Source organism: Caballeronia sp. A2-2 (genome assembly GCF_057612605.2).
This window is the reverse complement of sequence record NZ_CM172587.1, coordinates 2,047,687-2,105,357: the sequence shown is the minus strand read 5'-3', so window position 1 is coordinate 2,105,357 and position 57,671 is coordinate 2,047,687. Positions and strand designations below refer to the sequence as shown.

Annotated in this window: 50 protein-coding genes (2 of these 50 only partly in view); 16 read left to right on the top strand and 34 right to left on the bottom strand. The window is 62.7% G+C overall.

The features are described 5' to 3' along the window. From ACZCWR_RS09980 to guaB, 4 genes are all read right to left on the bottom strand, one after another. Positions 1 to 632, bottom strand: partial view of a DUF5655 domain-containing protein gene (locus ACZCWR_RS09980; RefSeq protein WP_487300611.1) — the 5' portion only. 358 nt of this gene lie to the left of the window's left edge; 632 of the gene's 990 nt are visible here — the first part of the coding sequence; it begins with the start codon at positions 630 to 632; its stop codon lies beyond the left edge, outside the window. Positions 633 to 755: 123 nt separating this feature from the next. Next, a complete protein-coding gene (guaA, locus tag ACZCWR_RS09975) occupies positions 756 to 2,339 on the bottom strand; it encodes a glutamine-hydrolyzing GMP synthase (RefSeq protein WP_487300610.1) in 1,584 nt (527 codons plus the stop codon). Positions 2,340 to 2,489: 150 nt separating this feature from the next. After that, positions 2,490 to 3,251 carry a hypothetical protein gene (locus ACZCWR_RS09970; protein ID WP_487300609.1) on the bottom strand — a complete coding sequence of 254 codons (762 nt, stop codon included), beginning with the start codon at positions 3,249 to 3,251 and terminating at the stop codon, positions 2,490 to 2,492. A gap of 41 nt (positions 3,252 to 3,292) precedes the next feature. Next, positions 3,293 to 4,753, bottom strand: a complete 1,461-nt coding sequence (gene guaB, locus ACZCWR_RS09965; protein ID WP_487300608.1) for an IMP dehydrogenase — start codon at positions 4,751 to 4,753, stop codon at positions 3,293 to 3,295. Positions 4,754 to 4,935: 182 nt separating this feature from the next. Here guaB and ACZCWR_RS09960 point away from each other — a divergent pair, with 182 nt between their 5' ends. Then, positions 4,936 to 5,898, top strand: coding sequence for a DMT family transporter (locus ACZCWR_RS09960; RefSeq protein WP_487300607.1), 963 nt, complete (start codon positions 4,936 to 4,938; stop codon positions 5,896 to 5,898). A gap of 7 nt (positions 5,899 to 5,905) precedes the next feature. Here ACZCWR_RS09960 and ACZCWR_RS09955 read toward each other — a convergent pair whose 3' ends face one another. Together ACZCWR_RS09955 and ACZCWR_RS09950 are read right to left on the bottom strand one after the other, a co-directional pair. Then, positions 5,906 to 6,235, bottom strand: coding sequence for an RnfH family protein (locus tag ACZCWR_RS09955; RefSeq protein WP_487300606.1), 330 nt, complete (start codon positions 6,233 to 6,235; stop codon positions 5,906 to 5,908). Then, positions 6,232 to 6,669: a type II toxin-antitoxin system RatA family toxin gene (locus ACZCWR_RS09950; RefSeq protein ID WP_487300605.1), complete on the bottom strand. Its 438-nt coding sequence runs from the start codon at positions 6,667 to 6,669 to the stop codon at positions 6,232 to 6,234. The genes ACZCWR_RS09955 and ACZCWR_RS09950 overlap by 4 nt, the downstream gene beginning before the upstream one ends. A gap of 141 nt (positions 6,670 to 6,810) precedes the next feature. On the opposite strand from ACZCWR_RS09950, the gene smpB reads away from it, so the two are divergent. Both smpB and ACZCWR_RS09940 read left to right on the top strand, forming a co-directional pair. Continuing rightward, a complete protein-coding gene (smpB, locus tag ACZCWR_RS09945) occupies positions 6,811 to 7,260 on the top strand; it encodes an SsrA-binding protein SmpB (RefSeq protein WP_487300604.1) in 450 nt (149 codons plus the stop codon). 150 nt (positions 7,261 to 7,410) lie between these two features. Next, positions 7,411 to 8,298: a hypothetical protein gene (locus ACZCWR_RS09940; RefSeq protein ID WP_487300603.1), complete on the top strand. Its 888-nt coding sequence runs from the start codon at positions 7,411 to 7,413 to the stop codon at positions 8,296 to 8,298. Positions 8,299 to 8,359: 61 nt separating this feature from the next. On the opposite strand, the gene ACZCWR_RS09935 is transcribed toward ACZCWR_RS09940, so the two are convergent. From ACZCWR_RS09935 to ppsA, 3 genes are all read right to left on the bottom strand, one after another. After that, entirely contained in the window at positions 8,360 to 9,286 is a 927-nt protein-coding gene (locus tag ACZCWR_RS09935) for an SPFH domain-containing protein (protein ID WP_487300602.1), read from the bottom strand. Between the two features lie 36 nt (positions 9,287 to 9,322). Continuing rightward, complete coding sequence (locus tag ACZCWR_RS09930; RefSeq protein WP_487300601.1) at positions 9,323 to 9,751, bottom strand: NfeD family protein; 429 nt, start codon at positions 9,749 to 9,751, stop codon at positions 9,323 to 9,325. A 105-nt stretch (positions 9,752 to 9,856) separates the two neighbouring features. Beyond that, positions 9,857 to 12,274 (bottom strand): phosphoenolpyruvate synthase, encoded by a 2,418-nt coding sequence (gene ppsA / locus ACZCWR_RS09925; RefSeq protein ID WP_487300600.1) that lies wholly within the window; start codon positions 12,272 to 12,274, stop codon positions 9,857 to 9,859. A 473-nt stretch (positions 12,275 to 12,747) separates the two neighbouring features. On the opposite strand from ppsA, the gene ppsR reads away from it, so the two are divergent. After that, positions 12,748 to 13,566 (top strand): posphoenolpyruvate synthetase regulatory kinase/phosphorylase PpsR, encoded by an 819-nt coding sequence (gene ppsR / locus ACZCWR_RS09920; protein ID WP_487300599.1) that lies wholly within the window; start codon positions 12,748 to 12,750, stop codon positions 13,564 to 13,566. Here the strand turns inward: ppsR and ACZCWR_RS09915 are convergent. The 16 genes from ACZCWR_RS09915 to rpsB all read right to left on the bottom strand — a co-directional run bounded on the left by ACZCWR_RS09915 (position 13,538) and on the right by rpsB (position 29,404). After that, a complete protein-coding gene (locus ACZCWR_RS09915) occupies positions 13,538 to 14,344 on the bottom strand; it encodes a TrmH family RNA methyltransferase (RefSeq protein ID WP_487300598.1) in 807 nt (268 codons plus the stop codon). The genes ppsR and ACZCWR_RS09915 overlap by 29 nt on opposite strands. A 27-nt stretch (positions 14,345 to 14,371) precedes the next feature. Continuing rightward, entirely contained in the window at positions 14,372 to 15,088 is a 717-nt protein-coding gene (gene rnhB / locus ACZCWR_RS09910) for a ribonuclease HII (RefSeq protein WP_487300597.1), read from the bottom strand. Continuing rightward, on the bottom strand, positions 15,088 to 16,254 hold the full coding sequence (lpxB, locus tag ACZCWR_RS09905) for a lipid-A-disaccharide synthase (protein WP_487300596.1): 1,167 nt from the start codon (positions 16,252 to 16,254) through the stop codon (positions 15,088 to 15,090). The genes rnhB and lpxB overlap by 1 nt, the downstream gene beginning before the upstream one ends. A gap of 12 nt (positions 16,255 to 16,266) precedes the next feature. After that, entirely contained in the window at positions 16,267 to 17,055 is a 789-nt protein-coding gene (lpxA, locus tag ACZCWR_RS09900) for an acyl-ACP--UDP-N-acetylglucosamine O-acyltransferase (protein ID WP_487300595.1), read from the bottom strand. Between the two features lie 39 nt (positions 17,056 to 17,094). After that, positions 17,095 to 17,553, bottom strand: a complete 459-nt coding sequence (gene fabZ, locus ACZCWR_RS09895) for a 3-hydroxyacyl-ACP dehydratase FabZ (protein ID WP_487300594.1) — start codon at positions 17,551 to 17,553, stop codon at positions 17,095 to 17,097. Positions 17,554 to 17,683: 130 nt separating this feature from the next. Next, on the bottom strand, positions 17,684 to 18,760 hold the full coding sequence (gene lpxD / locus ACZCWR_RS09890) for a UDP-3-O-(3-hydroxymyristoyl)glucosamine N-acyltransferase (protein WP_487303295.1): 1,077 nt from the start codon (positions 18,758 to 18,760) through the stop codon (positions 17,684 to 17,686). Positions 18,761 to 18,790: 30 nt separating this feature from the next. Beyond that, positions 18,791 to 19,303, bottom strand: a complete 513-nt coding sequence (locus ACZCWR_RS09885; protein ID WP_487303294.1) for an OmpH/Skp family outer membrane protein — start codon at positions 19,301 to 19,303, stop codon at positions 18,791 to 18,793. 101 nt (positions 19,304 to 19,404) lie between these two features. Next, positions 19,405 to 21,717 (bottom strand): outer membrane protein assembly factor BamA, encoded by a 2,313-nt coding sequence (bamA, locus tag ACZCWR_RS09880; protein ID WP_487300593.1) that lies wholly within the window; start codon positions 21,715 to 21,717, stop codon positions 19,405 to 19,407. 77 nt (positions 21,718 to 21,794) lie between these two features. Continuing rightward, a complete protein-coding gene (gene rseP, locus ACZCWR_RS09875) occupies positions 21,795 to 23,177 on the bottom strand; it encodes an RIP metalloprotease RseP (protein WP_487300592.1) in 1,383 nt (460 codons plus the stop codon). Between the two features lie 7 nt (positions 23,178 to 23,184). Next, positions 23,185 to 24,402, bottom strand: coding sequence for a 1-deoxy-D-xylulose-5-phosphate reductoisomerase (locus ACZCWR_RS09870; protein WP_487300591.1), 1,218 nt, complete (start codon positions 24,400 to 24,402; stop codon positions 23,185 to 23,187). 19 nt (positions 24,403 to 24,421) lie between these two features. Further along, complete coding sequence (locus ACZCWR_RS09865) at positions 24,422 to 25,234, bottom strand: phosphatidate cytidylyltransferase (protein WP_487300590.1); 813 nt, start codon at positions 25,232 to 25,234, stop codon at positions 24,422 to 24,424. Further along, positions 25,228 to 26,010 (bottom strand): polyprenyl diphosphate synthase, encoded by a 783-nt coding sequence (uppS, locus tag ACZCWR_RS09860; RefSeq protein ID WP_487300589.1) that lies wholly within the window; start codon positions 26,008 to 26,010, stop codon positions 25,228 to 25,230. Before uppS ends, ACZCWR_RS09865 begins: the two co-directional genes overlap by 7 nt. An 82-nt stretch (positions 26,011 to 26,092) precedes the next feature. Continuing rightward, positions 26,093 to 26,653, bottom strand: a complete 561-nt coding sequence (gene frr / locus ACZCWR_RS09855) for a ribosome recycling factor (RefSeq protein WP_487300588.1) — start codon at positions 26,651 to 26,653, stop codon at positions 26,093 to 26,095. Positions 26,654 to 26,744: 91 nt separating this feature from the next. Next, complete coding sequence (gene pyrH, locus ACZCWR_RS09850) at positions 26,745 to 27,458, bottom strand: UMP kinase (RefSeq protein WP_487300587.1); 714 nt, start codon at positions 27,456 to 27,458, stop codon at positions 26,745 to 26,747. Positions 27,459 to 27,630: 172 nt separating this feature from the next. Continuing rightward, entirely contained in the window at positions 27,631 to 28,512 is an 882-nt protein-coding gene (gene tsf / locus ACZCWR_RS09845; protein ID WP_487300586.1) for a translation elongation factor Ts, read from the bottom strand. A gap of 139 nt (positions 28,513 to 28,651) precedes the next feature. Next, the gene (gene rpsB, locus ACZCWR_RS09840) at positions 28,652 to 29,404 is read right to left on the bottom strand and encodes a 30S ribosomal protein S2 (RefSeq protein WP_487300585.1); all 753 of its coding nucleotides are present in this window, start codon (positions 29,402 to 29,404) and stop codon (positions 28,652 to 28,654) included. Between the two features lie 384 nt (positions 29,405 to 29,788). Between rpsB and map the strand changes: the two genes are divergently transcribed. The 4 genes from map to ACZCWR_RS09820 all read left to right on the top strand — a co-directional run bounded on the left by map (position 29,789) and on the right by ACZCWR_RS09820 (position 36,172). Continuing rightward, complete coding sequence (gene map / locus ACZCWR_RS09835) at positions 29,789 to 30,601, top strand: type I methionyl aminopeptidase (RefSeq protein WP_487300584.1); 813 nt, start codon at positions 29,789 to 29,791, stop codon at positions 30,599 to 30,601. A gap of 76 nt (positions 30,602 to 30,677) precedes the next feature. Continuing rightward, entirely contained in the window at positions 30,678 to 33,260 is a 2,583-nt protein-coding gene (locus tag ACZCWR_RS09830) for a [protein-PII] uridylyltransferase (protein WP_487300583.1), read from the top strand. A gap of 6 nt (positions 33,261 to 33,266) precedes the next feature. Continuing rightward, entirely contained in the window at positions 33,267 to 35,702 is a 2,436-nt protein-coding gene (locus tag ACZCWR_RS09825; protein ID WP_487300582.1) for a pseudouridine synthase, read from the top strand. Between the two features lie 233 nt (positions 35,703 to 35,935). Then, on the top strand, positions 35,936 to 36,172 hold the full coding sequence (locus tag ACZCWR_RS09820) for a hypothetical protein (RefSeq protein WP_487300581.1): 237 nt from the start codon (positions 35,936 to 35,938) through the stop codon (positions 36,170 to 36,172). A gap of 57 nt (positions 36,173 to 36,229) precedes the next feature. Here ACZCWR_RS09820 and def read toward each other — a convergent pair whose 3' ends face one another. From def to ACZCWR_RS09795, 5 genes are all read right to left on the bottom strand, one after another. Then, a complete protein-coding gene (gene def, locus ACZCWR_RS09815) occupies positions 36,230 to 36,763 on the bottom strand; it encodes a peptide deformylase (RefSeq protein WP_487300580.1) in 534 nt (177 codons plus the stop codon). Next, a complete protein-coding gene (gene ligA / locus ACZCWR_RS09810) occupies positions 36,760 to 38,838 on the bottom strand; it encodes an NAD-dependent DNA ligase LigA (RefSeq protein ID WP_487300579.1) in 2,079 nt (692 codons plus the stop codon). Before ligA ends, def begins: the two co-directional genes overlap by 4 nt. A gap of 218 nt (positions 38,839 to 39,056) precedes the next feature. Next, the gene (locus tag ACZCWR_RS09805) at positions 39,057 to 40,307 is read right to left on the bottom strand and encodes a cell division protein ZipA C-terminal FtsZ-binding domain-containing protein (protein ID WP_487300578.1); all 1,251 of its coding nucleotides are present in this window, start codon (positions 40,305 to 40,307) and stop codon (positions 39,057 to 39,059) included. A gap of 149 nt (positions 40,308 to 40,456) precedes the next feature. Then, positions 40,457 to 43,972, bottom strand: coding sequence for a chromosome segregation protein SMC (smc, locus tag ACZCWR_RS09800; RefSeq protein WP_487300577.1), 3,516 nt, complete (start codon positions 43,970 to 43,972; stop codon positions 40,457 to 40,459). A 138-nt stretch (positions 43,973 to 44,110) separates the two neighbouring features. After that, positions 44,111 to 45,079 carry a DMT family transporter gene (locus tag ACZCWR_RS09795; protein ID WP_487300576.1) on the bottom strand — a complete coding sequence of 323 codons (969 nt, stop codon included), beginning with the start codon at positions 45,077 to 45,079 and terminating at the stop codon, positions 44,111 to 44,113. 214 nt (positions 45,080 to 45,293) lie between these two features. Here ACZCWR_RS09795 and dapC point away from each other — a divergent pair, with 214 nt between their 5' ends. The 6 genes from dapC (at position 45,294) to cls (ending at position 51,511) form a co-directional block, all read left to right on the top strand. Next, the gene (gene dapC, locus ACZCWR_RS09790; protein WP_487300575.1) at positions 45,294 to 46,511 is read left to right on the top strand and encodes a succinyldiaminopimelate transaminase; all 1,218 of its coding nucleotides are present in this window, start codon (positions 45,294 to 45,296) and stop codon (positions 46,509 to 46,511) included. 51 nt (positions 46,512 to 46,562) lie between these two features. Continuing rightward, a complete protein-coding gene (gene dapD / locus ACZCWR_RS09785; protein WP_487300574.1) occupies positions 46,563 to 47,390 on the top strand; it encodes a 2,3,4,5-tetrahydropyridine-2,6-dicarboxylate N-succinyltransferase in 828 nt (275 codons plus the stop codon). 2 nt (positions 47,391 to 47,392) lie between these two features. Beyond that, positions 47,393 to 47,755, top strand: coding sequence for an ArsC family reductase (locus ACZCWR_RS09780; RefSeq protein WP_487300573.1), 363 nt, complete (start codon positions 47,393 to 47,395; stop codon positions 47,753 to 47,755). A gap of 111 nt (positions 47,756 to 47,866) precedes the next feature. Then, positions 47,867 to 49,006, top strand: a complete 1,140-nt coding sequence (gene dapE, locus ACZCWR_RS09775; protein ID WP_487300572.1) for a succinyl-diaminopimelate desuccinylase — start codon at positions 47,867 to 47,869, stop codon at positions 49,004 to 49,006. Positions 49,007 to 49,042: 36 nt separating this feature from the next. Then, positions 49,043 to 49,927, top strand: a complete 885-nt coding sequence (gene prmB, locus ACZCWR_RS09770; RefSeq protein WP_487300571.1) for a 50S ribosomal protein L3 N(5)-glutamine methyltransferase — start codon at positions 49,043 to 49,045, stop codon at positions 49,925 to 49,927. 90 nt (positions 49,928 to 50,017) lie between these two features. Next, on the top strand, positions 50,018 to 51,511 hold the full coding sequence (gene cls / locus ACZCWR_RS09765) for a cardiolipin synthase (protein ID WP_487300570.1): 1,494 nt from the start codon (positions 50,018 to 50,020) through the stop codon (positions 51,509 to 51,511). Positions 51,512 to 51,514: 3 nt separating this feature from the next. Here the strand turns inward: cls and ACZCWR_RS09760 are convergent, their stop codons facing one another. Then, the gene (locus tag ACZCWR_RS09760) at positions 51,515 to 52,003 is read right to left on the bottom strand and encodes a glutathione peroxidase (RefSeq protein WP_487300569.1); all 489 of its coding nucleotides are present in this window, start codon (positions 52,001 to 52,003) and stop codon (positions 51,515 to 51,517) included. Positions 52,004 to 52,153: 150 nt separating this feature from the next. On the opposite strand from ACZCWR_RS09760, the gene ACZCWR_RS09755 reads away from it, so the two are divergent. Together ACZCWR_RS09755 and ACZCWR_RS09750 are read left to right on the top strand one after the other, a co-directional pair. After that, positions 52,154 to 54,085 (top strand): ATP-binding cassette domain-containing protein, encoded by a 1,932-nt coding sequence (locus ACZCWR_RS09755; RefSeq protein ID WP_487300568.1) that lies wholly within the window; start codon positions 52,154 to 52,156, stop codon positions 54,083 to 54,085. Positions 54,086 to 54,103: 18 nt separating this feature from the next. Then, entirely contained in the window at positions 54,104 to 55,120 is a 1,017-nt protein-coding gene (locus tag ACZCWR_RS09750; protein ID WP_487300567.1) for a CaiB/BaiF CoA transferase family protein, read from the top strand. Here the strand turns inward: ACZCWR_RS09750 and ACZCWR_RS09745 are convergent. From ACZCWR_RS09745 to alr, 3 genes are all read right to left on the bottom strand, one after another. Continuing rightward, complete coding sequence (locus ACZCWR_RS09745) at positions 55,117 to 55,386, bottom strand: DUF2866 domain-containing protein (protein WP_487300566.1); 270 nt, start codon at positions 55,384 to 55,386, stop codon at positions 55,117 to 55,119. The two genes, ACZCWR_RS09750 and ACZCWR_RS09745, sit on opposite strands and share 4 nt — an antisense overlap. A 167-nt stretch (positions 55,387 to 55,553) precedes the next feature. Next, a complete protein-coding gene (radA, locus tag ACZCWR_RS09740) occupies positions 55,554 to 56,942 on the bottom strand; it encodes a DNA repair protein RadA (RefSeq protein WP_487300565.1) in 1,389 nt (462 codons plus the stop codon). A gap of 52 nt (positions 56,943 to 56,994) precedes the next feature. Beyond that, positions 56,995 to 57,671, bottom strand: partial view of an alanine racemase gene (gene alr / locus ACZCWR_RS09735; protein WP_487300564.1) — the 3' portion only. 394 nt of this gene lie beyond the right edge of the window; 677 of the gene's 1,071 nt are visible here — the last part of the coding sequence; its start codon lies off the right edge, out of view — the gene reads right to left on this strand; its stop codon occupies positions 56,995 to 56,997.

Below are 57,671 nucleotides of genomic sequence, written 5' to 3'. Positions count from 1 at the left end.
TTGTCGCCAGTATTGGTTGACTTGACTGAACTCGGCTGGACGATTTCTGCCGGCCTAGGAGCAACGATCAAGGGGTTGGCCAGCTTGGTCACGCTCGGTAGCTTAAGACTGGATTTCGGCTTTGAAGCGCTGGTTGCGTTGACCAACTCCAACAAAAGCAAGTCGGCACCGAAACGACGATAGCGGATCAGCTCGACGTTTCGATTGATCTGCTGAACCGCGTGAACGTCATAACGCGTGAAGTCGGCTGCAATGCAGAGGAGTCGCGGCGCACTCCAGTCAATCAGGGAAGCAGAACCGTGTCCGATTTTCTCCATCGCAAGCAGCTTGAATTCCGCTTGATGGTCCATTAGCCAATCGAGGTAAAACAAACCTTGATTGATTACGTTCTCGCCGACAGACCGCTTGTACTCCAGAATGACCGGACAGTTGTTTTCGTCGATTCCTAAAGAATCGATGCGCCCCGAATGTGTCTTGCCCGTCGCGTGCTCGGTTGCCAGAAAGCGAATTCCGAGCAGCGTCTCAAGATTGTTTTCTATGAGCGTCTGCAATGGCTTTTCGAGATCTGAAGCTTGGCCGTCCAACTCTGTAGCTGTTCCGTCGAGCAGCTTGAATAGCTTGATGTCACTCATTCTCTTTACTTATCAACCGCAATAATCAAACCATCAGCCGCGCAAGCACAAGATTCGCGCCTTTAAGCGTCAGCTCCGAAATGTCACGCAAAACTTGTTCGACGTCCGGAGCTTCTCCAACACTCACTCCCACTCAATCGTAGCCGGCGGCTTCCCCGAAATGTCATAAACCACCCGATTCACTCCCCGCACCTCATTGATGATCCGATTCGACACATGCCCGAGCAGATCATGCGGCAGATGCGCCCAATGCGCCGTCATGAAGTCCAGCGTCTGCACCGCCCGGAGAGCGACGACATACTCATAAGTACGCCCATCGCCCATCACACCGACGCTTTTCACCGGCAGGAAAACCGCGAACGCCTGACTCGTGAGGTCATACCAAGACTTCCCCGTCTCCGGATCGATGGTATTGCGCAACGTCTCGATGAAAATCGCATCCGCGCCACGCAGCAGGTCCGCGTACTCACGCTTCACTTCACCGAGAATCCGCACACCCAAGCCCGGCCCCGGGAACGGATGCCGATAAACCATCGCAGGCGGCAGCCCAAGCTTCACGCCCAACTCCCGCACTTCATCCTTGAACAATTCCCGCAACGGCTCAAGCAACTTCAGATTCAACGTCTCCGGCAACCCGCCGACATTGTGATGACTCTTGATCGTCGCCGCGCCCTTCTTCCCCTTCCCCGCCGACTCGATCACATCCGGATAAATCGTGCCCTGTGCCAGCCACTTTGCATCGGTAATCTTCTGCGACTCGGCATCGAACACTTCCACAAACTCCGCGCCGATGATCTTGCGCTTCGCCTCCGGGTCCGTCACACCGGCGAGCTTTTGCAGGAACGCTTCGCTTGCATCGACGTGAATCACCTTGACGCCGAGGTGATCGGCGAACGTCGACATAACCTGCTTCGCTTCGTCCTGACGCAAGAGACCATGATCGACGAACACGCACGTCAGTTGATCGCCAATCGCGCGATGCAGCAGCGCCGCCGCCACCGACGAATCCACGCCACCCGAAAGACCCAGAATGACGTGCTCATCGCCGACTTGTGCGCGGATCTTTTCCACCGCTTCGTCGATGTAATGCCCCATCTCCCAGTCCGCCTTCGCGCCGCACAAACCGAGCACGAAGCGTTCGAGCATCGCGCGGCCCTGCACGGTGTGGGTGACTTCCGGATGCCATTGCAGGCCGTAGAAGCGGCGGTCGTCATCGGCCATCGCGGCAATCGGGCAGGACGGGGTGGAAGCCATCAGCTTGAAGCCGGCGGGCATGTCCACGACCTTGTCGCCGTGGCTCATCCAGACTTTGAGCATGGACTCACCGGAAGCGCGCTTGAAATCGTCGATGCCTTCCAGAAAGCCCGTATGGTTCAACGCCTGCACTTCCGCATAACCGAACTCGCGCACGTGGCCGAGTTCCACTTTGCCGCCGAGCTGATCGGCCATCGTCTGCATGCCGTAACAGATGCCGAGCACCGGCACGCCCAGGTCATAGACGATCTGCGGCGCGCGCGGCGACTTCGCCTCGGTGACCGAATTCGGCCCGCCCGACAGGATGATGCCCTTCGGCGCGAATTCGCGGATGAAGGTCTCATCGACGTCATACGGATGGATTTCCGAATAGACGTGCGCCTCGCGGATGCGCCGCGCAATCAGTTGGGTGACTTGTGAGCCGAAATCGAGAATCAGGATTTTGTCGTGCATGGCTGCGGCCAAAGGCTAATTAAACGTTCGAATGATGGATGCTTCCGGCCGCTTGCGCGCGGCCCTGAAACCAATAAATCAACGGCCGGCACGAGGGCCGACCGTTGTAGTTGCCGCTTGCGCGCCCGTGTCGCTTTTGTCGCAGGCGCTTCAGCGTGGCGCTCCGTTCGCCGGATCGACGCGTCGCCCGGTGATCGGATCGATCTCGCCGCTGATGACAGGCTCAATGCGCTTGCCGGTCAACGGATCGATCTCGCGCCCGGTGACGGGATCGAGCGTTCGGCCCGTCACGGGATCGAGCGTCGCGCCGGTGATCGGATCGACCGCGCCGCCATCCATTGCGCGCGTGAGTGTGCGCCCGCTGACCGGATCGACGGCCGTGGCTGCCGGTGCGCGCGCTGATGGACGGATCGCGTTGTCGTCCGGCGTCACGATGACGTCATCGCGCTTCACCGCCGCGCTCCTTTCAGCACGCTCCGCCGATTCCGCGCCCGCCCGCGCCGCCCGTTCCCGACGCCGCACGGCCGATGACAACCGCACGCTGCCGACCCCGAGCACGACCAGCACGAACCCGACGCCCGCCGCAATCGTCTGCCCGAACGCCTCGACATGCGGCGTATGCAGCGCGAGCAGCCACACCAGCACGACCACGCCCGACAACCACTCGACATGACCCGCGACACGCGCCGCCCGCGCGGTCAGCGCGCCGTCGATCGCCGCATGAAACGCAAGCCACGCGAGCCCGATCAGCGCGATGCCGAACAGCAACCCGATGAAAGCCGGGTCCACATGAATCGGCGTGAGTTGCAGCCCCTCGTATAGCCCGGCCCAGGGCGTGAGCACGAACAGCAGGCCGAACGCCAGAAAAATCAGGGCATTCAGTATGAGCACGACCCGCAGCAAGGGCTTCATGTTCGGTCCGCGTGGTTAGCGTTTAGCGACGTTAGCCGCGATCAATCGACGTGGTAATTCGGCGCTTCCTTGGTGATCTGCACATCATGCACGTGCGACTCGCGCATGCCCGCCGCCGTGATCTGCACGAACTCGGCCTTGTCGTGCAACTCGGCGATGGTGCGGCAACCGCAATATCCCATGCTCGCGCGCACGCCGCCCACGACCTGAAACAGAATGGCGTTGACCGAACCCTTGTACGCGACGCGCCCTTCGATGCCTTCCGGCACCAGCTTGTCGATGTTCGCGGAGTTGTCCTGGAAGTAGCGGTCCGCCGCGCCGTCCTTCATCGCGCCGACCGAGCCCATGCCGCGATACGCCTTGTACTGACGCCCTTGATACAGGAACACGTCGCCCGGCGATTCTTCCGTGCCGGCGAGCATGCTGCCCATCATGACGACATTCGCGCCCGCTGCGAGCGCCTTGGCGACATCGCCGGAGAAACGCGCGCCGCCATCCGCGATACACGGAATGCCGCTGCCGCGCAGCGCTTCCGACACGTTGGCGATGGCCGTGATCTGCGGCACGCCCACGCCCGCGACGATCCGCGTCGTGCAGATGGAGCCGGGACCGATGCCGACCTTCACCGCATCCGCGCCGTATTCGACGAGCGCCTTCGCGGCCGCTGCGGTAGCGATGTTGCCGCCGATGACCTGCACCTTCGGATAGTTTTGCTTGACCCAGCGCACGCGTTCCAACACGCCCTGGCTGTGACCGTGCGCGGTATCGACGACGATCACGTCCACGCCCGCCGCCGCCAGCAGCTCGACGCGCTCTTCGTTGTCCGGACCCACGCCCACCGCCGCGCCCACGCGCAGCTTGCCGTCTTCATCCTTGCAGGCGTCCGGGTTTTCGGTCTGCTTGGTGATGTCCTTCACCGTCATCAGGCCGCGCAGTTCGAACGCGTCGTTGACCACGAGCACACGTTCCAGCCGATGCCCGTGCATCAGCGCCTTCGCTTCCGCCAGTGACGTGCCTTCGCGCACCGTCACGAGACGATCGCGCGGCGTCATGATGTTGCGCACCGGCTCGTCCAGACGCTCCTCGAAGCGCAGATCGCGATTGGTGACGATACCGATGAGCTGCGCACCTTCCACCACCGGAAAGCCGGAAATGCCGTGCTGTTGCGTGAGGGCGATGACATCGCGCACGCGCATGGTCGGCGGCACGGTGATCGGATCGCGCACCACGCCGGATTCGAAGCGCTTGACCTTCGCGACTTCGCGCGCTTGCTCTTTGGCAGTGAGATTCTTGTGAACGATGCCGATGCCGCCCATTTGCGCCATCGCGATGGCCAGACGACCTTCGGTGACCGTATCCATGGCGGCGGACACGAGCGGCATGTTCAGGGAGATGTTGCGGGTGAGTTGAGACTTCAGGCTGGTGTCGCGCGGGAGAACGCTGGAGAACGCGGGCACGAGGAGCACGTCATCGAATGTGAGTGCTTTCTGGATCAGACGCATGGCGAATCCTATGGGCGCAAAAGCAGATTATACCGATAGTTCTTCGGGTTTTCACTGTCCGAACAGCAGCTTAGGCCGCAAGCTCGCAAGAACCGCGCCGGTTGCAGCTTTCGACAAGACGCGCCTTCATGCGCGCTGTTACGCTGCGCGCGGTCATGGGATTTTCGATTCGGAGTCGGGCAATGCGGCGTGGAGTGATGTACGGAATGTCGGCGGGCGCGATCTGGGGTTTCATCTTTCTCGCGCCGCGCCTGTTGCCGGATTTCTCGCCGCTGATGCTAAGCATCGGGCGCTATCTCATGTATGGCGCGGTGTCGCTGGTGGTCGCGCTGCCGTTCGCGCGCGGGCTGCTGGCACGGCTTACGCGCGCCGATCTTATAGCGCTGGTGAAGCTGGCGCTCGTCGGCAATCTGCTTTACTACATGCTTTTGGCTCAGGCTGTGCAACTCGTGGGCGTGGCGCCATCGTCGCTGATCGTGGGAATTTTGCCGGTGACCGTGACGCTCGCGGGCCGGCGCGATCACGGCGCGGTCGAATTGCGCCGCCTCGCCGTGCCGCTGATGCTGGTGCTCGCAGGCATCGCGTGTATCAACCTGGATGTGTTCACGGCCGATGGCGCCACGCAAGCCGCAAGCGTGCTCAAACGTCTCGCGGGCCTGGCCTGCGCCGTTGGCGCGCTCGCGACGTGGACGTGGTACGCCGTCGTCAACGCGCGCTATCTTCAGGCGAACGATCATTTCGACGGCAACGAGTGGTCCGTGCTGTGGGGCGTGGTGACGGGCGCGCTCGGCGCACTGCTCGGCTCGATCGTCTGGATGCTGCCCGCAGGCACCGTGCAGGCCGCCGTGCCCGCCGCGCGCTGGCAGCATTTCTGGATGGTCTGCGCCGCGCTCGCCGTGGTGGGATCGTGGTGCGGCAACATGCTGTGGAACGCGGCGCAGCGTCGTTTGCCGCTGACGCTGTCCGGTCAGATGATCGCCTTCGAAACGCTGTTCGCGCTGCTTTACGCGTTCGTGTATGACCAACGCTGGCCGCGCGTGCCGGAAGTTTTGGCGATCGTGTTGTTGCTGGCGGGCGTGCTGTGGTCCGTGCGGCTGCACGCGGCGGAACCGTCGCTGGATGCGCGCGAAGCGCCCGCGCATTGAAAGCGCCTCAGCGCGTTTCCTTCGACTGCCACTTGCGCCCTTCGATCGATCCGGCCTTGCGCGTCTTGTCCACGCGCCGTTGCCGCGCGGTTTTCGGGTCCACCTTCAGCGGCCGATAAATCTCCACGCGGTCGAAATCCGCAAGCGCCGCATCGAGCGGTTGAATCTTGCCGAACACGCCGACCTTCCCGCTCGCCACATCGATTTCCGGATGACGCGCGAGCACGCCGCTGGCCTCGATGGCATCGCGCACGGTCGCGCCGTCCGACAGTTCGACGCGAGCCGAGAAGCTCGCGCCATCGGCCAGACCATAACAAACGTCGATGCGAAGGCTCATTTCTTGCCGAAGCGCTGGTCGGCGCGCTTGACGAACGAATCGACGAACGTGTTCGCGATATGGCCGAACACCGGGCCGATGAGCTTTTCCAGCAGCACGTTGGAGAACTCGTAATGCAGCGCGAATTCGATCTTGCAGGCGTCCGCGCGCAGCGGCGTGAAGTGCCAGAAACCGGTGAACTTCTTGAAAGGGCCGCTCAGGAACTCCATATCGATGTTGGTCGGCCGCTTCTGCACGTTGCGCGTGGCGAAGTGCTGCTTGATGCCCTTGAAGCTGATGTCGATCTTCGCTTCCATGCTGGTCTCGTCCTGACGGCCGATCTCCACGCCGCTGCACCACGGCAGGAAATTGGGGTAGTCGGCGACATCGGTGACGAGGTCGAACATTTCTTCCGCTGAATGGCGGATCAATACGGTTTTCTGGACGTCGGCCATAAGGGCGCAGCGGATGACTTCGGGTTGGTCTGTTCTGGCGGCGGCGTTCGACTTTCGCTGGAACACCGCCGGGCGCGCGTTCGTGCATCGTGGTGCGCGCTGCTAGAATCGGATTTTAAACGAGTTGAGCACTTTCCATTCATGAGCATCATCGACAACAGAAAAGCCTTCTTCGATTACTTCATCGAGGAACGCTACGAAGCCGGTCTCGTGCTCGAAGGCTGGGAAGTCAAGGCATTGCGCGCGGGACGTGGGCAGATCAAGGAAGGATATGTCGTCATCAAGCAGGGCGAGCTGTTTTTGATCGGCACGCATATCAGCCCGCTGCCGGAAGCATCCAAATTCGCCAATCTCGATCCGGTGCGCACGCGCAAGCTGCTGCTGCATCGCGAGCAGATCGATAAGCTCATCGGCAAGGTCGAGCAGCGCGGGCACACGCTCGTGCCGCTGAATTTCCACTACAAGGAAGGCCGCGTGAAATGCGAGATCGGTCTGGCGAAGGGCAAGAAATTGCACGACAAGCGCGAGACGGAGAAGAAACGCGATTGGGAGCGGGAGCGTGCGCGGTTGATGCGGACGGCGGCGAGGTAACGAAAAAGGGGCGCGGTTTGCGCCCTTTTTGTTATTGCGGTCCATTGCCCCAATGTGCCGATGACGTAGCGCGACATTTTGTCGATTGCAACATTCAGCCAAGACACAAGCGCGATAATTCTGGATGTTCACGAAGTTAGAAGCCAATTGATGAGCGAGATCGCAGACCTGAAGTACGTAAAGCTAGACCCTATTTCCCTGAAAGCTCACGCGCAGTTTGGCGAGCGCTGGATTCAAGAACGAATCGCAGAGGATCCATCCATTCTCGGACTGGGCGATTTGGTTTTCAAAGACAAGGAACGCATCCATCCAGGCGCAGGCCGATTGGACATTCTCTGTCAGGATACCGAGTCCAGCCGTCGTTACGAGATCGAAATCCAGCTTGGGAAGACCGACGAATCCCACATCATTCGTACGATCGAGTATTGGGACATCGAACGGAAGCGGTACCCACAATACGAACATGTCGCGGTGATTGTCGCAGAGGACATTACGAGCCGGTTCTTGAATGTCGTGAACCTTTTTAATGGATTCATCCCGCTGGTTGCCATTCAGGTCAAGGCATTTCGCACCGGCAACCACGTTTCGCTGGTCTTTACTAAAGTACTCGACGAACGAACCTTAGGCTTAGTCGAGGAAGACGAGGAAATCTCTGAAACCACAGATCGCACATTCTGGGAAAAACGAGGAAGCAAAACTACCGCAAGCCTTGCGGACGACGTGTTGAAGCTAATCAACGAATTTGCACCCGACCTTTCATTAAAGTACAACAAGTTCTACATTGGGCTGGCTGACCGGCAAGGACGCCCGAACAATTTTGTCACTCTAAGACCGCGAAAAAGCTGGTTGGGAATCGCCATTCGTTTGCCGCAGGACAAAGCAATCGAGACGAGATTGGACGAGGCAGGCCTGGATGTTCTGGAATATACCGCCCATGGAGGACGATACAAAATCCGACTCACCAAGAAAGAGCTGGAGGAGCATCACTCATTTCTTTCTGAGCTTTTCCGACTCGCCCACGGTGACGTAAACGTATAAAGCGTTGCGCGTTTGCGCGGGACATCCGGAACACAAGCACTACTCCGGATGACCCATCGTCTTAGACTTTCTTGACGCCCGTCCCACCCTCACCCTTCACAATCGCCAGCGCCGACGCGATCATCGAACTCATATCCGACATATTCCCCGGCACGATCAGCGTATTCCCCGTCTTGGCCAGATTGCCGAACGCGCCGACATATTGTTCGGCCACCTTGAGATTCACCGCTTCCATCCCGCCCGCCGTCTGAATCGCAGCTCCAATTTTCTCGATGGCGTGCGCATTCGCTTCCGCCACCGCGAGAATGGCCGACGCCTCGCCCTGCGCCTGATTGATCGCTGCCTGACGCTCGCCTTCCGACTTCTGAATGGCCGCCTCGCGCGCGCCCGACGCCAGATTGATCTGCTCCTGCCTGCGCCCTTCCGATGCCGCGATCAGCGCGCGCTTCTCCCGCTCGGCGGTGATCTGCTGCTGCATCGCGTGGAGAATTTCCTTGGGCGGCGTGAGATCCTTGATCTCGTAACGCAGCACTTTCACACCCCAGTTCGACGCGGCTTCATCCAGCGCATTCACAATGCTCTGGTTGATGAAATCCCGCTCCTCGAAGGTCTTGTCCAGTTCCAGTTTGCCGATGACCGAACGCAGCGTGGTTTGCGACAACTGCGTGATCGCAAAGACAAAGTTGCTCGATCCATACGACGCTTTCATCGCGTCCGTCACCTGAAAATACAGCACGCCATCCACCTGCAACTGCGTGTTGTCGCGCGTGATGCAAACCTGACTCGGCACTTCGAGCGGAATCTCCTTGAGCACGTGCTTGTAGGCAATTCGGTCGATGAACGGTAGCACGATATTCAGCCCCGGCGTCAACGTGCCGTGATAGCGGCCGAGCCGTTCGAGAATCCATGCGTGCTGCTGCGGAACGATCTTGACCGTATTCACCACGATCACAATCGCAATAACGAGCAGGATGGGCGCGATATACATTGTGTAACTCCTTTTTTATTGAACGTGAGAGGCGGCTTACGTCTTTGCAGCGACGATGAGCCGGCACCCGTCGAGCGCGGTAATGCGATAGAACCGCGCGTGTTCGGTTTCGCCCGGCGCGAGTTCGACATCCCATTGCGCGCCGCGATACATCGCGCGGGCGTGGCCGTCGCGCCATTGCGCCACTTCCAGCGTCTCGCCGATATCGAGATTCACGGCGGAATCGCGCGAGGCGTCGCGCCGCTTCCAGCTACCGAAGCGCGAGCGCCGCAACACGCCTACCGCGATCAACGCGACGAGCGCGGCCAACATCATCTGCACATGCGGCGCCGCGCCCAGCCAATGCGCGATGCCGCCCGCCACGAGCCCTACCGCGACCATCAGCAGATAAAACGTCCCGGTGAACAACTCCGCGACGATCAGCACGCCGGCCGCGACCCACCACATCAGTCCGCCTGTGACCATGACACGCCTCCAAACAAAAACACCCCGGAAAAGTCCGGGGTGTTTTTTATAGCACGCCTGCGCTTTTCCGTAAGCCACCGGAAAGCCATTAAGCCTACTGACGACTTATTTTGACAACGTCGTCGCCAGCTTCTGCCACGTCTCGATGATCGTGTCCGGATTCAACGACATCGATTCGATGCCCTGCTTCGCCAGCCACTCGGCCAGGTCCGGATGATCCGACGGCCCCTGACCGCAAATGCCCACGTACTTCTTCAGGCGCAGACACGTTTCGATGGCGCGGCTCAGCATGAACTTCACCGCGTCGTCACGCTCGTCGAAGTCGGCGGCCAGCAGTTCCATGCCGGAGTCGCGGTCGAGGCCGAGCGTAAGCTGCGTCAGATCGTTCGAGCCGATCGAGAAGCCGTCGAAGCGTTCGAGGAACTGCTCCGCGAGAATCGCGTTGGACGGCACTTCGCACATCATCACGAGCTTGAGATCGTTGACGCCGCGCTTCAGACCGAACTTGCCGAGCAGTTCGACCACGCGGTCCGCCTGCTTCACCGTGCGCACGAACGGCACCATGATCTGCACGTTGTCCAGGCCCATTTCCTCGCGCACCTTCTTAAGCGCGATGCATTCCATGTGGAACGCCTCGGCGAAGTCGTCCGCGATATAGCGCGACGCGCCACGGAACCCGAGCATGGGATTCTCTTCGTCCGGCTCGTAACGCGAACCGCCGATCAGCTTCTTGTACTCGTTCGACTTGAAGTCCGACAGACGCACGATGACGGGCTTCGGATAGAACGCCGCCGCGATCGTGGCGATGCCTTCGGTCAGCTTGTCGACATAGAACGCACGCGGCGATGCATGACCGCGCGCGACGCTCTCGACGGCTTTCTTGAGATCCGCATCGATGTTCGGATATTCGAGAATCGCCTTCGGATGCACGCCGATATTGTTGTTGATGATGAATTCGAGCCGCGCCAGACCCACGCCCGCGTTCGGCAACTGCGCGAAGTCGAAGGCGAGTTGCGGATTGCCGACGTTCATCATGATCTTGACCGGAATGGCGGGCAGTTCGCCGCGCTGCACTTCGGTCACTTCGGTTTCGAGCAGGCCATCGTAGATCTTGCCTTCGTCGCCTTCCGCGCACGACACGGTGACGAGCGCGCCGTCCTTCAGAATGTCGGTGGCGTCGCCACAACCGACCACCGCCGGCACGCCCAGTTCGCGCGCGATGATCGCCGCGTGGCACGTGCGCCCGCCGCGATTGGTCACGATGGCCGATGCGCGCTTCATCACCGGTTCCCAGTTCGGGTCGGTCATGTCGGCGACGAGTACGTCGCCCGGTTGCACGCGCTCCATTTCCGACGGATCGTGAATGACGCGCACCGGACCCGCGCCGATCTTCTGGCCGATCGCGCGGCCCGTGGTCAGCACGTTCGACTGGCCCTTCAGCTTGAAGCGCATCTCGGCCTTGCCCGCGGCCTGGCTCTTAACCGTCTCAGGACGCGCCTGCAGAATGAAGATCTTGCCGTCGCGGCCGTCCTTGCCCCACTCGATGTCCATCGGACGCTCGTAGTGCTTCTCGATGATGACCGCGTACTTCGCGAGCTGAATGACGTCTTCGTCCGTGATGGAGAAGCGGTTGCGCTGCTCGTGCGGTACATCGACGGTCTTCACGCGGCCCGCTTCGCCCGCCTTCGTGAACTCCATCTTGATGAGCTTGGAGCCGATGGAACGGCGGATGATCGGATACTTGTTCTGTTCGAGCGTGGTCTTGAAGACGTGGAATTCGTCCGGATTCACCGCGCCCTGCACGACCGTTTCGCCCAGACCATAGCTCGACGTGATGAACACGGTTTCCTTGAAGCCGGATTCGGTATCGATGGTGAACATGACGCCCGCCGCGCCGACATCCGAACGCACCATGCGCTGCACGCCCGCCGACAGCGCGACTTCCGCATGCGTGAAGCCCTTGTGGACGCGATACGAGATGGCGCGGTCGTTATAGAGCGACGCGAACACGTGCTTCATGCGATCGAGCACGTCTTCGATGCCGACCACGTTGAGATAGCTTTCCTGCTGGCCCGCGAAGGACGCGTCCGGCAAATCCTCGGCGGTCGCGGACGAGCGCACGGCGAACGATAGCTCGTCGGGCGAGCCGTTCTGAAGGATATCGAACTGACGGCGGATTTCGTCTTCGAGGCGCGGCTGCATGGGCGCGTCGATGATCCACTGACGGATTTCCTTGCCGCATTCGGCAAGCGCCTTGACGTCATCGACATCGAGCGTTTCGAGGCGCTTGGCGATGCGTTCGGTCAGGCTGTTGTGCTGGAGGAAGTCGCGAAAGGCGAGCGCGGTCGTGGCGAAGCCGGTCGGCACCTGAACGCCCGCTTCGGAAAGCTGGCTGATCATTTCGCCGAGCGACGCGTTCTTGCCCCCGACGATTTCCACGTCGGTCATTCGCAACTGCTCGAATGGAACTACATACGCCTGATCCTTTGCGACATCGTTCGCAACATTGACTGCGTTAGTCATACAAGCCCCTAAGGTGGATGGAATTCTCGATCGCACGAGTGGGCTTATATGCGCGCGCGCTCATTGGAAGCGCATGCGCATCTCGCACAACCTGTTTGATAAACCTTCGGGGAACTCGCGCCGCTGAACCGAGGCGCGATCAAAAAGAAACGGGGAGTCGAAAAATCTGCTCGAAAACGTGGAGCGATGCGACAACCAGCCACGAACCGACCGCGATTTGACGAAAATCCGATTCAATTTGTCCGCAATTGCTTATCGAACAGGTTTGCCGCTATTCTACCTTGACGCTTTTCAAAATTGTCCCGGCCGGGACAGTCATTACAAGGCAAAATCGAGGCCTTTGACGCCCGTTGGTGGGTGAGCATACAGAGAAGCTCATCGCAGTGCAAAACCGGCGGTCAGTAACCTTAACACAGGTTTTTCAGGCGGCCGTGTTCGAATGCCACCGCCTTAACTCGTTCTCAAACTCGCCGATGCCGCCTTCCGTATTCATCGTCTCCGACGGTACCGGGATCACCGCTGAAACCTTCGCGCACTCGATCCTGGCTCAGTTCGACCAAAAATTCCGCCTCGTGCGCGTGCCCTTCGTCGATTCCATCGACAAGGCGTATGCCACCGTGGAGAAGATCAACGAAGCCATCGCGCTCGACGGGCGCCGGCCGATCGTCTTCACCACGCTCGTGGACAGCGCATCGAACGAAGTCGTCAAGGGCTGCAATGCGCTCGTGCTCGACATGTTCCAGACGTTCATCGAACCGCTGGAACACGAACTGGAAATCAAGTCCACGCATGCCATGGGCCGCGTGCACCAGAACGCGGATACCGAGGAGTACAAGAACCGCATCGAGGCGATCAACTTTTCGCTCGCGCACGACGACGGTCAGTCGAACCGCAATCTGGCGGACGCGGATGTGATTCTCGTGGGCGTATCGCGCAGCGGCAAGACGCCGACGAGCCTTTACCTCGCCATGCAGTACGGCGTGAAGGCGGCGAACTATCCGCTCATTCCCGAAGACTTCGAGCGCGGCAAGTTGCCGACTCCGCTGCTGGAACATCGCGGGAAGATGTTCGGCTTGTCGATCGACCCGCAACGGCTTTCGGAGATTCGCAACGAGCGGCGGCCGGGCAGCAAGTACGCGGCCATCGAAAACTGCCGTTACGAGATCAACGAAGCCGAGATGATGATGAAGCGCGAAGGCGTCAAGTGGCTGTCCTCGACGCACAAGTCCATCGAGGAAATCGCCACGACGATTCTGCAAGAGGTCAAGCCGGAGCGGCCTTCTTACTATTGAACGCGGTCTGCTGGCGGCATTGCTCGAACAGGCAAATGGCAGCCGCCGCAGCAACGTTGAGCGATTCCATGCCGCCCGGTTGAGGAATGGTCACGCGATGCGTCACGGCATCGCGCCAGACCTGCGACACGCCCGCGCCTTCGTTGCCGAACACCCAGGCCTGCGGACCTGACAAGTCGCAATCGTAGATGGCTTGCGCGCCGTGTGAATCGGTGATGGTGACCGGCACATCCAGACGTGCGATGAGGTCATTCGCTTCGACATCCTCTACGATATCGAGGAGGAAATGCGCGCCCATGCCCGAGCGCAACACCTTCGACGACCACGCGTAAGCCGTGCCCGGCGCGCAGAACACGCGCGATACGCCCGCTGCCGCCGCGCTGCGCAGGATCGAGCCGACATTGCCCGCGTCCTGAATGCCGTCGAGGATCACGCAAGTTTGCGTCACGCGATCAGGCAACGCGGTGTCGATCTTTTCCACCAGCAGCAACATGCCGACGCCGTGCACGACGCTCGAAAGCTGCCCGAACAAAGCATCCGGCAACACCACCACCCGCTTTTCTTCGATGCGTGCGACGATCGCCCGCGCTTCTTCATGCGCGAGCGCGCCTTCGGTAACGACGCAGGTTTCGGGCTGGCCCGCTGCATCCAGATAAGCCGACGCAAGATGCAGCCCTTCGAGCAGCGCATGACCGCTGCGGCGCTGTTGCGCGGTCGAACCGGCGAGCGCCTTCAGGCGTTTATAGAGCGGGTTGTCCCGCGAGGTAATCGGTTTCACTTTGTTTTTTCGGACGAGCGCGCACGCTCAGAAAGCCAAACCGTCCGGTTCGTTTTCGACGGTTGAAGCCGCCTGAAGCACTTCCGGCGCGATCTCCGGCAGCACCGAGCCGAAGCGGATATGCGCCTCGCGCACCGGCGCAAACGACCGGCGATGATGCACGCACGGCCCATGCTCACGCAACGCGCGAAGATGCTGCGGCGTGCCATACCCCGCATGCACATTGAACCCGTACATGGGATGCACCTCGTGCAGTTCCACCAGCATGCGATCGCGCGTGACCTTGGCGAGAATCGACGCGGCGGAAATCTGTTTGATGAGCGCATCGCCGCCGATCACGGCTTCCGAGCGGATGGCGAGCGTCGGGCAGCGGTTGCCATCGACCTTGACGAGCGTGGGCGCGACGGCGAGACCTTCGACCGCGCGCTTCATCGCCAGCATGGCCGCGTGCAGGATGTTGATCGTGTCGATCTCCTCCACGCTCGCCGACGCGACGCAATACGCCAGCGCCCGGTCGACGATCTTCTCGTACAGTTCCTCGCGCCGTTTTGCGCTCAACGCCTTGGAATCGTCGAGTCCGTTGATGCGCGGTTTGGTCGAATCGAAGATGACGGCGGCGGCGACCACCGGCCCCGCGAGCGGACCGCGTCCGGCTTCATCCACGCCGCAGATGATGTCGAACGGCGAACTGAAATCGAGCCCGCCCTGCGTGGACCCGGGCGTCTGTCTGGGCTGTCGCGCCATTACCGCGGCCTCCGCGTGTCGAGCACCCGCGCGACGGCTTCCGCCGCTTTCTGCGACGTGTCCTGACGCAGCGCGAGATGCATGTCGGTGAAGATGTCCGTCAGGGTACGGCGGTTGGCTTCGTCGTTCAACTGTTTCAGCGTGGCGTCCGCTAGCGCTTCGGGCGTGGCGAAGTGCTGAAGGATTTCCGGCACCACGAAGCGGCCCGCCAGAATGTTCGGCAAGCCCACGTAAGGCAGATAACCCTGACGCTTCATGATTTGGCCCGTGAGCCAGGGCACCTTGTACGAGATGACCATCGGCTTCTTGAGCAGCGCGGCTTCCAGCGTGACGGTGCCGCTTTTCACGAGGATGGCGTCGGCGGCGGTCATCGCGGTTTGCGCGCGGCCATCGGTGATCGTGAGCGATAGCGTGGGATGGGCGTCCACCAGCGGTTGCAGCAGCGCGCGCAAGGCGGGATTGGCGGCAGGCATCAGAAAGCGCACGTTCGGTTCGCGGCGCTGCATGATTTCCATTGCATCGAAAAAGGTCGGGCCGATCAGTTCGATCTCCGAACGGCGGCTGCCCGGCAGCACGGCGATCACCGGACCGCCTTCGGGCACGCCGAGTTCGCGGCGCGCGGCGGCTACATCCGGTTCGAGCGGGATTTCATCGGCGAGCGGATGACCGACGTAGCTCGACGCGACGCCCGCCTTGTCCATCAGCGCGATTTCGAAAGGAAACACGCAGAGCATGTGATCGACGGCCTTCACGATCTTCTTGATGCGCCCGCCGCGCCACGCCCAGATCGACGGACACACGAAATGCACGGTCGGAATACCGGCTTCGCGCAGCGGTTGTTCAAGCCCGAAATTGAAATCCGGCGCATCCACGCCGATGAACACGGACGGCGGCTCCGTCAGCAATTGCCGTTTGATCTCGCCGCGAATGCCGAGAATCTCGGGAATGTGTTTGAGCGCTTCGACATAGCCGCGCACGGAGAGCTTGTCCATCGGCCAGTGCGCTTCGAAACCGGCGGCAATCATGCGCGGACCGCCGATGCCGCTATAGCGCGTGCCGTCCGGCAACACGCCCTTGAGCCCATGCAGCAGCGACGCCGCCAGCAGATCGCCGGACGGCTCGCCCGCGACCATCGCCACGCGCGGCGGAGGAGTGATCAGCGTCATCGTGCGGCGCGATCAGCGGATGATGCCGCGCTGCGACGTCGAGATGAAATCGAGGAAGTCTTTCACGGGCGCGTCGCCGTCGCCGCCAGCGGTCGCTAGATCCTTCAATTGCAGCTTGGCTTCTTCCAGCGACAGACCGCTCTTATAGACGATGCGATAAGCCTGACGCAGCGCCGAAATGGCATCCGGCGAGAAGCCGCGACGGCGCAGCCCTTCCACGTTCATGCCGTGCGGCTCGGCCTTGTTGCCCGCCGCGATCACGAACGGCGGCACATCCTGCACCAGCGCGGACGCACCGCCCAGCATGGAATGCGCGCCGATGCGCACGAACTGATGCACGCCCGACATGCCGCCCACGATCGCGTGATCGCCGACGATCACGTGCCCCGCCAGTTGCGCGTTGCTCGACATGATGACGTTGTCGCCCAGCCGGCAATCGTGGCCCACATGCACGTACGCCATGATCCAGCAATCGTTGCCGATGGACGTCACCCCCTGATCCTGCACCGTGCCGGTATGCAGCGTGGTGAATTCGCGGATGGTGTTGCGGTCGCCGATTTCGAGCCGCGTGGGCTCGTCGCGATACTTCATGTCCTGCGGCCGCCCGCCAATCGACGCGTAATGGCCGATGCGGTTCTCGCGTCCGATGGTCGTGTGACCTTCGATCACGCTATGCGAGCCGACCGTCGTGCCCGCGCCGATGACGACATGCGCACCGACGATGGCATACGGCCCGATCTCGACGGTTTCATCGAGCTGGGCGCCCGGCTCGACTATCGCGGTAGGGTGAATCTTGCTCATGCGGTCTCGCCTCTGCAGTTCTTTACGATGACACGGCGCTCAGGCGTCCGTGTTCTTGACGGTGCACATGAGCTCGGCTTCGGCGGCGACCGCGCCGTCCACTTCGGCGCGCGCCTTGAACTTCCAGATGCCGCGCATGTACCGTTCGAACGTGACGTTGAGGATAAGCTGATCGCCCGGTTCCACCACGCGCTTGAAACGCGCCCCGTCGATACCGACGAAGTAGTACAGCGTGTTGGTCGGATCGTGCGGCTCTTCCGCGAAAGTCAGCAGCGCCGCGGTCTGCGCGAGCGCTTCGAGAATCAGCACGCCGGGCATGACCGGGCGCGTCGGGAAGTGGCCCTGAAAATACGGCTCGTTGATCGTCACGTTCTTGAGCGCTTTGATGCTCTTGTGCGGCTCGAGTTCGAGCACGCGATCCACGAGCAGGATCGGATACCGATGCGGCAGCAGCGTGAGGATCTTGTGGATATCGAGATTGATTTTTTCTGTGCTCATGGTCGTTCTGCTCACGCGCCTGTCGTTGCGCGGAAATTTGACTGCGGGCGATGGCGATCAACGCTTGCGCCCGCCTCGGAAAATTGTCGTTATTGCTTGTGCGGTTGTGCGGTTTTGCTAAAGAGCGCGTTCAGGCGCCATCGCTTTCGCGTTCGCCCAAAGCTGCTTCCAGCGCCTTGATGCGGTCGCGCAGTTTGTCGAGATTGCGCACGAGCGCCGCGCTCTTGTTCCAGTCCGCGTGTGGCACGGCCGGGAACGCGCTGGTGTACATGCCCGGCTTCGTCAGCGACTTCGACACGCCCGACTGCGCCGTGACGATCACATAGTCCGCCAGCGTCACGTGGCCCGCGATGCCCACCGCGCCGCCAATCATGCAGTGCTTGCCGATGTTCGTGCTGCCCGCGATCCCCGCGCATCCGGCAATCACCGTGTACGCGCCGATGCGGCAGTTATGCCCGATCTGCACGAGATTATCGATCTTCACGCTCTGCTCGATGACGGTATCCGCCATTGCGCCGCGATCGATCGTGGTGTTCGCGCCGATCTCGACATCCTCGCCGATATCCACGGCGCCGACCTGCGGAATCTTGACCCACGTGCCGGTGCGTGCGTCGCCTTCGCCCACGAAATCCGGCGCGAAGCCGAAACCGTCCGCGCCGATCACCGCACCCGCGTGCACGATCACGCGCGCGCCGAGCTTGCAGCCGTGATAAACGGTGACGTGGGGATAGAGATGCACATCGTCGCCGAGCGTGACGCCCGCGCCCACGGACACGCCCGCATCCAGCTTTACGCGCTCGCCGATGACCGCGCCCGCTTCGACCGTCGCATGCGGCCCGATCACCGCGCTCGCCGCGACCTTCGCCTGCGGATGCACATAAGCACTCGGATGCACGCCCGCCACGGCCTTCGGCGCGGCCAGATCGATAAACGCCTGAGCCACGCGCGCGAAATAAGCGTAGGGATTGGGCGTGACGATGAAATTACTGTCATCGCGCCGGGAGAGCTTTTCAAGATCCGCCGGTGCGATGAGCACCGCGCCCGCGCGCGTGCTCTCCACCTGCGGGAGATACTTCTGATTGGCCAGAAACGCCAGTTGCGTGGGGCCCGCCTTGTCGAGCGGCGCCAGACCGTCGACGCGTTGCGCGCCCTGCCCGACGACTTCGCCGCCGAAACGTTTCACCAGATCGTCGAGGGTGATCGCCATGCCTGAAGCCATGCGTCTTCCAACTCCTCGTCAGTTCGAGTTCGGACTCGTGCCGCTCGCCGCATTCGGCGAAGCCGCCGCGAGCGCCTTCAACACCTGATCCGTGATATCGATGCGCGGACTCACGTACACCGCTTCCTGCACGATCAGATCGTAATGCTGCTGCTCGGCAATCTGCTTGATGACCTTGTTCGCCCGGTCCAGCACCGCCGCGAGTTCTTCATTGCGGCGCTGGTTCAGGTCTTCGCGGAATTCGCGCTGCTTGCGCTGGAAGTCCTGATCCAGTTGCGCCAGATCGCGCTGACGTGCTGCGCGGTCGGTCGGCGACATCGAAGCGCCGTTCTTGTCGATGTTGTCGGACATTGCCTTCAAACGCTGCGCCGTGTCCTGCAACGCCTTGTCGCGCTTCGAAAACTCCTGTTCGAGCTTGGACTGCGCCGCTTTCGCCGCCGACGACTCGCGCAGAATGCGATCCGAATTGACCGCCGCGATGCGCGCTTCCTGCGCGCTCGCATGCGTGGCCATGCCAAGACCGAGCACCATCGACAACGCAAGCGCCGACGCTGCGTGTTTCGAAAGCTTACCGGTTCGCAAAGTGTTCCTCACGTTACGTCGAAACGATGGATATGCGTGCGCGTCGGTCATTAGAACGCCGTACCGATCTGGAACTGGAACTTCTGGTACTGATCGCCTTCGTGCTTCTGCACCGGGAAGCCCAGGCTCAGCTTGAGCGGGCCGATCGGCGAAATCCACGCGAGACCCACACCGTAACCGTAACGCAATCCGTTCGCGCCCGTGCTGGTGCCGCCCTGGCCCGGGTCGCCCCAGACGTTACCGGCATCGAGGAAGGTGAACACGCGCAGCGTGCGGTCGTAACCCGTGCCCGGCAGCGGGAAGGTCAGTTCGATATTGCCCACCGCCATGCGCGAGCCGCCGATCGGGTCGTTCGTGGTTCCGTCGCGCGGACCCAGCGAGCTCGGCGAGTAGCCGCGCACCGAGCCGATACCACCCGCGTAGTAGTTCTTGAAGATCGGGTACGTCTGGCCGTCGAGGCCCTTGCCGTAACCGCCCTGCAGGTTGAAGCCGAGCACGAAGCCGCGCGCGAACGAGTAGTAATACTGGAACTGCGCGTCGAACTTCGCGTAAGTCGTGTTGCCCAGCGGCGTGCCGTATTCCGCGTTCGACTGAATGTAGTAGCCGCGGCTCGGCACCAGCGCGCTGTCGCGATTGTCACGCGACCAGCCGGCGGTCAGCGGATAGTTGTTCACCACCCGGCCGAATTCCTTCACGTAGTTCTGGTAGGACTGCGGCGTGGCGGAATCCACGTCCATGGTGTTTTGCTCGGCGCCGACGCCGAAGAACACCGTGTCCTGCTCCGAGAACGGAATACCAAACTTGGTATCCGCGCCCATCGTGATGATCTTGAAGCTCGAATCCGTCGAGTAGTACAACGGCTCGTAGGTGCGGTAGTACGCGTCCGTGATCCGCTTGATGCCGTCGATCGTGAAGTATGGATCGACCTGCGTGACGGTCAACGTGCGGTACGTCTTCGCGGTATTCACGTTCACCGACAAGCTCGTGCCCGAACCGAACACGTTGTCCTGCGAAACACCCGCCGAGAGCACCACCTTGTCGGTAGAGGAGAAACCCGCGCCGAGCGTGATCGCGCCGGTCGGCTTTTCGTCGACCTTTACATCCACGTCCACCTGGTCGTTGGTGCCTTCCACCGGAGTCGTGGTGACATCGACATTGGTGAAATAACCGAGACGGTTGATGCGGTCCTTCGACAGCGCGAGACGGCTCGAATCGAACCACGAGCTTTCGAGCTGACGCATTTCACGGCGCACCACTTCGTCCCGCGTGCGCGTATTGCCGACGATATTCACGCGCCGCACATACACGCGGCGGCTCGGATCGACCTGCAGCGTGAGCGTGACCGTGTGATGCACCTGATCGATTTCCGGCTGCGCGTTGACCTGCGCGAACGCGTAACCGTACTCGCCGAGCTTGTCGACGATGGCCTTGGTGGTGGCCTGAAGTCTTTCGGCGGAGAACAACTGACCCGGCTTCACCGTGATCAGCTTGCTCAACTCCGGCTCGCGGTCGAGCAGATTGCCCGCGAGTTTCACGCTGCTGACCTTGTACGGCTCGCCTTCATGAATGGCGATGGTCAGGTACATGTCCTTCTTGTCCGGCGAGATCGACACCTGCGTGGAGTCGATGCTGAACTCGAGGTAACCGTGATTCAGGTAGTACGACCGCACATTCTCGAGGTCGCCCGTGAGCTTTTCCTTCGCGTACAGGTCGCTCTTCGTGTACCACGAGAACCAGTTCGGCGTGGACAACTGCATTTCGCCCAGCAGCGTGCTCGAACTGAATGTCTTGTTGCCGACGAAGTTGATCTGGCGGATCTTCGCGCTCGGACCTTCGGCCACGGTAAAGAGAATGGCCACGCGGTTGCGGTCCACCGGCGTCACCGTGGTGGTGACTTCGGCCGCGTAATAGCCGCGCGTGAGGTACTGGCGCTTCAGTTCCTGTTCGGCGCGATCAAGCAGCGCCTTGTCGTACGAGCGGCCTTGCGACAGACCGACCGAGCGCATGGCCTTGGTGATGGTGTCCTTGTCGAACTCGTGCAGGCCCGCGAAATCGATGTTCGAGATCGCCGGGCGCTCCTGCACCTGAACGATCACCACGTTGCCTTCGGTCGCGATCTGGACGTCGTTGAAGAAGCCCGTTGCATAGAGTGCGCGAATCGCTTCGGAGGCCTTGTCGTCGTTGAATGTGTCGCCCTGCTTGATGGGCAGATACGCAAACACGGAACCCGGTTCGATGCGTTGGAGACCTTCGATCCGAATATCCTGCACAACGAACGGCGTGGTGGCGTGTGCCGCCATGCCCGTTGCGGCGAGCGCCGCGGCCACAGCCGTCTTAGGAACAAAGCGATGAGGTTTGAACAACGTGCTTCCCCAAATATTAAAGCTGCATTCGTTCCGGCGTTCGCCCGAAGAACGACGCCAGAATTTTTAAAAATGGATCAAAAACGGATCAGGCGTGCGAGGTCGTTGAATAGCGCGATCATCGACAAAGCGACGATACAGACCAGACCCGCCCGTTGCAGAACCAGCTGCCAGCGATCGGACACCGCTTTGCCGGTAACAGCCTCAACCAAATAATATAACAGATGCCCACCGTCCAATACCGGAATCGGTAACAAGTTCAACACGCCGAGGCTGATGCTGACCAGCGCGAGAAACGAAACGAAGGCAGCCACGCCCAGCCGCGCGCTCTTGCCCGCATAGTCGGCGATGGTGACCGGTCCCGACAGGTTCTTGAGCGATGCCTCGCCGACGATCATCCGCCCGAACATGCGCAGGGAATACATGCTGATATCCCATGTGCGGTTCACGCCCAGACGCAGGCTTTCGACCGGACCGTAACGCACGTTGACGCTTGGCAATTGATTGGCGAGCGCAGCACCGATCCGACCCATTTCCTTGCCCGTCGATGCATCGTGCTTCACGTCCGGCGTGACCGTGAGCGTCTGGCTTTTCGCCTGCGCGCCCGTGCCGCGTTCGATCGTGAGCGTCACGGGCTTGCCGCCGTGCGCCTTCACATAGTCGATGAAGGTCGTCGCGTTATCGACCGGACGGCCATCGATGGCGCGCAGTTGGTCCCCCGCCACGAGTCCGCTCTTTTGCGCCGCGCTTCCCGCCTCGATACCCGCGACCGTCAAGGTGCCACCGCCCGGCGTGAAACCGAGCTTGTCCATGAAATCCTGCTCGGCCTGTTCGTCGGTGATGCCGGACACGCTCACCGGAAAGTCGAAGTTGCCCTCATGCGTCTTGGCCGTCAGCACGACCCGCCGATGATCGAACGAGGCATCGAGCAGCTTCCAGCGCAGATCGGACCACGAACGAATCGCGTGCGTCTCGCCGCCGGATGCATCGCGCATCGAAAGAATGGTTTCGCCGCCTTCGAAGCCGGCGCGCGCAGCGGCGGTATTGGGCGTGGGCGTGGAAACGATGGCCGCAGGCTCGGTGACGCCGCCCGCGAACACCGCCGCGAACAGCACGATAGCCAGCAGAAAGTTGGCGACCGGTCCCGCCGCGACAATGGCGATGCGCTTGATGACCGGCTGACGGTTGAACGCGCGCGGCAGGTCTTCGGAAGGAATGCTGTCCTCGGATTCGCGCTCGTCGAGCATCTTCACGTAGCCGCCGAGCGGCAGCGCCGCGATGGTCCATTCCACGCCGGTCTTCTTGCTGACCCAGCGCACCAGCGGCGTGCCGAAACCCACGGAGAAACGCAGCACTTTCACGCCGCACATTCGCGCGACGCTGTAATGACCGAATTCGTGGACGACGACAAGCACGCCAATCGCAACGACGAAGGCGACGATTTCGGTCAGAAAGTTCATAACGGCCTCAATGGGCGATGGGCTCGGCGCCCGGCGCGCTCGCGGTGAGCCCGGCGACAAAACGGGACGCGAGACGGCGCGCGTTCGCATCGGCGGCGAGCACGTCGTCGAGCGCACCGGCGCTCGTGTTGGGCAAGGCGTTCAGCACGCGTTCCACGACTTCGCCGATCGCCATGAAGCCGATGCGGCGCGCGAGGAACGCTTCCACGGCAATCTCATTCGCCGCGTTGAGCGCCGCGCTGGCGATGCCGCCTGCATCGAGCGCCTGAATGGCGAGCGCGAGACACGGAAAGCGCGTGAAATCCGGCTTTTCGAACGTGAGTTGCGCGATCTGCGCGAGATCGAGCGGCGCGACGCCCGAATCGACACGATCCGGAAACGCCAGCGCGTGCGCGATCGGCGTGCGCATGTCGGGATTGCCGAGTTGCGCGAGCACCGAGCCGTCGGCGTAGGACACCATCGAATGGATCACGCTTTGCGGATGAATCAGCACTTCGATGCGCGAGCCGGGCAGATCGAACAGCCAGTGCGCCTCGATGACTTCGAGGCCCTTGTTCATCATGGTCGCGGAATCGACGGATATCTTGCGGCCCATCGCCCAGTTCGGATGCTTGCAGGCTTCATCGGGCGTCACGTTGACGAGCGACGCTGGTTCGCGCGTGCGGAACGGTCCGCCTGACGCCGTGAGAATGATCTTGGAGACGCCGCCGTGCAGCTTCGCTTCCTTGTCCGCGCACGGCGGCAGGCATTGGAAGACCGCGTTGTGCTCGCTGTCGACCGGCAGAAGGATCGCGCCGTGATCGCGCACGGCATCCATGAAGATCTGGCCGGACATGACCAGCGCTTCCTTGTTCGCCAGCAGGATGCGCTTGCCGGCGCGCGCGGCGGCAAGCGTGGGCGCGAGGCCCGCCGCGCCGACGATGGCCGCCACCACGGTATCGCATTCCGCTGCGCGCGAGACGTCCACTAGCGCATCCGGGCCGTGCATCACCTCGGTCTTGCAACCTTCCGCGCGCAAGGCGGCGGCAACGTGCGCGGCGGTGTCGGCGTCGCCGACCACGGCGACTGCCGGCGCAAAGCGCAGGCATTGCGCGATGAGCTTGTCGCCGTTGCGATGCGCCGTGAGCGCATGGACCGCGAAACGGTCCGGGTGCCGCGCCACCACGTCGAGCGTGCTATCGCCGATCGAGCCCGTGGAGCCGAGCAATGTGAGACGTTTTTGCATAAATTCTTCTCTAGCCGAACTAGCCGAGCATCAGCAGTGCGATCGGCAATACAGGCAACAGGGCGTCGATGCGGTCGAGCACGCCGCCGTGTCCCGGCAGCAAGCCGCTCGAATCCTTGACGCCCGCCTGGCGCTTCAGGAGCGACTCGAACAAATCGCCGACCACGCTGAACGCGACGAGCACCGTCAGCGCGAGGAGCGCCTTCACCCAGCCGAGATGATCGACCAGACCCGTGAACACGGTGGGCGCATAAAAACCGGTGGCGGCAGCCAGCGCGCCGATCACCATCACGGCCACCCAGCCGCCGATGGCGCCCTCCCAGGTTTTGCCGGGACTGATCGACGGAGCGAGTTTATTCCGGCCGAGGGCTTTTCCGGCGAAGTATGCGCCTATATCAGCCAGCCAGACTACTAGCAGAAGCGATAGCACGAACGCCACGCCGACAGCGCGGGCTTCCACCACGGCATGCCAGCAGGCCACGAACACGACGATTCCCGCGAACAAGAGGAACGCGCGCCACGCGCCGCTTGCCAGCGCGGGCTTGCGCATCAACGCGTAGGGACCGGCGAGCACCCAGAAGATCGCCGCCATTTCGTAAAGCGGTTTCGCGGTGACGCCAAAGAATGTGCTGAGAATCAGCGCGATGCCCGCAACCAGCGCATAAGCCACCGGTCCTGCCGCGTTGAGCTTGAGCAATCGCCCCCATTCCCACGCAGCGAAAACCACGACAAAGCCGATCAACGCCCCGAACACGCCAATCGGCGCGAACAGTGTGACAGGCACGAGTATCGCGAGCAGGATGATCGCCGTGATGACACGGGTTCTTAGCATGAAAGGGTGTCGGCCTTCTGCGATTGAGACGCGAGTTGCGCGCTGGTGCGGCCAAAGCGACGTTCGCGGTCGCCATACGACTCGATGGCGCGATCGAGCGCGGCTGCATCGAAGTCGGGCCAGTAGGTATCGGTGAAATAAAACTCGGTGTAGGCGAGCTGCCACAGCAGGAAGTTGCTGATGCGCTGCTCCCCGCCCGTGCGGATGAACAGGTCCGGTTCCGGCGCGTAGGCCATTGCGAGATGCTCGGCGAAGGACTCGTCGTCCACGCGCGCGGGCACGCCCTGCTCCAGCGACTGCGCGATGAGCTTTTTCGTCGCCTGCATGATGTCCCAGCGCCCGCCGTAGTTGGCCGCGATGGTCAGCGTGAGACGCGTATTGCGCGCCGTCTTGGTTTCGGCACGTTGAATGAGCGCGCGAATCTTGTCGTCGAACATGGCGGTGTCGCCGACCACGCGCAGGCGGATGCCGTTCGCGTGCAGCTTGCCGATCTCGCGTTCGAGCGCGGTGACGAACAGGCGCATGAGGAACGATACTTCGTCGGTCGGACGACGCCAGTTCTCGGAACTGAAGGCGAAGAGCGTGACGAATTCGACGCCGCGCCGCGCGCAGCTTTCGACGGTCGCGCGCACCGCATCGACGCCACGCGTATGACCGGCCACGCGCGGCAGGCGCCGCTCCGTCGCCCAACGGCCGTTGCCGTCCATGATGATCGCGACGTGACGCGGGACGGCTGCGACATCGGGCACGGTAACGGTAGAGCTGGTATAGGTCATGGCCGCTGAATCTTGTAATCGGGAGGATGTGATGCCAGCCTCAATGTAGGGCACCGAGGCTGGCGGGACCGTATCTACGGTCTCACACCGTCATGATTTCGGCTTCTTTGGTCTGGACGAGCTTGTCGATTTCAGCGACGAACTTGTCCGTGAACTTTTGAACGTCGTCGGAGGCGCGGCGCTCGTCGTCTTCCGAGATTTCCTTTTCCTTGACGAGCTTCTTCAGTTGCTCGTTGGCGTCGCGGCGCAGATTGCGCACGCTGACCTTCGCCGTTTCGCCTTCGCTCTTCACGACCTTGGTCAGTTCGCGGCGGCGTTCTTCGGTGAGCGCGGGCATCGGCACGCGGATCAGGTCGCCTTGCGTGGCGGGATTCAGCCCGAGGTCCGATTCGCGGATCGCCTTCTCGACGACCTGAACCATCTTCTTTTCCCACGGCTGCACGCCGATCGTGCGGGCATCGACCAACGTCATGTTGGCGACTTGCGAGATGGGCACGTTCGAGCCGTAGTAATCGACCTGAATGTGATCGAGCAGCCCCGTGTGGGCGCGGCCCGTGCGAATCTTGGCGAGATCGGCCTTGAAAGCTTCAATCGACTTCTGCATCTTCTGATCGACGCTTTTTCTAATGTCAGCCACAGACATATGAACCTCCGAAAACTTGGTTTTGCCGGCGTTCGACGGCGCCCTCGCGCATGGCCATGACCTGCTGCGCGGCGCCGTTTCACGCGAGAGTTTACACGTGGACGAGCGTCCCTTCGTCGTCGCCCTGCACGATCCGCTTGAGCGCGCCCGGCTTGTTGATCGAAAACACGCGGATCGGCAGCTTCTGGTCGCGGCACAGCGCGAAGGCCGTGGCGTCCATCACCTGCAGATTGCGGCCGATGGCTTCATCGAAGCTGATCGTGCTGTAACGCGTTGCAGTCGGATCTTTCTTCGGGTCGGCGGAGTATACGCCATCGACCTTCGTTGCTTTCAGAACCACTTCAGCGCCGACTTCCGAACCGCGCAGTGCCGCGGCCGTATCCGTGGTGAAGAACGGGTTGCCCGTGCCCGCCGCGAAAATGACCACCCGGCCTTCTTCGAGCTGGCGGATGGCGCGCGGACGAATGTACGGTTCGACCACCTGATCCATGCGCAACGCCGACTGCACACGCGCTTCGATACCGGCGTGACGCATGGCGTCCTGCAACGCGAGCGCGTTCATCATGGTGGCGAGCATGCCCATGTAGTCGGCAGTCGCGCGATCCATGCCGGCCGCGCCGCCCGCGACACCGCGGAAGATGTTCCCGCCGCCGATCACGACGGCCATCTGCGTGCCCAGTCGCACTACTTCAGCGATATCCGCCACCATCCTTTCGATCGTTGCGCGATTGATGCCGAAGGCATCGTCGCCCATGAGGGCCTCGCCGGAGAGTTTGAGGAGTACGCGTTTGTAGGCTGTGGGCATATGAGTTTCCGATCGCGCCGAGGAGGGTTGCAACAACGTAGAACTGTAGGGGTGAAACAATATTTACCGCAAGCGGCCCGGATCGGGCGGCGGGCGCGGCCGCTCAGGGTTTTCCCTGAACTACCGCGCCCGCTTCGCCGTGCCATGACAGCATCGGCGTCTTAAAAGCGACTTAGGACTGCTTGGCCGCCGCGACTTGCGCCGCCACTTCGGCCGCGAAGTCGTCCTGACGCTTCTCGATGCCCTCGCCGACCACGAACAGCGCGAACTTCTGCACCGACGCGTTGGCTGCCTTGAGCATCTGCTCGATGGTCTGCTTGTCGTTCTTCACGAACGGCTGGTTCAGCAGCGAGACTTCCTTCAGGTACTTCTGCACCGAACCGTCCACCATCTTGGCGACGATTTCAGCCGGCTTGCCCGATTCCGCGGCCTTCTGCTCGGCGATGCTGCGTTCCTTCGCGATCAGTTCGGCCGGCACGTCGTTGCTCGACAGCGAAACCGGCTTCATCGCGGCAACGTGCATGGCGACATCCTTGCCGACTTGCTCGTCCGCGCCCGTGAACTCGACCAGCACGCCGATACGCGTGCCGTGCAGATACGAGGCGATCTTGTTGGCGGATTCGAAGCGCACGAAGCGGCGGATCGACACGTTTTCACCGATCTTGCCGACCAGCGCCAGACGCACGGCGTCAACGGTCGAGCTTTCCAGCGGCAGCGCCGACAGCGCAGCCACATCAGCCGGGTTCTTCTTCGCAGCCAGTTCAGCCACGGCATTGCCGAATGCCAGGAAGTCGTCGTTCTTGGCAACGAAGTCGGTTTCGCAATTCAGTTCGACGAGCACGCCCACGCCGCCTTCAACGTGCGCGGTGATGATCCCTTCCGCCGTCACGCGCGATGCCGCCTTGCTCGCCTTGTTGCCGAGCTTCACACGCAGCAGTTCTTCCGCGCGCGCCAGGTCGCCGTCGGCTTCGGTCAGCGCCTTCTTGCATTCCATCATCGGCGCGTCGGTCTTTGCGCGCAGTTCTGCCACCATGCTTGCGGTAATTGCCGCCATCATTCGCTCCTTGAGTCTGTTTGATACGTGCCGCCGGCTTTACAGCGCGCCCACGGCAGGAAAATTGGCATTTCTATCGCTTCGGCTAAAAAAAAGGGGCCTTTCGCAAAGCCCCCTTTTTTGTCGGCAGCAAGCTCGATTACGCCTCTGCGTTGACCTCGACGAACTCGTCGCCTTCGCCGCTGCGAACGGCCTGAACGACGTCGTTCACCGCATTGGCGCGGCCTTCGAGGATCGCATCTGCAACGCCTTGCGCGTACAGCGCGACAGCCTTCGATGCATCGTCGTTACCCGGAATGACGTAATCGATGCCTTCCGGCGAGTGGTTCGTATCGACCACGGCGATGACCGGAATGCCCAGCTTCTTGGCTTCGGTCACGGCAATCTTGTGATAACCGACGTCGATCACGAAGATCGCGTCCGGAATGCCGCCCATGTCCTTCACGCCGCCGATCGACTTTTGCAGCTTGACCATCTCGCGATCGAACAGAAGCGCTTCCTTCTTGCTCATGCGTTCCGTTTCACCGGATTCGACAGCCGCTTCCATGTCCTTCAGGCGCTTGATCGATACCTTCAGCGTCTTGAAGTTGGTCAGCATGCCGCCGAGCCAGCGGGCGTTGACGAAAGGCATGCCGGCGCGCGCTGCTTCCAGAGCGACGGTGTCACGCGACTGGCGCTTCGTGCCGACGAACAGGATCGTGCCGCGATTCGCTGCCAACTGGCGCACGTACTTCAGCGCGTCGTTGTAGAGCGGCAGCGTCTTTTCGAGGTTGATGATGTGAATCTTGTTGCGATGACCGAAGATGTACGGGGCCATCTTGGGGTTCCAGAAGCGCGTTTGGTGACCGAAGTGGACACCGGCTTCCAGCATTTGACGCATGGTGACTGCCATGAAAATTCTCCGCGAGGGTTAGGTCTTAAGCCGGCTGCCGCATCCTGCGCGCTTGGGTTTCTGGCGCGCGAGACACCCTGGGTGCGCCGGCTTGAGTTTCGGTGCGGGTTGGGAATGGACTCCCTTCTCCGCCTTGCTTTTCTAAATCTCGAAACCATCTCGAGTGTCATGAAAAGCTGTGACACCCATGTGGATTAAGACTTAGCCCATAAGTATAGCATGTGAGGATTCTTCTGCTCAAGCCGCTCGAACGAGCGAAATTGACCGTCCGGACAGGTGCCAGGCCCGGAGAATCCGCTGCGGGTCATTTCCTAAGGTGCGATAATGGCGGATTCGCGGCTCACGGCCGCCACCACGTCAACTCGCGCATTTTCGAGTCTAGTCATGTCCATTACGCTGAAAAACGACCACGATATCGCGCAGATGCGCGTCGCCTGCCGGCTCGCCAGCGAAGTGCTCGATTTCATCACGCCGCATATCGCAGCCGGCGTGACCACCGAAGAACTCGATCGCCTCTGCCACGAATACATGGTGAAGGAACAAGGCACGGTTCCCGCACCGCTGAACTATCAGCCGCCGGGCTATCCGCCGTATCCGAAGGCGACCTGCATCTCCGTCAACGATGTGATCTGCCACGGCATCCCCGGCGAAAAGGTGCTCAAGAACGGGGATGCCCTGAATATCGACGTCACGGTCATCAAGAACGGGTATTTCGGCGATACGAGCCGCATGTTCATCGTGGGCGAAGGGTCGATTCTGGCGAAGCGTCTGGTCCAGACCACGTTCGACTGCATGTGGCTGGGCATCGATCAGGTTCGTCCGGGCGCGCATCTCGGCGATATCGGCGCGGCCATTCAGAAGCATGCCGAGGCGCAAGGCTACAGCGTGGTGCGCGAATATTGCGGTCACGGCATCGGAACGGTGTTTCATGAAGAGCCGCAAGTGCTGCATTACGGGCGCGCGGGCACGGGCATCGTGCTGGAAGCGGGCATGATCTTCACCGTCGAGCCGATGATCAACGCCGGCCGACGCGAAATCCGCACCATGCCCGATCAGTGGACCGTGAAAACGCGCGACCGCAGCCTGTCGGCACAATGGGAGCACACCGTGCTCGTCACGCCCACCGGTTACGAAGTGCTCACGCTGTCGGCGGGCACGCAGGCGCCTTCTCAACTGATCGCGGCCACCGCCTCCTGATCCCGCGTCATTCGGCGCCTGTCGCGCGTGCGGCGGGCGCATCCGTTCGCCGCTGTTCACATCTCCGATCCGATCCATGAGCGTTCCCGCCGTCGCCACGCCCTGCGAAACACTGCGCGCCGCCCTGAAGACGACGAAGGCGGCGCTGATCGAGCGCTTTCAGACGGCATCCCACGTCGAACCGCTGATGCAGGCGCTCGCCCGCGCAACCGACGACGCGCTGAAAGGCGCATGGACCGCGTGCGAGATGCCCGCCAACGCGGCGCTGGTCGCGGTCGGCGGCTACGGACGCGGCGAACTCGCGCCCTACTCGGACGTCGATATTCTCGTGCTGCTGCCGGATGCCGCTGTGCAAACCGAGAACGCGGACTTGAACCGTCGCGTGGAGCGGTTCATCGGCATGGGATGGGATTTGGGGCTCGATATCGGCAGCAGCGTGCGCTCGGTCGGGCAGTGTCTGGCGGAAGCGGGGAATGACATCACGATACAGACATCGCTCCTGGAAGCGCGCTGCATCTGCGGCGATTTGCCCTTGTTCAAGACGTTTTCCAAGGGCTATCGCGAAACGCTCGATCCGCGCGCCTTCTTTCAGGCGAAGGTGCTGGAAATGCGCCAGCGCCACGCGAAGTATCAGGACACGCCCTACAGCCTGGAACCGAACATCAAGGAAAGCCCGGGCGGGCTGCGCGATCTGCAACTCATTCTGTGGATCACGCGCGCGGCCGATTTCGGCAGTAGCTGGCGCGAACTCGATTTGCGCGGGCTGATCACCGAACGCGAAGCGCGCGAACTGCGCCGCAACGAGAGCTTTCTCAAGACACTGCGCGCGCGCCTGCATGTGATCGCGAAACGCAGGCAGGACATTCTCGTTTTCGATCTGCAAACGCCGCTCGCGGAAAGTTTCGGCTACAAAGCGACCGCCGTGAAGCGCGCGAGCGAGCAGTTGATGCGCCGCTATTACTGGGCCGCGAAAGCCGTCACGCAACTCGCGACCATTCTTATTCAGAACGTCGAAGCGCAGCTTTTTCCGTCGACGAGCGGCGTCACGCGCGTGCTGAACGATCGTTTCGTCGAGAAGCAAGGCATGCTGGAAATCGCCGACGACGATGTGTTCGAGCGCGAGCCGCTCGCCATTCTCGAAGCGTTCCTGCTTTACGAGCAGACGCGCGGCATCAAGGGATTGTCGGCCCGCACGCTGCGCGCGATCTACAACGCCCGCGATCTGATGGACCGCAACTGGCGCCGCGATCCGCAGAACCGGCACCTGTTCATGGAGATTCTGAAGCAGCCCGAAGGAATCACGCACGCGCTGCGGCTGATGAACCAGACGAGCGTGCTCGGGCGCTATCTGCTGAACTTCCGGCGTATCGTCGGGCAGATGCAGCACGACCTGTATCACGTCTACACGGTCGATCAGCACATCCTCATGGTGCTGCGCAATCTGCGGCGTTTCGCCATTGCGGAGCACGCGCACGAGTATCCGTTTTGCGCTCAGTTGATGGGCAATTTCGAGCGTCCGTGGGTGCTGTATGTGGCCGCGCTGTTTCATGACATCGCGAAGGGACGCGGCGGCGATCACTCCACGCTCGGCATGGCGGACGCGCGGCGCTTCTGCCGCGAACACGAGATGTCCGGCGAGGATACGGATCTCGTCGTGTGGCTCGTGCAGCAACATTTGACGATGAGCCAGGTCGCGCAGAAGCAGGACACGAGCGACCCGGAAGTCATCAAGGAATTCGCCGCGGTCGTGAAGACGGAGCGGCGTCTGACGGCGCTGTATCTGCTGACGGTCGCGGACATTCGCGGAACGAGCCCCAAGGTCTGGAACAACTGGAAGGGCAAGTTGCTGGAAGACCTCTATCGCGGCACGCTTGCGGTTCTGGGCGGCGCGCAACCGGATGCGCACTCGGAACTGCAGTCGCGTCAGGAAGCGGCTATCGCGCTGCTGCGCCTCGAAACCGTGCCCGAGCATGCGCAGAAAAAGCTCTGGAATCAGCTCGATGTCGGTTATTTTCTGCGTCACGATCCCGCCGATATCGCGTGGCAGACGCGCGTGCTCTATCGCCATGTCGAAAGCGACGAACCGATCGTGCGTGCGCGGCCCTCGCCCATCGGCGCGGCCCTGCAGGTGCTCGTGTATGTGAAAGACCGGCCGGACTTGTTCGCCGGCATCTGCGCGTATTTCGATCGAAACGGCCTCTCCGTGCTCGATGCGCGCGTGACCACCACGCGCCACGGCTACGCGCTCGATAACTTCCTCGTCGCGCATCCCGATCACGACGGGAGTTATCGCGACATCGCCAATCTCGTCGAACAACAACTGGCCGCGTTGCTGACCGATGACAGCATCCTGCCGCAACCGTCGAAGGGACGCGTGTCGCGCCTCGTGCGCACTTTTCCGGTCACGCCGCGCGTGGATTTGCGCCCCGACGAGCGTGGCCAGTACTACATCCTTTCCGTGTCCGCGAACGACCGGCAAGGCCTTCTTTATTCCATCGCGCGCGTGCTCGCGCAACACCGGATCGGCGTGCAGGCGGCGCGCATCAACACGCTCGGCGAACGCGTCGAGGACGTGTTTCTGCTCGATGGCAAGAGCCTGTCGTCCAACCGCACCCAGATCCAGGTCGAAACCGAACTGCTGCGCGCAATCGCAGCCTGAAACTTTATGCGCGTCAAACTGACAGCCAAACATCCGCGTCCCACTTCGGCGACGCGCTCCCCGGTTCGCACCGGCACATCCACCGGGCGCAAGCCTACGCGCGCTGAAGCGCCTTCTCATTCGGGCGATGCACCCGCGCGGCGAGAACCGCGTGGCGGTGGAGCGTCGGAGCGGCCTTCGTTCAAAGGTTCCGGACCGCGTTCGGGTGAGCGTCGGCCTGAGGGGTCGGGTTCCGAACGTGGTGGTTTTGGTGGACGCGGCGGGCCGGCGGGCGAAAAGCGCGCGTTCAAACCGCGTGGTGAGGATTCGCGTACGGGGTTTGGTGGGCGTGAAGAACGGTCGCGCGGCGGCGAAGGTGGCGAGCGGCGTTCGTTTAAACCGCGTGGGGATGATTCGCGCTCGGGTTTCGGCGAGCGCTCGGCGAATCGTGGTGAAGGCGGCGAACGTCGTTCGTTCAAGCCGCGCGGTGACGACTCGCGTCCCGGCTTCGGCGATCGGCCGACGAATCGTGGCAGCGAAGGCGATGAACGTCGTTCGTTCAAGCCGCGTGGTGATGATTCGCGCTCGGGTTTTGGCGAGCGCTCGGCGAATCGTGGAGAAGGCGGCGAGCGTCGTCCTTTCAAACCGCGTGGTGATGATTCGCGCCCGAGCTTCGGTGGACGTGAGGAACGCCCGCGCTTCGGAGATCGGCCGACGAATCGTGGCAGCGAAGGCGACGAGCGTCGTTCGTTCAAGCCGCGTGGTGATGATTCGCGCTCGGGTTTTGGCGACCGCTCGGCGAATCGTGGCGAAGGTGGGGAACGTCGTCCTTTCAAACCGCGTGGCGACGATTCACGTCCGAGCTTCGGTGGACGCGATGAACGCCCGCGCTTCGGAGATCGGCCGACGAATCGTGGCAGCGAAGGCGATGAACGTCGTTCGTTCAAGCCGCGTGGTGATGATTCACGTCCGAGCTTCGGCTCACGCGACGAACGACCGCGCTTCGGCGACCGTCCGACCAATCGTGGCGAAGGAGACGAGCGGCGCCCGTTCAAACCGCGTGGTGATGATTCGCGCCCAAGCTTCGGTGGACGCGATGAACGCCCGCGCTTCGGCGACCGCTCGGCGAATCGTGGCGAAGGCGGGGAACGTCGCCCTTTCAAGCCACGCGATAACGACTCGCGCCCAAGCTTCGGTGGACGCGATGAACGCCCGCGCTTCGGCGACCGCCCGACCAATCGTGGCGAAGGAGACGAGCGGCGCCCGTTCAAACCGCATGGTGATGATTCGCGCCCGAGCTTCGGCTCACGCGATGAACGCCCACGCTCCGGCGACCGCCCGACAAACCGCAGCAGCGAAGGCGGCGAACGTCGCCCCTTCAAACCGCGCGGCGATGACTCACGCCCGAGCTTCGGCTCACGCGACGAGCGCCCACGCTCCGGCGACCGCCCGACAAACCGCGGCAGCGAAGGCGGCGAACGTCGCCCGTTCAAAGGACGCGGCGACGACTCACGCCCGACAAACCGCAGCAGCGAAGGCACCGACCGCCGCCCCTACAAACCCCGCGACGACGCCCGCCCACCCGCACCGCAACGCGCCTCAAGAGACGACGACCCCGACAACCTCTTCACCCGCGACCCGCGCTTCGATCGCCCTTCGTCTTCGACTTCCGGCGACGCTCAGCACAAGCCGCAGCGCGGCAACGACGGCCTCGTGCGTCTGTCGAAGGTCATGTCCGAACTCGGCATGTGCTCGCGCCGCGAAGCCGACGAATGGATAGAAAAAGGCTGGGTCCGCGTCGATGGCGAGATTATCGATACGCTCGGCACGCGCATCCGTCCGACGCAGGAAATCGAGATTCTGCCCGCCGCGCATTCCGCGCAGGCCAAACAGGTCACGATTCTCCTGCACAAGCCGATCGGCTACGTATCGGGCCAGGCCGAGGACGGCTACGAACCCGCCGTCGTGCTGATCAACCCTTCGAATCACTGGGACGAGGACCGCTCCGGCATCAAGTTCGCGCCGTCGCATCTGCGCACGCTCGCGCCCGCCGGCCGCCTCGACATCGATTCGACGGGCCTGCTCGTGCTCACGCAGGACGGCCGCATCGCCAAGCAACTGATTGGCGGGCATTCCGAAGTGGACAAGGAGTATCTCGTGCGCGTGCGTCTGGGCGAGCACACGGTCGATGTGGACAAACATCTGCCCGCCGAGAAACTCGCGCTGCTGCGTCACGGTCTGGAACTCGACGACGTGCCGCTCAAGACCGCGCAAGTCAGTTGGCAAAACGGCGAACAACTGCGCTTCGTGCTGCGCGAGGGCAAGAAACGCCAGATTCGCCGCATGTGCGAGATGGTCGGGTTGGAAGTCGTCGGGCTGAAGCGCATCCGCATGGGCCGGGTGACGCTGGGCGATCTGCCGCAGGGTAAATGGCGTTATCTGGAGCCGGACGAAAGCTTCTGACGCATCCGAAACCGCCGTCCGAACGTTCGGACGGCGTCAAACGTCGCGCACACGCGACAAACAAATCTTCGAACTCCGCCAAATCACCGCCTCAAGCGCGGTGATTTTTTTTGATCTTTTTTTGATTAAAGAAAATAGGCCAAAGGTCCGTTATTCAGTTGAGCGCGGGGATTTACCTATCCAACGCGACGAGCCAGCGGCCACGCATTGATCGGCATCGAGGAGAAATCGCCATGTCAGTTGAAATCATCGTTCGTGATACCGGAACCGGTCTGGAGATCGTCAGCGGCCGACGACGGCTCGAAGCCCTGCTCGCCCTGCGCGACGAAGTGGTCGTCATGAGCCCCGGCGTCGGTGAAATGGTCATCGCGCGTCTGCCGGACGGCCGTCTGCAAGCGTCCGCCAATCCCGAACACGTCGCGCTGTTCCGCCAGCCGGAACCCAGCGGCTCGCCCAAATCCCTCGCATAAAAGAAAGCCGCTCTTGATGAGCGGCTTGGTCGATGCAATCTCAGGCCCGGTGCGCGTTCAGTCGTCGCTCACCGCGTCCAGTCCCGGAAACAGCACATCCGTGAAGCCGAACTTCGAAAAGTCGGTGATGCGCATGGGATACAGCTTGCCGATCAGATGATCGCACTCATGCTGCACGACGCGCGCATGAAAGCCCTCTGCCAGCCGCTCGATGGCGTTGCCGTACTGATCGAAGCCCTGATAGCGGATCATCGAAAAGCGCTGCACCGCACCGCGCAGACCCGGCACGGACAGACAGCCTTCCCAGCCCTCCTCCATGTCATGCCCGTTCGGCGTGATGATCGGATTGATGAGCACGGTTTCCGGCACCGACGGCGCATCCGGATAACGTTCGTTGTGCCCGAACCCGAAAATCACCACCTGCAAATCCACGCCAATCTGCGGTGCGGCGAGTCCCGCGCCGTTGGCATCGCGCATGGTGTCGAACATGTCCTGCACGAGCGTGTGCAGTTCCGGCGTGTCGAAATGTTCGACGGGCGCGGCGACGCGCAGCAAACGCGGATCGCCCATTTTCAGGATTTCGCGAATCATGGAGTGACTCCTTCCAAAAGCTTCCTCATGCCGTCTTCGTCGAGAACGGGAACCCCGAGTTCCTCGGCCTTCGCGAGCTTGCTGCCCGCGTCCGCGCCCGCCACCACGTAGTCGGTCTTTTTCGACACCGAGCCTGCGACCTTCGCGCCCGCCGCCTCCAGCATCTCCTTCGCTTCCTCGCGCGAGAGCGCGGGCAGCGTGCCCGTCAGCACCACGGTCTTGCCGGCCAGCACGCCCTGCGGCGCTTTCGGCGCGGGCGGCCCTTCCGGCCATGACACGCTGGCGCGCAACTGTTCGATCACATGCTGGTTGTGTTCTTCGCTGAAGAAATTATGGATGGCTTCAGCGACGATCGGGCCGACATCGTTGACTTCCAGCAATTCTTCGACCGATGCGTCCATGATCGGATTAAGCGAGCCGAAATGTTTGGCGAGATCCTTCGCGGTCGATTCGCCGACATGCCGGATTCCCAGCGCGTAAATGAAACGCGCGAGCGTGGTCTTGCGAGCCTTTTCCAGCGAATCGAGCAGGTTTTGCGCGGATTTGTCGGCGAAACGGTCAAGCGCGGCGAGCGTCGAGAAGCCGAGGCTAAAGAGGTCGGCGGGCGTGCGCACGAGGTTTTCATCGACGAGTTGATCGATGATCTTCTCGCCCAGTCCGTCGATGTCGAGCGCGCGGCGCTGCGCGAAGTGCCACAGCGCCTGCTTGCGCTGCGCCGGACAGAACAAGCCGCCCGTGCAGCGCGCGATAGCTTCGTCCGGCAGACGTTCGATCTTCGAGCCGCACACCGGGCATTCGGTCGGCATAACGAACTCGCGCGCATCGTCCGGACGGCGTTCGAGGATCGCGCCGACCACTTCGGGAATCACGTCGCCCGCGCGGCGCACCGTCACCGTATCGCCGATGCGGATATCCTTGCGCCGCACTTCGTCTTCATTGTGCAGCGTGGCGTTCGTCACCGTCGCGCCGCCGACGAACACCGGCGCGAGTCGCGCGACTGGCGTGATTGCGCCAGTGCGGCCCACCTGCACGTCGATGGCGAGCAATTGCGTGAGCGCTTCCTGCGCCGGGAATTTGTGCGCGAGCGCGAAGCGCGGCGCGCGCGACACGAAGCCGAGCTTGTCCTGTTCCTCGCGTGAATCGACCTTATAGACCACGCCGTCGATGTCGTAAGGCAGCTTCTCGCGTTTCTCGCCGGTCTTCGCAAAGAAGCCGAGCAGCCCGTCCACGCCCTGCACCACCGCGCGCTCGCCGTTCACCGGCAGGCCCATTTCCTTGTACCAGTCGAGCATGGCGGCGTGCGTCGGCGGCATGTCCGCGCCTTCCAGCACGCCGATGCCGTACGCGAAGAACGACAGCGAACGCTGCGCGGTCATCTTCGGGTCGAGCTGACGCAGACCGCCCGCCGCCGCGTTGCGCGGATTGGCGAATTCGCGCTGACCGGCGTCGCGCTGGCGCGTGTTGAGGCGTTCGAAATCACGCTTGAACATGAGCACTTCGCCGCGCACGTCGAGCCGCTTCGGCACGTGCTTGCCTTTAAGCGTAAGCGGAATGGAGCGGATGGTGCGCACGTTCGCGGTGACATCCTCGCCGGTCGCGCCATCGCCGCGGGTGGCGGCCTGCACGAACTTGCCGTCGTCGTAACGCAGGGAAATGGCCAGGCCGTCGAACTTCAGTTCGCACGCGTAATCGACCGGCGCATGGCCGAGCGCATCCGAGACACGCTTGTCGAAGGCGGCGATGTCTTCATCCGCGAAACCGTTGTTGAGCGAGAGCATGGGCACGTCATGCACGACCGGCGTGAAGCCCTCGGCCACTTCGCCGCCCACGCGCTGAGTAGGCGACTCCGGCGTGATGAGATCCGGATGATCGGTCTCGATGCCCTGCAGTTCCTTGAAAAGCGTGTCGTATTCGGCGTCGGGCAAATCCGGCTGGTCGAGCACGTAATACGCGTAGTTCGCCCGTTCCAGTTCCGAGCGCAGCCATGCGGCGCGCTCGGCCGGACGACTGGCGTCGGGCACGGCGGCTTCCGACTTGGCGGCAGCGGCGGATTCGGCTTTCGTTTTTGCGGACATGCGTTTTGCGGACATGCGACTGGGTTCTTCGTTTGAATGGTTGAGGTAAATCAGTCAACCGACCGTTCGATTGTCGCAGAAGATCGGTAAATCGTGGCATCGGCCGAATGGGCTAACTGCGGCGCGACGCACGTATAAAGATGCAAACAAAAGCGCCCCGTGCGGGGCGCAATCGTCGGTCCCGTCGCGCACCGGATGATCCGGCGCGAGTCACGAGACTACTGGCTGAACAGCCGCCGCGTGGCCGGAGAACCCGCGGGCATGCCCGCCTGCTCCAGCTTCGCATAAAGCGTCATCAATTGCTTTTCGATGGCGAGCAGCGCGGATTCCGGCAGCGGCCGCCGCTGATCGTCGACCACGCGCGCGCCGATGCGCTCGGACAACGACTTCGCGTAATCGCACATGAGCCTGAACGGCAGGATGTCTTCATCCGCGACGGGCACGTCGAGCACCAGCGTGATCATCTGGCCGCCCTTGTACGTGAGGTCGTCGCGCAAGAAATTGGTGTCGCCGAACTGAAGCATGAAGACGGGGTTCTGCTTCGCGTCGAGCTTCACGAAGCGCGTGCCGTCGCGCGAGAGCAGCAAGCCATCTTGCGATGCCACCGCCTGCACGTAGTTCGCCGACCATGGCGCGCCATCGGAGAGGATATTGATCGACAGTTGCGCGTCGCACTGCGCGGCGAAGCCGTCGAGTTCGCGCGCCATGCCGACGGTTTCCATCATGTCGGGGAATTCGGGCGCGCCGTCGAGCGTGTCCGCCAGCCGTTGCACGCCGGTCACGAACTCGGAGAACTCCAGTTCGTTGAGCGGACCGCTGCGATTGGCGAGTTGCGCGGCCGCGCGCAGTTCGTCGTAGCGCGCGCCGCTGCGCGGCAATTCCCAACCTGTGTCGCCTTCGGTCTTGCCTTCGATGGTGACCGGCTTCGTGCCCGCGCGACGCAGCTTTTGCGCAAGCGGAATCACGCGATCGCCCGCGATCGGTCCGCCCAGACGAATCGGCACCACGCAGTCGATGCGCCGATCCACGGCCGCTGGCGGCGCGGGAGAAACGGTGGTCGCGGCAGGCATCACCGGTTCGGCGCGCTCGTCATCGGTATCCAAAGGCTCGGCTTCTTCGGATGCGCCATTCGCCGACACAGCCTCGGCCTGAAGATCGAGCGCCGTATCCGCAGGCGCGACGGGCGGCACGATCGCCGCCGCGCTTGATGCGCCAAAACTCGGCTCGACGCGCGCATGACGCGGCTCGTCGTCATTGGCTGCCGCTTCGCGCCGCGCCGGACGCACCGGTTCGATGAACTGCGGCTGGCCGTCGTCGCCGTCCTGACGCGCGAGCGCATCCGCCGCTTCGTCGGGCATCGGGCGCGGCATCCTGCGCCGCACTTTCGCGCTCTGCCATGCGTTGTAGACCACCACGCCGCCCACCACCACGGCTCCCGCTCCGATCAAACCGAGTGTCAACTCGTCCATGCACGCTCCACGTTCTGGGGGTTACGAGACGCCGCGCGATCTGTCGCGCGCATCGCCGCGTGCCGGCTTCGAGCCGTCGCCTGTCCGATACGCACCACTCCGCCGCCTGCGCCAACCGGGCCGGAAAACCACTCCGGCCATTGAGCCAATCAACCGTTCTGCGCAAAACCCGCAGCGGCTTCCATATCCACCGCGACGATGCGCGACACGCCCTGCTCCTGCATCGTCACGCCGATCAATTGTTGCGCCATTTCCATCGCGATCTTGTTGTGCGAGATGAAAAGAAACTGCGTCTTGGCCGCCATCGCGCGCACGAGGTTCGCGAAGCGTTCCGTGTTGGCGTCGTCCAGCGGTGCGTCCACCTCGTCGAGCAGGCAGAACGGCGCGGGATTCAACTGGAACATGGCGAACACGAGCGCGGTGGCCGTCAGCGCCTTCTCACCGCCCGACAGCAGGTGAATGGTCGAATTCTTCTTGCCGGGCGGCTGCGCCATCACTTGGACGCCGGCATCGAGAATTTCATCGCCGGTCATGATGAGCTTCGCCTGGCCACCACCGAACAGACGCGGGAACAGTTCGCCGAAGTGACGGTTCACTTCATCGAACGTGCCTTGCAGCAAGGCGCGCGTTTCCTGATCGATCTTTTGAATCGCGTCTTCCAGCGTGCCGATGGCGTCATTCAGATCCGCCGATTGCGCGTCGAGAAATTGCTTGCGTTCGGTGGCCGCCGCCAGTTCTTCGAGCGCCGCCATGTTGACCGGCCCGAGCGCGGCAATCGCATTGTTGATGCGCGTGACTTCGCCCTGCAAATAAGACGGCTTCGTGTCCGGCGTGAGCCGCGCCTGAAGCTCGCTTTCATCCACGCCCGCGGCCTGCAACTGCTCGACGAACTGCTCGCCGCTGATGCGCGCCGCCTGCTCCTTCAACTGCAACTCGTTGATGCGATCGCGCAGCGGTTGCAGCGAACGTTCCGCCAACAGCCGCTGCTCATCCGACTGACGCAGCCGCGCCGTCAGATCGTCCAGTTCGACGCGCGCCGCATGCAGCGTTTCCTCACGCGCGGCGCGCACTTCGAGCGCATCCTGCAAGCCGGTTTGCGCGGTCTGCTCGTTGATGGTTTCGAGTTCGGCACGCGCATCTTCCAAAGCGCCCGCCACGCGTTCGCTCTGCTCGTGCGCCGTGTCGATATTGCGCTTGTATTCCTCGATGCGCGCCGCAAGACCACGCGCCGCGAAGTTCGCATCGCTGGCCGCGCGTTCGAGTTCGCGCAGTTCGTGGCGCGCGTTCGTCAGCGATTCGTCGAGCGATTCGAAGGCAAGCTGGTTGTCTTCGAAGCGCGCCTGCAACTGCGCGATCTCGGCATCGTGACGTTCGAACGCGACTTCGGACTCCGCGCGCAACGCACGCTGTTCCTCGATCTGCGCGGCGATTTCGCCCAGTTCGTCGCCGATCTGCGTGTTGCGCTGCGTGTAGCGCTCGTGCGCCTGCGTGAGCTTGAGCGCATCCATTTGCAACGCGTGGACGCGTTGAGTCGCGCGTTCGGCGGCGGCGCGGGCATCGGCGAGAGTCTGGGATGCTTGCGTCAGCGCGGCGTCCGCGCGCACGGCGTTGGCCTTGGCTTCGTCCGACAGCAACGCCTGCGCGCGCACCTGCTTCGTGAGATTTTCGATTTCCTGCTGACGCGCCAGCATGCCCGATTGTTCGGAGTCCGCCGCATAAAGCTGCACGCCCACGCGCGACACGACATGCCCTGCCTTGACGACGAACGCGCCGCCTTCCGGCAACTGATTGCGCGATGCCAATGCCTGCGCAATGTCATCCGCCACAAAATGGTTGCCGAGCCATTCGTTAAGCACGGCGCGCAGGCCCGGATCGTCGATGCGCACGAGCGAAAGCAGCGCGCGCAAACCTTGCGGCGCGTCCACCGGCTTGCCCGCGACGGGCGGCGAATAGAACGCGAGCTTGGCGGGCGGTGCATCGGTGGCGAAGGCTTTCACCCAATCCAGATTCGACACTTCCAGCCCGGCGAGCCGTTCGCGCAGCACCGCTTCGAGCGCCGCTTCCCAGCCCGTTTCGACATGCAGCTTCTTCCACAGACGCGGCAGCGCGCCGAGTTCGTGCTTGTCGAGCCACGGCTGAATCTTGCCTTCGGTCTGCACGCTGTCCTGAAGCTGCTTCAAGGCAGCCAGACGCGCTTCGAGTTGATGGATATGCGCGCTTTCCTTCTGCACGCGCTCCTGCGCTTCGCGGCGCGCGGCATCCAGACGCGGTGCGGTGTCCTGTGCATCCGATAAACGCGCTTGCGCTTCGGCAAGAATCTCCTCGTGCTCGGCAAGCTGCATGCGCAGTTCTTCGAGATGCGCTTCGTCGGGGGCATCCAGCCCGCTCGCTTCGGTTTTCAGGCGTTCCTGACGCTGCTGCAATTGCTGAAGCTGCTGATCCGCGTTGCGCTGATGCGCCGCTTCGAGCTTCAACGCCTGTTCTGCGCGCGCGATGCCTGCGCGTTCCTCGTTGAGCTGCGCTTGAGCATCACGGTAGCGGGCTTCGAGTGCGGGCAGCGCGTCCTGCTTCAACACCGCGTTTTCCTGTGCGATGGCCGCTTTTTCCTCGCCTTCCGCCAAGGCTTCGGATGCGGTATCGATTTCATCGCGCGCCTTCTGCGCCTGCGTCTGCCATTGCTCGCGTTGCGCGGTGAGCGCCGCGATCTGCGCCTGCGTGCGATTGCGTGATTCGACGATGAAGCGAATCTCCGCTTCCAACCGGCTCACTTCCGCGTTCGCTTCGTAGAGTGCGCCTTGCGCGCCCTGCATGGCATCGCTTGCGCTGTAATGCGCCACGCGCAGCGTTTCCAGTTGCGCCTCGACTTCACGCAGACGCGCGGTCTGCGCTTCGAGTTCGACCTGCGCCTCGCGGATCGCGCGTTGCTGACGCTCGGCCTCGTTGCCCGCTTCGTTCTTGCGAAGAAGCCACAACATGCGTTGCTTTTCCTCGCCTTCCGTCTGCAAATCCTTGTACTTCGTCGCGACGACCGCCTGCCCTTCGAGCTTCTCCAGATTCGACGACAACTCGCGCACGATATCTTCCACGCGCGTCAGATTCTCGCGCGTGTCGTGCAGACGGTTCTCGGTTTCGCGACGCCGTTCCTTGTACTTCGACACACCCGCCGCTTCTTCCAGAAACACGCGCAGTTCTTCAGGCTTGGCCTCGATGATGCGCGCGATCATGCCCTGCCCGATGATCGCGTAAGCACGCGGCCCGAGGCCCGTGCCGAGGAAGATGTCCTGAATGTCGCGGCGTCGCGCGGGAAGATTGTTGATGTAGTAGCTGGAGGTGCCATCGCGCGTGAGCACGCGCTTCACGGCGATCTCGCCGTAGGCGCTCCACTGACCGGCGGCGCGTCCGTCGCCGTTATCGAAGATCAGTTCGACGCTGGCGCGGCTGCCGGGCTTGCGGGCCGTCGAGCCGTTGAAGATGACGTCCTGCATCGACTCGCCGCGCAACTCGGACGCGCGCGATTCGCCGAGCACCCAGCGCACGGCATCGATGATGTTGGACTTGCCACAGCCATTCGGCCCGACCACCCCGACGAGCTGGCCGGGAACCTGGAAGTGCGTGGGATCGACGAAGGACTTGAAGCCAGCGAGTTTTATCGAGGTCAGACGCACGGCGATATCGCTGATTGAATGAATTACGGAGGATGGATTGCAGACAGGCCGCACTCCGGCCCGTCGCTCGAATTCGTTTCGTGCCCGCCCTTTGCGATGAAAGTGTTCCGGCCTGGCTGACCCGGCGGGCGGACACCATCATACCATCGCGCGATGCGAATTCTTCCTGGCTTTGGGGCTCTCTTTCGTGTCGATGGATGCATCGCCCGCGACCGGCGCGCGCTGACGATGCACCCACGCCGACAGCACGCACGCCACCACGATGCACGCGCCGCCCGCCCATTCGCGCGCGCCCGGCACCTCGCCCGCGAACAGCCACGACGACAGCGCGGTCACGACAAGTTCGAACAGCATGATGATCGATGCACGATTGGCCGGCACCCGCGCCAACCCGATCTGCACGATGATGTTGTTCACCGCCAGCACCACGCCCAGCCCGACCACGATGAACGCGACCGTGCCCATCTGCGAGGCGGCGGGCGGTGTTGGCATCGGCTCGAACAGCGTGACCAGCGATGCGACGAGCGCCGCGCCGCCGAAGATCACGGCCGTGCGCATCTCGGGTTTCATCTCCGGCAGCACGCGTGTGATGCGCACGACCAGCACGTTGCTCATCGCGAAGCCCATGCCGCCCATGAGGCCCGCCCATTCGGCGAGGTTCGCGGGCAGCGGCAGGCCGAGCTTGGGCGACCACAACATCGTCACGGCACCGGCGAGGGACAAAAGAGAAAGCAGCGCATCGGCGCGCGTGAGGCGGTCGCGCAGGATGAAGTGCGCGAAAACGGCAGTCCACGCGGGCGTGAGATAGAACAGCAGCAACACGCGCATGACCTGCCCGTGGATCGCGCCCCACACGAAGCCGATGCTCGTCACGCCCGCCGCCACGCCCAGCGCCACCAGCAGCCAGTGCCACGACAGCGTGCGCATCGAGCGATGCCGCAACAGCAGCACGAACACGCACGCGGCCGCGCTCGTCGATGCGCTCGCGGCGGTGCCGGACAGGCCCATCGCGGCGAGCATGCGCATGGGATACCAGACGAGCCCCCACACCGACGCGCCGAGCATGATGGCAAGCGTAGGCAAGGCATCGTTGAAGCGGCGGGTCATCGGGCCGCTCCGTGTTTCGGGTTTATCTCCGGCAAAGCGCCCTTTACGAGCTTGTTCATGCGTTCCTTTCTTGGTTTCCGCGTCTGCGCCCGGCCTTTCGCGAAAGGGGCGCGCGGTATAATCGTCGGCTTGTCGCCGGTGCTGCGTCTGACGTTTCGGGCGCGCGCGTTTGTTGATCCATGTCGCACATCGAACCAATCGAATCGGTCACGCCGTGAATCCACTTCTCAAGAAACTTCAGCCGTATCCGTTCGAAAAGCTGCGCCTGCTGTTCAAGGGCGTTCAGCCGCGCGCGGAATTTTCGCCGATCAGCTTTGGCATCGGCGAGCCGAAACATCCAACACCTACTCTCGTGCGCGATGCCGTGATCGACGCGCTCGATGGCTTGTCGGGCTATCCGCTCACGCTCGGCAGCGAGCCTTTGCGCGAAGCCATCGCTACGTGGCTCAAGCAACGCTACGGCCTGCCCGAGATCGATGCCGCCACGCAAGTGCTGCCCGTTTCCGGCTCGCGCGAAGCCTTGTTCGCGTTCGCGCAGACGGTGATCGACAGCCGTGACGCCGATCCGGCCAGGCCGCCCATCGTACTCTGTCCGAACCCGTTCTATCAAATCTACGAAGGCGCGGCGATCCTCGCGGGCGCCGAGCCTTACTTCGTCAACAGCGATCCTTCGCTCAACTTCGCGTGCGACTATTCGACCGTGCCGGACGACATCTGGGCGCGCACGCAACTGCTCTATCTATGCTCGCCGGGCAACCCAACCGGCGCGGTGCTCACGCTCGACAACTGGCGCGAACTCTTCGCGCTGTCGGATAAGCACGGCTTCGTGATCGCGTCCGACGAATGCTATTCCGAGATCTATTTCGACGAAGCGAATCCGCCGTTGGGCGGCCTCGAAGCAGCGCGTTTGCTGGGTCGCGGTTTCGAGCGGCTCATCATGTTGTCGAGCCTGTCGAAGCGCTCCAACGTGCCCGGCATGCGCTCGGGTTTCGTCGCGGGCGATGCATCGATCCTGAAGAACTTCCTGCTGTATCGCACGTATCACGGCGCGGCGTTATCGACCGTATTCCAGCGCGCGAGCGTCGCCGCGTGGAAGGACGAAACGCACGTGCGCGAGAACCGTGCGAAGTATCTGAAGAAATTCGAAACCGTCACGCCCATGCTGGCCGAGGTCCTCGACGTGCGTTTGCCCGATGCCGCGTTCTACCTCTGGGCGAACGTCACGCGCACCGGCCTCTCGGACACCGAGTTCGCCGCGCGCCTGTACGCCGACTATAATGTGACCGTTCTGCCCGGCTCGTTTCTCGCCCGCACCGCGCATGGCACGAATCCCGGCGAGGGCTTCGTGCGTATCGCGCTCGTCGCCGAAGTCGAGGAATGTGCCGAAGGCGCGCGCCGCATCGTCGAATTCTGCCGCACGCTCGCTGCATAGACTGCGCACCCGAGCGTCGCTCATCCCACACTCTCATCCTTGAACCACATCATGTCGGAACAACTTCAGAGCATCATCGATCAAGCCTGGGAAAACCGCGCCGAGCTGTCGCCCAAGGCCTCGCCCGCCGAAGTGCGCGAAGCCGTGGCGCATGCAATCGCGCAACTCGACAAAGGTCAGATGCGCGTCGCCGAAAAGCGCGACGGCGAATGGGTCGTGAATCAATGGCTCAAGAAGGCCGTGCTGCTGTCGTTCCGTCTGGAAGACAACGCGCCGATGCCCGCGGGCGGCTACTCGCAGTTCTACGACAAGGTTCCTTCGAAGTTCGCCGATTACACCGCCGAAGATTTCGCGGCAGGCGGCTTTCGCGTGGTGCCGCCGGCGATTGCGCGGCGTGGTTCGTTCATCGCGAAGAACGTAGTGTTGATGCCGTCGTACACCAACATCGGCGCGTATGTCGATGAAGGCTCGATGGTCGATACGTGGGCGACGGTCGGTTCGTGCGCGCAGATCGGCAAGAACGTGCATCTGTCGGGCGGCGTGGGTATCGGCGGCGTGCTGGAGCCGTTGCAGGCCAATCCGGTCATCATCGAGGACAACTGCTTTATCGGCGCGCGCTCGGAAGTGGTTGAAGGCGTGATCGTCGAGGAAAACTCGGTCATTTCGATGGGCGTGTATCTCGGCCAGTCGACCAAGATTTATGACCGCGAAACCGGCGAAGTCACGTATGGCCGCATTCCGGCGGGCTCCGTGGTGGTCGCGGGCAATCTGCCTTCGAAGGACGGCTCGCACAGCTTGTATTGCGCCGTCATCGTCAAGAAAGTGGATGCCAAGACGCGCGCCAAGGTCGGCCTGAACGAACTACTGCGAGGCGACTGAGCGTGGCCAGAAAGACAACCGTCGTGTACGGCATTCCCAACTGCGACACCGTTAAGAAAGCGCGTGTGTGGCTGGAGGAACATGGCGTGGAGTTCGAGTTTCACGACTTCAAGAAAGCGGGCGTGTCGGAGCCTTTGGTGCGCGACTGGCTCAAGGACGTGCCGCTGGACCAGCTCATCAACAAGCGCGGCACCACGTGGCGCGGCCTGTCGGATGTCCACAAGGCCGAAGCCGACACGACCACCGGCGCCATCGCGCTGATGATCCACAAGCCGTCGATCATCAAGCGGCCCGTGGTGGTCGTGAATGGCCGCGTGAAGACGCTCGGGTTTTCCGCCGAGCAGTACGAAACGCTTTTCGCGTGATCGACGTGCGATGACTGCGATCTCCACGGTCATCGCACGCTACGTCAAGAACGCCACGAGTGCCGGCCGCCGCGCCGGCATTTTTCATCCCGAATTCATCCTGATACGGACATGTCCGCCACCCTCTCCCTCACCGAAGCGCTGATCGAACGCGCGTCGGTCACGCCCGACGATCAGGCTTGCCAGTCGCTCATGATCGAGCGGCTCGCGCGCATCGGCTTCGAATGCGAAATCATCGAATCGGGCGGCGTCACGAATCTGTGGGCCGTGAAGCGCGGCACGGCGGGCCACGCAGGCAAGCTGCTCGCGTTCGCCGGCCACACTGATGTCGTCCCCACCGGCCCGCTCGAACAATGGACGTCGCCGCCCTTCACGCCGACGCATCGCGATGGCAAGCTCTACGGGCGGGGCGCGGCGGATATGAAGGCGTCGCTGGCGGCGTTCGTCGTGTCGAGCGAGGAGTTCGTCGCGCACTATCCCGATCATCGAAACTCGCTGGCGTTTCTCATCACGAGCGATGAAGAAGGCCCCGCGACCGATGGCACCATCAAGGTCGTGGAAGCGTTGCAGGCGCGCGGCGTGCGGCTCGATTACTGCATCGTCGGCGAACCCACTTCGAACGCCACGCTCGGCGACATGGTGAAGAACGGCCGGCGCGGTTCCATGACCGGCAAGCTCACCGTCAAGGGCGTGCAGGGGCATATCGCCTATCCGCATCTGGCGAAAAATCCGGTGCATCTGCTGGCGCCTGCGTTGGCGGAACTGGTCGCCGAACGTTGGGACGACGGCAACGAATACTTCCCGCCGACCACGTGGCAAGTGTCCAACCTGCATTCGGGCACCGGCGCGACCAACATCATTCCCGGTCATGCAGACCTGATGTTCAACTTCCGCTTCTCGACCGCGAGCACGGTCGAAGGTCTGCAAGCGCGCGTGCACGCCATTCTCGACAAGCACGGTTTCGACTACGACATGACGTGGATCGTGAGCGGCCTGCCCTTTCTCACGCCGCGCGGCGCGCTGTCGGATGCGCTCGAAAAAGCCATCGCCGATGAAACCGGCGTCAGCGCCGAACTGTCCACCACGGGTGGCACGTCCGATGGCCGCTTCATCGCGCGCATCTGCGATCAGGTGGTCGAATTCGGGCCGCCCAACGGCACCATCCACAAGATCGACGAGCATGTCGAAGTGCGCTTCATCGAACCGTTGAAGAACGTGTATCGGCGCGTGCTGGAACAACTCGTCGTCTGAACGTTGATCAACCCCAGGCAATAAAAGGAGCCTTCGATGGCGCTGCCCTTCACCACTCTGCGCGATCTGCTGCGCTTCGGCGTCTCGCGCTTCACGCAAGCGGGTCTCTCGTTCGGCCACGGCTCGTCCAACGCTTACGACGAAGCCGCGTATCTGATCCTGCACACGCTGCATCTGCCGCTGGACACGCTCGAACCGTTTCTCGACGCGCGCCTGCTCGATACCGAAATCGATGCCGTCATGAAAGTGATCGAACGCCGCGCGACCGACCGCGTGCCCGCCGCATACATCACGCAGGAAGCGTGGATGCACGGTCATCGTTTCTATGTCGATGAGCGCGTGATCGTGCCGCGCTCGTTCATCGGCGAACTGTTGCAGGACGGTTTGCAGCCTTATGTGGCCGACCCGGATCACGTCACGCGCGTGCTCGAACTGTGCACCGGCTCGGGTTGTCTCGCGATTCTCGCGGCGCAGGCCTTCGAGAACGCGGATATCGACGCCGTGGATATTTCCGCCGATGCGCTCGCGGTCGCGCGCCGCAACGTGGACGATTACGCGCTGGAAGATCGCGTGACGCTGTACGAAGGCGATCTGTACGCGCCGCTGCCCAAGGCGAAGTACGAGGTCATCATCACGAATCCGCCGTATGTCAACGCGCACGCCATGCAATCGCTGCCAGAGGAATACCGTCACGAGCCGGAACTGGCGCTCGCGGGCGGCGCGAACGGCATGGACGTGGTGCGGCGCATCGTGCGCGAAGCGGGCAAGTGGCTGACCGAGGACGGCGTGCTGGTCGTCGAGATCGGCAACGAGCGGGCCAATGTCGAAGCCGAACTCGGCGGGCTGGATCTCGTCTGGTTATCGACCAGCGCGGGCGACGACAACGTGTTTCTTATTCAGGCGGCGGATTTGCCCGGCTGATGTTCGTGCTTTTTGGGCTGACGGTTCGGTAAGATGGCGCATCGCCGCCACGGTCTCATGCCGTGGCGGAATTCGAACCGGTCGCCATCCATGCAAGCATCAGACTGGCTTCACGTCGGCACGCTCGTGATGGCTGCGCACGTGCTCGGCGTGATCGCCGCCATTCACGCCATCACCAACACGCGCACCTCGCAGGGCGCGGTCGCATGGGCCGTCTCGCTCGTGGCGATGCCGTACTTCACGCTCATCCCTTACCTGTTCCTCGGACGCAGCAAGTTCGCCGGTTATATCGACGAAAAGCGTCTGGAGCGCGACATCCTTCGCAATCGGTCGAAGCCCGCCGAATGGGATTCTGACGACCGCAGCGATGCCAGTACCGAAACAGCCCTCGTAGACGGCGCAGGCGCACGCGGCGAACTCGCGCCGGGCCCCGCCGCCTATCTCGGCAATCCGACCATCCGCACCTTGCAGCGGCTCTCGGGCATGCCGTTCCTGCGCGGCAACGCGGTGCGCGTGCTCATCAATGGCGATGCCACCTTCGCCGCGATCCTCGATGCCATCGCCGCCGCCGAACAATACGTGGTCGTGCAGTTCTTCATCGTGCGCGCGGACGAACTCGGCGAGAAGCTCAAGCATCTGCTGATCGCGAAGGCGCAGGCGGGCGTGCGCGTGTACTTCCTCTACGACAGCATTGGCAGCTTCGACTTGCCGCATCGCTATGTGAACGCGTTGCGCGCGGCGGGCGTCGAGGCGCATCCGTTCGCGGCGCGGCGCAAGTTTGTGCATCGGTTTCAGATCAACTTCCGCAATCACCGCAAGATCGTCGTGGTGGACGGCAAGAGCGCGTTCATCGGCGGGCATAACGTGGGCGTCGAATATCTCGGCGGCAATCCGCGGCTTTCGCCGTGGCGCGACACGCATGTGGAAGTGCGCGGTCCGGCGGTCGCGAGCATTCAGTTCGTGTTCACGGAAGACTGGTACTGGGCCACGCAGCGTTTGCCCGAACTCGGTCCCGCCGCGCCCTCGTCCGGCGAAAACATGCATTGCATGGTGCTGTCGAGCGGTCCTGCCGACAAGCAGGAAACCTGTTCGCTGTTCTTCGTCGAAGCCATCAACGCGGCGCGCGAGCGTATCTGGATTACCTCGCCCTACCTCATACCGGATGAAGCCGTGTTCTCCGCGCTGCGGCTCGCCGTCATGCGCGGCGTGGACGTGCGCATTCTGATTCCGAGCCGCCGCGATCATCGCGTGGTGTTCGCCGCGTCGAAGCTGTACGCGTATGACCTCGTGCAAGCGGGCGTGCGCATCTTCCGTTATCGGCCTGGCTTTCTGCATCAGAAAGTCGTGCTCGTGGACGATATCGCCGCGTCCATCGGCAGCGCGAACCTCGACAACCGTTCGTTCCGGCTGAACTTCGAAATCACGGTGCTGACGGTCGATCGCGGTTTCGCGCAGGAAGTCGAAACCATGCTGCGCGACGACTTCGCGGATTCGTTCGAAATAGACGGCGAGGATTACCGCAGCGCGCGGTTTCATCGGCGCATGGCCATGCACGTGGCGCGGCTGTTCTCGCCGATTCTCTGAGCGCTACAGCAGTTTCTCGATGTCGTCGGCGATCTCCTCCGGCTTTGTGGTCGGCGCATAACGCTTGACCACGCGCCCGTTGCGATCCACCAGAAACTTCGTGAAATTCCACTTGATCGCCTCGATGCCGAGAATGCCGGGCTCCTTTTCCTTCAGGAACTTATAGAGCGGATGCGCGTTCGCACCGTTCACCTCGATCTTCGCGAACATCGGAAACGACACGCCGAAGTTCTTCTCGCAGAAGCTGCCGATCTGCGCGGCATCGCCCGGTTCCTGCTTGCCGAACTGATTGCACGGAAAGCCCAGCACTTCGAAACCGCGCGCTGCAAAGCGCGTGTAGACGTCCTGCAAACCCTTGTATTGCGGCGTGAATCCGCATTCGCTCGCCGTGTTCACGATCAGCATGACCTTGTCGCGATAAGTGTCGAGACCGACGCTCGCGCCGTCCAGCGATTGCGCCGTGAAGCCGTAGATATCCTGTGTGTCGCTCATGAATGCTCCCTGTGTGATGTCGAAAGCCCATGCTACCAACGCGCGGCCTTCGCCGCCATTGGCCGAACGGACGACCCCTGCCGCGCCGGGCGTCCGGTCTAAAATAGCGCTTTCCCTTTCAGTCCGCGCCTAAACCGCCGCCATTCCGACGTGATCCGCTTCAATCAGTTCAGCCTGTCCCGCGGCACCAAGCCGCTTTTCGAAGCGACCAGCTTCACGCTCAACCCGGGCGAGAAAGCCGGGCTCGTCGGCGCGAACGGCGCGGGCAAATCCACGCTCTTTTCCGTGCTGCGCGGCGAGTTGCACGCCGATGGCGGCGATTTCGCGATGCCGCCGTCATGGCGCATCGCGCATGTCGCGCAGGAAACGCCGGCGGTGGATCGCAGCGCGCTCGACTACACGCTCGATGGCGACACGCATTTGCGGGCGATCGAGGCGCGCATCGCATCCGCGTCCGCCGCGCACGATGGCGCCGCCGAAGCCGAAGCCCATGCCGCTTTCGCCGATGCCGATGGTTACACCGCACCCGCCCGCGCCGAAACCTTGCTGCTGGGTCTGGGCTTCACGCTGGAACAGACCCGCGAGCCGGTCACGAGCTTCTCGGGCGGCTGGCGCATGCGGCTGAATCTCGCGCAGGCGCTGATGTGTCCGTCCGATCTGTTGCTGCTCGACGAACCGACCAACCATTTGGACCTGGATGCCATCGTCTGGCTGGAAGACTGGCTCGGGCGTTATCCCGGCACGCTCGTCGTGATCTCGCACGATCGCGAATTCCTCGATGCGGTCTGCAATGTCACGCTGCATCTGGACAATCGTCAGGTGAAGCGTTACGGCGGCAACTACAGTCAGTTCGAAGTGCTGCGCGCGCAACAACTGGCCTTGCAACAGAGCGCGTATGAGAAGCAGCAGCGGACGGTGCAGCATTTGCAGAGCTTCATCGACCGCTTCAAGGCCAAGGCGACCAAGGCCAAGCAGGCGCAAAGCCGCATGAAGGCGCTGGAAAAGATGGAGCTGATCGCGCCCGCGCATGCCGCTTCGCCGTTCACTTTCGAATTCCGCGAACCGGATGCCGCGCCCAATCCCATGCTCGTCATGGAAGGCGTGCGCTGCGGCTATCACGCGGACGGCGGCGCGGAGATTCCGATCGTGGAAGGCGTCGCGCTGTCGATTCAGAACGGGCAGCGCATCGGCTTGCTCGGCGCGAATGGTCAAGGCAAATCGACGCTCATCAAGACGCTGGCGCAGACGCTCGACCCGCTTTCGGGTTCCGTGCGTCAGGGCAAGGGATTGCAGATCGGCTACTTCGCGCAGCATCAACTGGAAACGCTACGCCCCGACGATTCCGCGCTCCAGCATCTCGCGCGTCTCGCACCGGACACGCGCGAACAGGAATTGCGCGATTTCCTCGGCAGCTTCAACTTCTCCGGCGACATGGCGACCGCGAAGATCGCGCCGTTCTCCGGTGGCGAGAAGGCGCGGCTGGCGCTGGCGCTCATCATCTGGCAGAAGCCGAATCTGCTGCTGCTCGACGAACCGACCAATCACCTCGACCTCGAAACGCGTCACGCGCTGACCATGGCGCTGGCGCAGTTCGAAGGCACGCTGATTCTCGTCTCGCACGACCGGCATTTGCTGCGCGCGACCACGGACACGTTCATGCTGGTGGCGAAACATCGCCTGAATCCGTTCGATGGCGATCTCGACGATTACCGCGACTGGCTGCTGCAACACGCCGCCGAAACGCGCGCAGCGGCCAAGGATGCGGGCAGCGCAAGCGATGCCGCCGACAGCGCGCTCAATCGCAAGGAGCAGCGCCGGCAGGAAGCGCAAGAGCGGCAGAAGGTCGCGCATCTGAAGAAGCCGTTGCAGACGCGCATCGCGAAGATCGAGAAGGAAATGGACACGCTCAACGTGGAAAAGACCGCGCTGGATGCGTTCGTCGCCGATCCGGCGAGCTATGAAGCCGCGCAGAAAACCCGGCTCACGGAATCGATTCGTCGTCAGGGCGAAGTCAACGCGCGCCTCGAAACGCTCGAAATGGAATGGCTCGAAGCGCACGAGGAACTCGAACAAATCGGTTGATCACCGGAGACGCAACACGTGACGCCTTCCCTCACCGGCCTGCGCGTGCTCGATCTGACGCGGCTGTTGCCCGGTCCCATCGCCACGCTGCGGCTCGCGGAACTGGGCGCGGACGTGCTCAAGATCGAAGCGCCCGGCGATGGCGATTACGCGCGCGTTCTGCTTCAAAGCGAAGCGGATAGAGCCAGTGGCACGCCGAGCGCGTTTTATCGGATCGTCAATCGTGGCAAGCGAACGCTCACGCTCGACCTCAAGACCGACGCAGGCCGCGCACAGTTGATCGACCTCGCGCGCGACGCGGATGTGCTCGTTGAGAGCTTCCGCCCTTCGGTGATGGCGCGTCTCGGCGTGGGCTACGACGTCCTTCGCGCCGCGAATCCCAAGCTCGTTTATTGCGCGATCACGGGTTACGGCGCGGACGGTCCGTTCGCGCAGAAAGCCGGTCACGATCTGAATTACGCCGCCTATTCCGGCGTGCTCGATCAACTCGCGGCGCGCGACGGCACGCCCATCGCGCCGAATTTTCAGCTCGCGGATTTGCTTGGCGGCGCGTTGTCCGCCGTGATGGAGATGCTGGCCGCGCTCTGGCAAGTGGCGCGCGGCGGCGAAGGCCGCTGTCTGAATGTCTCGATGACGCACGCGCTCCACGCGCACAACGTGATGGCGCATATCGCGCTCGCCAACGACGATCACGCGAGCACGCCCGCGGGCGCAGGACTGCTGAATGGCGGCGCGCCGTGCTATGACGTGTATCGCACGAAGGATGACCGGTTTATCGCGGTGGGCGCGTTGGAACTGAAGTTCTGGCAAAACCTGTGTGGCGCGTTGGGTCGTCCGGAATGGGCGACGCGACATTGGAGCCTTGGACAAGGCATAGGCGGCGAGGATGCGGCGCAGTTGTCGGCCCAACTCGCCGCGTGCTTCCGCGAACGCACGCGCAATGAATGGATCGCGCTGCTCGAACCGATCGACTGCTGCGTCGCGCCGGTACTCACGCCAGCCGAAGCGGCAGCGCATCCGCTGTTCACGCGCTAGGCCGAACGGCGCGGCAGGGTTTGACGCGGCTGGTTTTCGTCATCGACGAGCACATGCTTGCGCCCGACGATATGACGCCGGATGGTCGCGACGACTTCCGCCTCCGTGACATCCGCCGCCACCACACGACGCGAAATCTGTCCTTCGCCATCGATCCATTCGACGATCCGGCATCCGTTGCCCCACGGCTGTTGCAGGGGCGCGGACACGCGGCATCCGCGTAACTGGAATGCGGCCTTGGGCCTGCTGGTTTTGATGTGTTTCAAAGCGTGGTCCTCTCGATCCTTCCGGTTCACTGGCTTGTTCTCAGAGCACGCCAACGCGGAGGGGTTCCTTTGCACTGAAAGGATAAGAAAACCAATACTTAATTGGGTTACACATTCCGACCGCTTTTTTACGAGCCGTTACGGAGAACAGAGGAAATCTTCCGCGATCATTCAAGATCCCGGACGCGATCGATCGCCTCCTCGATCCGGTCCACGGCCACCACCTTCAAGCCGTCGATGGCTTGCTTCGGCGCGTTCGCCTTCGGAATCAGCGCGATGGAAAAGCCGAGCTTGGCCGCTTCCTTCAGCCGGTCCTGACCGCGCGGCGATGGCCGGATTTCGCCCGCCAGCCCGACTTCGCCGAACGTGATGAGGCCTTTGGGCAGCGGCTTGTTGCGCATGGACGAATGGATCGCGAGCAGCACCGCGAGGTCCGCCGCCGGTTCCGTGATCTTCACGCCGCCGACCGCGTTGAGAAACACATCCTGATCGAAACACGCGATGCCCGCATGCCGATGCAGCACCGCCAGCAGCAGCGCAAGCCGGTTCTGTTCGAGCCCAACCGCCAGCCGGCGCGGATTCGGCACATGCGCGGTATCGACCAGCGCCTGCACTTCCACGAGCAACGGGCGCGAGCCTTCCTGCGTCACAAGCACGCACGAGCCCGCCACGCTCTGCTCATGCTGCGAGAGAAACAGCGCCGAAGGATTGGCCACGCCGCGCAAACCCTTCTCCGTCATCGCGAACACGCCGAGTTCGTTGACCGCCCCGAAGCGGTTCTTGAACGCGCGCACGAGCCGGAACGACGAGTGCGTATCGCCCTCGAAGTAAAGCACCGTGTCCACGATATGTTCGAGCACGCGCGGCCCGGCAAGACTGCCTTCCTTCGTCACGTGCCCGACCATGATGATCGACGTGCCCGTCTGCTTGGCGATGCGCGTGAGTTGCGCCGCGCACTCGCGAACCTGCGCGACCGAACCCGGCGCGGAAGTCAGCGCTTCCGAATAGATCGTCTGAATGGAGTCGATGACCGCGACTTCGGGCCGCTGCTCGTCGATGGTCGCCTGAATCTTTTCGAGCTGGATTTCGGCCAGCAGCGCGAGATCCGCCGCCCCGCCCGCCGCGCCGCCGATCAGTCCGAGCCGCGCCGCGCGCAACGCGATCTGCGCGCCGGATTCCTCGCCGCTCACATACAGCGCGGGCCGCTCGCGCGCGATTTCCGCAAGCGACTGCAGCAGCAGCGTCGATTTCCCGATGCCCGGATCGCCACCAATCAACACCACGCCGCCCGGCACCAGCCCGCCGCCGAGTACGCGGTCGAATTCTCCGACGCCTGTCGTGAAGCGCGGCACGTCCGACGCTTCGATATCCGCGAGCCGTTGCACGGCGGAACCTTTCGCCAGTGCCTGAAAGCGGTGCGTGGACGGCGTTTCCGCCACTGATTCCGTCAACGTGTTCCATGCATGGCACGCGGCGCACTGACCGGTCCATTTCGGCGACTGCGCGCCACATTCGCTACATACGTAAAGCGTCTTTGCCTTCGCTACTTTCGCCACTGATTGCCTTGCTGTTCGAGTTCGTCTTGATGCTGTTCTTTGCGGCGACGCCTTATTCCGCCCGCACCGGCACACGCTGCGCGATGGCGCACATCAGCTCATAGCCGATGGTGCCGCACGAGCGCGCCACGTCGTCGATCGGCAAACGCGTGCCCCACAACTCGACGCGCGTGCCGATGCCCGCGCCCGCGCACGGCGTGAGATCGACCGTGAGCATGTCCATCGACACGCGGCCGACGAGGCGCGTGGGCACGCCATCGACGATCACGGGCGTGCCTTCCGGCGCGATACGCGGGTATCCGTCCGCATAACCGCACGCCACCACGCCGATGCGCATCGGCTTGTCCGCCGTATAGGCCGAGCCGTAGCCGATGCTGTGCCCCGCCTCCACCGTCTGCACGGCGATGATCTCGGAGTTCAGCGTCATCGCGGGTTGCAATCCGGTATTCGCGATATCCGCCGTCACGCCCGAAGGCGACGCCCCATACAGAATGATGCCCGGCCGCACCCAGTCGAAATGCGCGTCCGGATGCCACAGCACGCCCGCCGAGTTCGACAGGCTGCGCGCCCCCGAGATGCCTTCCGCGCCGCGCTCGAACGCTTCGATCTGATGCGTGATGCCGCGCGGGCCATCCGCATCGGAAAAGTGCGTCATGAGCGTGATCTGCCCGATGCCCTGAATCGCGCGCGCCCGCTCCCACGCCGCCCGGTAGCGCTCCGGCGTGTAGC

What these genes read in the sequence shown, in the direction of transcription:
- guaA (WP_487300610.1), bottom strand. Translation starts at nt 2,339, where the DNA reads ATGCACGACAAAATCCTGATTCTCGATTTCGGCTCACAAGTCACCCAA.
- ACZCWR_RS09970 (WP_487300609.1), bottom strand. Translation starts at nt 3,251, where the DNA reads ATGAAGCCCTTGCTGCGGGTCGTGCTCATACTGAATGCCCTGATTTTT.
- guaB (WP_487300608.1), bottom strand. Translation starts at nt 4,753, where the DNA reads ATGCGTCTGATCCAGAAAGCACTCACATTCGATGACGTGCTCCTCGTG.
- ACZCWR_RS09960 (WP_487300607.1), top strand. Translation starts at nt 4,936, where the DNA reads ATGCGGCGTGGAGTGATGTACGGAATGTCGGCGGGCGCGATCTGGGGT.
- ACZCWR_RS09955 (WP_487300606.1), bottom strand. Translation starts at nt 6,235, where the DNA reads ATGAGCCTTCGCATCGACGTTTGTTATGGTCTGGCCGATGGCGCGAGC.
- ACZCWR_RS09950 (WP_487300605.1), bottom strand. Translation starts at nt 6,669, where the DNA reads ATGGCCGACGTCCAGAAAACCGTATTGATCCGCCATTCAGCGGAAGAA.
- smpB (WP_487300604.1), top strand. Translation starts at nt 6,811, where the DNA reads ATGAGCATCATCGACAACAGAAAAGCCTTCTTCGATTACTTCATCGAG.
- ACZCWR_RS09940 (WP_487300603.1), top strand. Translation starts at nt 7,411, where the DNA reads ATGAGCGAGATCGCAGACCTGAAGTACGTAAAGCTAGACCCTATTTCC.
- ACZCWR_RS09935 (WP_487300602.1), bottom strand. Translation starts at nt 9,286, where the DNA reads ATGTATATCGCGCCCATCCTGCTCGTTATTGCGATTGTGATCGTGGTG.
- ACZCWR_RS09930 (WP_487300601.1), bottom strand. Translation starts at nt 9,751, where the DNA reads ATGGTCACAGGCGGACTGATGTGGTGGGTCGCGGCCGGCGTGCTGATC.
- ppsA (WP_487300600.1), bottom strand. Translation starts at nt 12,274, where the DNA reads ATGACTAACGCAGTCAATGTTGCGAACGATGTCGCAAAGGATCAGGCG.
- ppsR (WP_487300599.1), top strand. Translation starts at nt 12,748, where the DNA reads ATGCCGCCTTCCGTATTCATCGTCTCCGACGGTACCGGGATCACCGCT.
- rnhB (WP_487300597.1), bottom strand. Translation starts at nt 15,088, where the DNA reads ATGGCGCGACAGCCCAGACAGACGCCCGGGTCCACGCAGGGCGGGCTC.
- lpxB (WP_487300596.1), bottom strand. Translation starts at nt 16,254, where the DNA reads ATGACGCTGATCACTCCTCCGCCGCGCGTGGCGATGGTCGCGGGCGAG.
- lpxA (WP_487300595.1), bottom strand. Translation starts at nt 17,055, where the DNA reads ATGAGCAAGATTCACCCTACCGCGATAGTCGAGCCGGGCGCCCAGCTC.
- fabZ (WP_487300594.1), bottom strand. Translation starts at nt 17,553, where the DNA reads ATGAGCACAGAAAAAATCAATCTCGATATCCACAAGATCCTCACGCTG.
- lpxD (WP_487303295.1), bottom strand. Translation starts at nt 18,760, where the DNA reads ATGGCGATCACCCTCGACGATCTGGTGAAACGTTTCGGCGGCGAAGTC.
- ACZCWR_RS09885 (WP_487303294.1), bottom strand. Translation starts at nt 19,303, where the DNA reads ATGGTGCTCGGTCTTGGCATGGCCACGCATGCGAGCGCGCAGGAAGCG.
- rseP (WP_487300592.1), bottom strand. Translation starts at nt 23,177, where the DNA reads ATGAACTTTCTGACCGAAATCGTCGCCTTCGTCGTTGCGATTGGCGTG.
- ACZCWR_RS09870 (WP_487300591.1), bottom strand. Translation starts at nt 24,402, where the DNA reads ATGCAAAAACGTCTCACATTGCTCGGCTCCACGGGCTCGATCGGCGAT.
- ACZCWR_RS09865 (WP_487300590.1), bottom strand. Translation starts at nt 25,234, where the DNA reads ATGCTAAGAACCCGTGTCATCACGGCGATCATCCTGCTCGCGATACTC.
- uppS (WP_487300589.1), bottom strand. Translation starts at nt 26,010, where the DNA reads ATGACCTATACCAGCTCTACCGTTACCGTGCCCGATGTCGCAGCCGTC.
- frr (WP_487300588.1), bottom strand. Translation starts at nt 26,653, where the DNA reads ATGTCTGTGGCTGACATTAGAAAAAGCGTCGATCAGAAGATGCAGAAG.
- pyrH (WP_487300587.1), bottom strand. Translation starts at nt 27,458, where the DNA reads ATGCCCACAGCCTACAAACGCGTACTCCTCAAACTCTCCGGCGAGGCC.
- tsf (WP_487300586.1), bottom strand. Translation starts at nt 28,512, where the DNA reads ATGGCGGCAATTACCGCAAGCATGGTGGCAGAACTGCGCGCAAAGACC.
- rpsB (WP_487300585.1), bottom strand. Translation starts at nt 29,404, where the DNA reads ATGGCAGTCACCATGCGTCAAATGCTGGAAGCCGGTGTCCACTTCGGT.
- map (WP_487300584.1), top strand. Translation starts at nt 29,789, where the DNA reads ATGTCCATTACGCTGAAAAACGACCACGATATCGCGCAGATGCGCGTC.
- ACZCWR_RS09830 (WP_487300583.1), top strand. Translation starts at nt 30,678, where the DNA reads ATGAGCGTTCCCGCCGTCGCCACGCCCTGCGAAACACTGCGCGCCGCC.
- ACZCWR_RS09825 (WP_487300582.1), top strand. Translation starts at nt 33,267, where the DNA reads ATGCGCGTCAAACTGACAGCCAAACATCCGCGTCCCACTTCGGCGACG.
- ACZCWR_RS09820 (WP_487300581.1), top strand. Translation starts at nt 35,936, where the DNA reads ATGTCAGTTGAAATCATCGTTCGTGATACCGGAACCGGTCTGGAGATC.
- def (WP_487300580.1), bottom strand. Translation starts at nt 36,763, where the DNA reads ATGATTCGCGAAATCCTGAAAATGGGCGATCCGCGTTTGCTGCGCGTC.
- ligA (WP_487300579.1), bottom strand. Translation starts at nt 38,838, where the DNA reads ATGTCCGCAAAAACGAAAGCCGAATCCGCCGCTGCCGCCAAGTCGGAA.
- ACZCWR_RS09805 (WP_487300578.1), bottom strand. Translation starts at nt 40,307, where the DNA reads ATGGACGAGTTGACACTCGGTTTGATCGGAGCGGGAGCCGTGGTGGTG.
- ACZCWR_RS09795 (WP_487300576.1), bottom strand. Translation starts at nt 45,079, where the DNA reads ATGACCCGCCGCTTCAACGATGCCTTGCCTACGCTTGCCATCATGCTC.
- dapD (WP_487300574.1), top strand. Translation starts at nt 46,563, where the DNA reads ATGTCGGAACAACTTCAGAGCATCATCGATCAAGCCTGGGAAAACCGC.
- dapE (WP_487300572.1), top strand. Translation starts at nt 47,867, where the DNA reads ATGTCCGCCACCCTCTCCCTCACCGAAGCGCTGATCGAACGCGCGTCG.
- prmB (WP_487300571.1), top strand. Translation starts at nt 49,043, where the DNA reads ATGGCGCTGCCCTTCACCACTCTGCGCGATCTGCTGCGCTTCGGCGTC.
- cls (WP_487300570.1), top strand. Translation starts at nt 50,018, where the DNA reads ATGCAAGCATCAGACTGGCTTCACGTCGGCACGCTCGTGATGGCTGCG.
- ACZCWR_RS09760 (WP_487300569.1), bottom strand. Translation starts at nt 52,003, where the DNA reads ATGAGCGACACACAGGATATCTACGGCTTCACGGCGCAATCGCTGGAC.